At 64.2% G+C, this 56,141-nt stretch carries 54 protein-coding genes (1 of these 54 running past the window's edge); 13 read left to right on the top strand and 41 right to left on the bottom strand.

The window, feature by feature from the left end; genetic code table 11:
• Together AC54AF_RS09140 and AC54AF_RS09135 are read right to left on the bottom strand one after the other, a co-directional pair.
• Positions 1–1,305 carry the 5' portion of a sensor histidine kinase gene (locus tag AC54AF_RS09140; protein ID WP_496636298.1) on the bottom strand. It extends 198 nt beyond the left edge of the window, so 1,305 of the gene's 1,503 nt are visible here — the first part of the coding sequence; the start codon lies at positions 1,303–1,305; its stop codon lies beyond the left edge, outside the window.
• Positions 1,306–1,322: 17 nt separating this feature from the next.
• Entirely contained in the window at positions 1,323–1,910 is a 588-nt protein-coding gene (locus tag AC54AF_RS09135) for a hypothetical protein (protein WP_496636297.1), read from the bottom strand.
• A gap of 115 nt (positions 1,911–2,025) precedes the next feature.
• On the opposite strand from AC54AF_RS09135, the gene greB reads away from it, so the two are divergent.
• The gene (greB, locus tag AC54AF_RS09130) at positions 2,026–2,592 is read left to right on the top strand and encodes a transcription elongation factor GreB (RefSeq protein WP_496636296.1); all 567 of its coding nucleotides are present in this window, start codon (positions 2,026–2,028) and stop codon (positions 2,590–2,592) included.
• A gap of 70 nt (positions 2,593–2,662) precedes the next feature.
• On the top strand, positions 2,663–3,307 hold the full coding sequence (locus tag AC54AF_RS09125) for a transposase (protein ID WP_496636295.1): 645 nt from the start codon (positions 2,663–2,665) through the stop codon (positions 3,305–3,307).
• A gap of 61 nt (positions 3,308–3,368) precedes the next feature.
• Here the strand turns inward: AC54AF_RS09125 and AC54AF_RS09120 are convergent, their stop codons facing one another.
• The 4 genes from AC54AF_RS09120 to AC54AF_RS09105 all read right to left on the bottom strand — a co-directional run bounded on the left by AC54AF_RS09120 (position 3,369) and on the right by AC54AF_RS09105 (position 7,661).
• Positions 3,369–5,651, bottom strand: coding sequence for a RelA/SpoT family protein (locus AC54AF_RS09120; protein ID WP_496636294.1), 2,283 nt, complete (start codon positions 5,649–5,651; stop codon positions 3,369–3,371).
• Positions 5,652–5,733: 82 nt separating this feature from the next.
• On the bottom strand, positions 5,734–5,937 hold the full coding sequence (rpoZ, locus tag AC54AF_RS09115) for a DNA-directed RNA polymerase subunit omega (protein ID WP_010400723.1): 204 nt from the start codon (positions 5,935–5,937) through the stop codon (positions 5,734–5,736).
• Positions 5,938–5,996: 59 nt separating this feature from the next.
• Entirely contained in the window at positions 5,997–6,635 is a 639-nt protein-coding gene (gmk, locus tag AC54AF_RS09110; RefSeq protein ID WP_099762610.1) for a guanylate kinase, read from the bottom strand.
• 135 nt (positions 6,636–6,770) lie between these two features.
• Positions 6,771–7,661 carry a YicC/YloC family endoribonuclease gene (locus tag AC54AF_RS09105; protein WP_099377928.1) on the bottom strand — a complete coding sequence of 297 codons (891 nt, stop codon included), beginning with the start codon at positions 7,659–7,661 and terminating at the stop codon, positions 6,771–6,773.
• A gap of 301 nt (positions 7,662–7,962) precedes the next feature.
• Here AC54AF_RS09105 and rph point away from each other — a divergent pair, with 301 nt between their 5' ends.
• The 3 genes from rph to hemW all read left to right on the top strand — a co-directional run bounded on the left by rph (position 7,963) and on the right by hemW (position 10,685).
• Positions 7,963–8,691, top strand: coding sequence for a ribonuclease PH (gene rph / locus AC54AF_RS09100; RefSeq protein ID WP_131687774.1), 729 nt, complete (start codon positions 7,963–7,965; stop codon positions 8,689–8,691).
• Positions 8,692–8,829: 138 nt separating this feature from the next.
• Positions 8,830–9,414: an RdgB/HAM1 family non-canonical purine NTP pyrophosphatase gene (gene rdgB / locus AC54AF_RS09095; RefSeq protein ID WP_496636293.1), complete on the top strand. Its 585-nt coding sequence runs from the start codon at positions 8,830–8,832 to the stop codon at positions 9,412–9,414.
• Complete coding sequence (hemW, locus tag AC54AF_RS09090) at positions 9,411–10,685, top strand: radical SAM family heme chaperone HemW (protein WP_496636292.1); 1,275 nt, start codon at positions 9,411–9,413, stop codon at positions 10,683–10,685. The genes rdgB and hemW overlap by 4 nt, the downstream gene beginning before the upstream one ends.
• A 6-nt stretch (positions 10,686–10,691) precedes the next feature.
• On the opposite strand, the gene AC54AF_RS09085 is transcribed toward hemW, so the two are convergent.
• From AC54AF_RS09085 to AC54AF_RS09075, 3 genes are all read right to left on the bottom strand, one after another.
• Positions 10,692–11,879, bottom strand: a complete 1,188-nt coding sequence (locus AC54AF_RS09085; protein ID WP_496636291.1) for a tetratricopeptide repeat protein — start codon at positions 11,877–11,879, stop codon at positions 10,692–10,694.
• A 130-nt stretch (positions 11,880–12,009) separates the two neighbouring features.
• On the bottom strand, positions 12,010–13,728 hold the full coding sequence (locus tag AC54AF_RS09080) for a methyl-accepting chemotaxis protein (RefSeq protein WP_496636290.1): 1,719 nt from the start codon (positions 13,726–13,728) through the stop codon (positions 12,010–12,012).
• A 122-nt stretch (positions 13,729–13,850) separates the two neighbouring features.
• Complete coding sequence (locus AC54AF_RS09075; protein WP_496636289.1) at positions 13,851–14,924, bottom strand: patatin-like phospholipase family protein; 1,074 nt, start codon at positions 14,922–14,924, stop codon at positions 13,851–13,853.
• 203 nt (positions 14,925–15,127) lie between these two features.
• Between AC54AF_RS09075 and AC54AF_RS09070 the strand changes: the two genes are divergently transcribed.
• Positions 15,128–15,988 carry a hypothetical protein gene (locus tag AC54AF_RS09070; RefSeq protein WP_496636288.1) on the top strand — a complete coding sequence of 287 codons (861 nt, stop codon included), beginning with the start codon at positions 15,128–15,130 and terminating at the stop codon, positions 15,986–15,988.
• Positions 15,989–16,216: 228 nt separating this feature from the next.
• Here the strand turns inward: AC54AF_RS09070 and tal are convergent, their stop codons facing one another.
• The 4 genes from tal to AC54AF_RS09050 all read right to left on the bottom strand — a co-directional run bounded on the left by tal (position 16,217) and on the right by AC54AF_RS09050 (position 20,086).
• Positions 16,217–17,152 (bottom strand): transaldolase, encoded by a 936-nt coding sequence (gene tal / locus AC54AF_RS09065; RefSeq protein WP_131687779.1) that lies wholly within the window; start codon positions 17,150–17,152, stop codon positions 16,217–16,219.
• A gap of 78 nt (positions 17,153–17,230) precedes the next feature.
• On the bottom strand, positions 17,231–18,085 hold the full coding sequence (locus AC54AF_RS09060; RefSeq protein WP_071075885.1) for an SIS domain-containing protein: 855 nt from the start codon (positions 18,083–18,085) through the stop codon (positions 17,231–17,233).
• Positions 18,086–18,172: 87 nt separating this feature from the next.
• Positions 18,173–19,645 (bottom strand): glucose-6-phosphate dehydrogenase, encoded by a 1,473-nt coding sequence (gene zwf / locus AC54AF_RS09055; RefSeq protein ID WP_034750861.1) that lies wholly within the window; start codon positions 19,643–19,645, stop codon positions 18,173–18,175.
• A gap of 96 nt (positions 19,646–19,741) precedes the next feature.
• On the bottom strand, positions 19,742–20,086 hold the full coding sequence (locus AC54AF_RS09050) for a hypothetical protein (RefSeq protein WP_496636287.1): 345 nt from the start codon (positions 20,084–20,086) through the stop codon (positions 19,742–19,744).
• Positions 20,087–20,213: 127 nt separating this feature from the next.
• Here AC54AF_RS09050 and AC54AF_RS09045 point away from each other — a divergent pair, with 127 nt between their 5' ends.
• Positions 20,214–21,167: a chemotaxis protein gene (locus AC54AF_RS09045; protein ID WP_070281275.1), complete on the top strand. Its 954-nt coding sequence runs from the start codon at positions 20,214–20,216 to the stop codon at positions 21,165–21,167.
• Between the two features lie 117 nt (positions 21,168–21,284).
• Here AC54AF_RS09045 and AC54AF_RS09040 read toward each other — a convergent pair whose 3' ends face one another.
• Both AC54AF_RS09040 and pgi read right to left on the bottom strand, forming a co-directional pair.
• Entirely contained in the window at positions 21,285–22,181 is an 897-nt protein-coding gene (locus tag AC54AF_RS09040) for an SMP-30/gluconolactonase/LRE family protein (RefSeq protein ID WP_496636286.1), read from the bottom strand.
• A gap of 14 nt (positions 22,182–22,195) precedes the next feature.
• Positions 22,196–23,860, bottom strand: coding sequence for a glucose-6-phosphate isomerase (pgi, locus tag AC54AF_RS09035; RefSeq protein WP_496636285.1), 1,665 nt, complete (start codon positions 23,858–23,860; stop codon positions 22,196–22,198).
• A gap of 336 nt (positions 23,861–24,196) precedes the next feature.
• Between pgi and edd the strand changes: the two genes are divergently transcribed.
• The 3 genes from edd to AC54AF_RS09020 all read left to right on the top strand — a co-directional run bounded on the left by edd (position 24,197) and on the right by AC54AF_RS09020 (position 27,318).
• Positions 24,197–26,110 (top strand): phosphogluconate dehydratase, encoded by a 1,914-nt coding sequence (gene edd / locus AC54AF_RS09030; protein ID WP_496636284.1) that lies wholly within the window; start codon positions 24,197–24,199, stop codon positions 26,108–26,110.
• Positions 26,111–26,113: 3 nt separating this feature from the next.
• Positions 26,114–26,743 carry a bifunctional 4-hydroxy-2-oxoglutarate aldolase/2-dehydro-3-deoxy-phosphogluconate aldolase gene (gene eda / locus AC54AF_RS09025; RefSeq protein ID WP_131687785.1) on the top strand — a complete coding sequence of 210 codons (630 nt, stop codon included), beginning with the start codon at positions 26,114–26,116 and terminating at the stop codon, positions 26,741–26,743.
• Positions 26,744–26,805: 62 nt separating this feature from the next.
• Positions 26,806–27,318, top strand: a complete 513-nt coding sequence (locus tag AC54AF_RS09020) for a Rhs element Vgr protein (RefSeq protein ID WP_496636283.1) — start codon at positions 26,806–26,808, stop codon at positions 27,316–27,318.
• 20 nt (positions 27,319–27,338) lie between these two features.
• On the opposite strand, the gene AC54AF_RS09015 is transcribed toward AC54AF_RS09020, so the two are convergent.
• The 23 genes from AC54AF_RS09015 to AC54AF_RS08905 form a co-directional block, all read right to left on the bottom strand.
• Positions 27,339–28,358: a LytR C-terminal domain-containing protein gene (locus AC54AF_RS09015; protein ID WP_496636282.1), complete on the bottom strand. Its 1,020-nt coding sequence runs from the start codon at positions 28,356–28,358 to the stop codon at positions 27,339–27,341.
• 13 nt (positions 28,359–28,371) lie between these two features.
• Positions 28,372–29,322, bottom strand: coding sequence for a type II secretion system F family protein (locus AC54AF_RS09010; protein WP_496636281.1), 951 nt, complete (start codon positions 29,320–29,322; stop codon positions 28,372–28,374).
• 19 nt (positions 29,323–29,341) lie between these two features.
• A complete protein-coding gene (locus AC54AF_RS09005; protein WP_496636280.1) occupies positions 29,342–30,316 on the bottom strand; it encodes a type II secretion system F family protein in 975 nt (324 codons plus the stop codon).
• Positions 30,317–30,326: 10 nt separating this feature from the next.
• Positions 30,327–31,694: a TadA family conjugal transfer-associated ATPase gene (locus tag AC54AF_RS09000; RefSeq protein ID WP_496636279.1), complete on the bottom strand. Its 1,368-nt coding sequence runs from the start codon at positions 31,692–31,694 to the stop codon at positions 30,327–30,329.
• A gap of 38 nt (positions 31,695–31,732) precedes the next feature.
• Positions 31,733–32,884, bottom strand: a complete 1,152-nt coding sequence (locus tag AC54AF_RS08995) for a CpaE/TadZ family protein (RefSeq protein WP_496636278.1) — start codon at positions 32,882–32,884, stop codon at positions 31,733–31,735.
• A 22-nt stretch (positions 32,885–32,906) separates the two neighbouring features.
• The gene (locus AC54AF_RS08990; RefSeq protein ID WP_496636277.1) at positions 32,907–33,425 is read right to left on the bottom strand and encodes a TadE/TadG family type IV pilus assembly protein; all 519 of its coding nucleotides are present in this window, start codon (positions 33,423–33,425) and stop codon (positions 32,907–32,909) included.
• 10 nt (positions 33,426–33,435) lie between these two features.
• Positions 33,436–33,903 carry a TadE/TadG family type IV pilus assembly protein gene (locus AC54AF_RS08985; protein ID WP_496636276.1) on the bottom strand — a complete coding sequence of 156 codons (468 nt, stop codon included), beginning with the start codon at positions 33,901–33,903 and terminating at the stop codon, positions 33,436–33,438.
• Between the two features lie 7 nt (positions 33,904–33,910).
• A complete protein-coding gene (locus tag AC54AF_RS08980) occupies positions 33,911–35,461 on the bottom strand; it encodes a pilus assembly protein TadG-related protein (RefSeq protein WP_496636275.1) in 1,551 nt (516 codons plus the stop codon).
• Between the two features lie 46 nt (positions 35,462–35,507).
• Positions 35,508–35,795, bottom strand: a complete 288-nt coding sequence (locus tag AC54AF_RS08975) for a hypothetical protein (RefSeq protein ID WP_496636274.1) — start codon at positions 35,793–35,795, stop codon at positions 35,508–35,510.
• A gap of 9 nt (positions 35,796–35,804) precedes the next feature.
• A complete protein-coding gene (locus AC54AF_RS08970; RefSeq protein ID WP_496636273.1) occupies positions 35,805–37,391 on the bottom strand; it encodes a type II and III secretion system protein family protein in 1,587 nt (528 codons plus the stop codon).
• A gap of 22 nt (positions 37,392–37,413) precedes the next feature.
• Complete coding sequence (gene cpaB / locus AC54AF_RS08965) at positions 37,414–38,262, bottom strand: Flp pilus assembly protein CpaB (protein WP_496636272.1); 849 nt, start codon at positions 38,260–38,262, stop codon at positions 37,414–37,416.
• Positions 38,259–39,605: a DUF8689 domain-containing protein gene (locus AC54AF_RS08960; RefSeq protein WP_496636271.1), complete on the bottom strand. Its 1,347-nt coding sequence runs from the start codon at positions 39,603–39,605 to the stop codon at positions 38,259–38,261. The genes cpaB and AC54AF_RS08960 overlap by 4 nt, the downstream gene beginning before the upstream one ends.
• A 33-nt stretch (positions 39,606–39,638) precedes the next feature.
• Positions 39,639–40,259, bottom strand: coding sequence for a methyltransferase family protein (locus tag AC54AF_RS08955; RefSeq protein WP_496636270.1), 621 nt, complete (start codon positions 40,257–40,259; stop codon positions 39,639–39,641).
• Positions 40,260–40,299: 40 nt separating this feature from the next.
• Entirely contained in the window at positions 40,300–40,887 is a 588-nt protein-coding gene (locus tag AC54AF_RS08950) for a prepilin peptidase (protein WP_496636269.1), read from the bottom strand.
• Positions 40,884–41,954, bottom strand: coding sequence for a phosphatase PAP2 family protein (locus AC54AF_RS08945; protein WP_496636268.1), 1,071 nt, complete (start codon positions 41,952–41,954; stop codon positions 40,884–40,886). The genes AC54AF_RS08950 and AC54AF_RS08945 overlap by 4 nt, the downstream gene beginning before the upstream one ends.
• Positions 41,951–42,124, bottom strand: a complete 174-nt coding sequence (locus tag AC54AF_RS08940) for a Flp family type IVb pilin (protein ID WP_496636267.1) — start codon at positions 42,122–42,124, stop codon at positions 41,951–41,953. The genes AC54AF_RS08945 and AC54AF_RS08940 overlap by 4 nt, the downstream gene beginning before the upstream one ends.
• Before the next feature lie 95 nt (positions 42,125–42,219).
• Positions 42,220–42,393, bottom strand: a complete 174-nt coding sequence (locus AC54AF_RS08935; protein WP_070222439.1) for a Flp family type IVb pilin — start codon at positions 42,391–42,393, stop codon at positions 42,220–42,222.
• A 79-nt stretch (positions 42,394–42,472) separates the two neighbouring features.
• On the bottom strand, positions 42,473–42,619 hold the full coding sequence (locus AC54AF_RS08930) for a hypothetical protein (RefSeq protein WP_496636266.1): 147 nt from the start codon (positions 42,617–42,619) through the stop codon (positions 42,473–42,475).
• 234 nt (positions 42,620–42,853) lie between these two features.
• Positions 42,854–43,555 (bottom strand): response regulator, encoded by a 702-nt coding sequence (locus tag AC54AF_RS08925; protein ID WP_496636265.1) that lies wholly within the window; start codon positions 43,553–43,555, stop codon positions 42,854–42,856.
• Entirely contained in the window at positions 43,552–45,219 is a 1,668-nt protein-coding gene (locus AC54AF_RS08920; RefSeq protein ID WP_496636264.1) for a sensor histidine kinase, read from the bottom strand. The genes AC54AF_RS08925 and AC54AF_RS08920 overlap by 4 nt, the downstream gene beginning before the upstream one ends.
• 150 nt (positions 45,220–45,369) lie before the next feature.
• The gene (locus AC54AF_RS08915; protein ID WP_496636358.1) at positions 45,370–46,335 is read right to left on the bottom strand and encodes a GGDEF domain-containing protein; all 966 of its coding nucleotides are present in this window, start codon (positions 46,333–46,335) and stop codon (positions 45,370–45,372) included.
• Between the two features lie 5 nt (positions 46,336–46,340).
• Positions 46,341–46,967 carry a chemotaxis protein CheC gene (locus AC54AF_RS08910; protein ID WP_034786994.1) on the bottom strand — a complete coding sequence of 209 codons (627 nt, stop codon included), beginning with the start codon at positions 46,965–46,967 and terminating at the stop codon, positions 46,341–46,343.
• A 2-nt stretch (positions 46,968–46,969) separates the two neighbouring features.
• Complete coding sequence (locus AC54AF_RS08905) at positions 46,970–47,338, bottom strand: response regulator (RefSeq protein WP_131386987.1); 369 nt, start codon at positions 47,336–47,338, stop codon at positions 46,970–46,972.
• 206 nt (positions 47,339–47,544) lie between these two features.
• Between AC54AF_RS08905 and rpiA the strand changes: the two genes are divergently transcribed.
• Positions 47,545–48,222, top strand: coding sequence for a ribose-5-phosphate isomerase RpiA (rpiA, locus tag AC54AF_RS08900; RefSeq protein WP_496636263.1), 678 nt, complete (start codon positions 47,545–47,547; stop codon positions 48,220–48,222).
• Between the two features lie 36 nt (positions 48,223–48,258).
• Here the strand turns inward: rpiA and AC54AF_RS08895 are convergent, their stop codons facing one another.
• Positions 48,259–48,783 (bottom strand): DUF6622 family protein, encoded by a 525-nt coding sequence (locus AC54AF_RS08895; RefSeq protein ID WP_496636262.1) that lies wholly within the window; start codon positions 48,781–48,783, stop codon positions 48,259–48,261.
• A gap of 167 nt (positions 48,784–48,950) precedes the next feature.
• Positions 48,951–49,223, bottom strand: a complete 273-nt coding sequence (locus tag AC54AF_RS08890; RefSeq protein WP_034750797.1) for an oxidative damage protection protein — start codon at positions 49,221–49,223, stop codon at positions 48,951–48,953.
• Positions 49,224–49,442: 219 nt separating this feature from the next.
• Here AC54AF_RS08890 and kdsA point away from each other — a divergent pair, with 219 nt between their 5' ends.
• Complete coding sequence (gene kdsA, locus AC54AF_RS08885) at positions 49,443–50,288, top strand: 3-deoxy-8-phosphooctulonate synthase (RefSeq protein ID WP_071075913.1); 846 nt, start codon at positions 49,443–49,445, stop codon at positions 50,286–50,288.
• A gap of 44 nt (positions 50,289–50,332) precedes the next feature.
• Here kdsA and argA read toward each other — a convergent pair whose 3' ends face one another.
• Positions 50,333–51,643 carry an amino-acid N-acetyltransferase gene (gene argA, locus AC54AF_RS08880; RefSeq protein WP_046685875.1) on the bottom strand — a complete coding sequence of 437 codons (1,311 nt, stop codon included), beginning with the start codon at positions 51,641–51,643 and terminating at the stop codon, positions 50,333–50,335.
• A gap of 56 nt (positions 51,644–51,699) precedes the next feature.
• Here argA and hrpA point away from each other — a divergent pair, with 56 nt between their 5' ends.
• Positions 51,700–55,944 carry an ATP-dependent RNA helicase HrpA gene (gene hrpA / locus AC54AF_RS08875; RefSeq protein WP_496636261.1) on the top strand — a complete coding sequence of 1,415 codons (4,245 nt, stop codon included), beginning with the start codon at positions 51,700–51,702 and terminating at the stop codon, positions 55,942–55,944.
• The last annotated feature ends 197 nt before the right edge of the window (positions 55,945–56,141 follow it).

Below are 56,141 nucleotides of genomic sequence, written 5' to 3'. Positions count from 1 at the left end.
GCGGTCGGACAGGCGCATGCCGACGCCATTGTCGGCGATCGACAGGCTGATATGCTGGCGCTGCCGGGCCAGGCGCACGCTGACCTTGCTTGCCTGCGCATGCTTGGCGATATTCGTCAGCGCTTCCTGGGCGATGCGGAACAGGCTGGTTGCCTGGTCCAGCTCCAGTTCGATATGTTGGCGGTTCGACAGGAACTGGCATGCGATGCCGGCCATGCGCGCGAATTCCTTCACTTGCCAGTCCAGCGCGGCGACCAGGCCCAGGTCCAGCATGGACGGGCGCAAGTCCAGCGAAATGCGGTGCACGGCATCGATGCTGCGGTCGACCAGGGCATCGACATAGTCGGCCTTTTCCTGCAGCAGCGCATCGTCCGGCGGCAGGCGGCGCGCCAGCATGGCCAGCGCCATCTTGATCGCCGTCAAATTGCCGCCCAGGTCATCGTGCAATTCGCGCGCCAGGCGCGTGCGTTCGTGTTCCTTGACCTTGTCGATATGTGCAGTCAGCTCGGCCAGGCGCGCGCGCGACTGGCGCACTTCGCTCTGTTCCAGCCGGCTTTCCGTGATATTCGTCATGATGCCTTCCCACTGCACCGTGCCGTCGGCCAGCGCGCGCGGCGTGGAGCGCAGATTGATCCATTTGACGTCCTTCCAGGCATCGATCCAGATGCGGCCTTCCCAGTTCCAGCTCCATAAGGCGGCCTTCGATGCCTGCATCGATTCCAGATACGAGGCGCGGTCGTCGGCCAGGATCAATTGATAGAACAGTTCCGGGCGCGCGTGCAGCATTGCCGGGCTCAGGCCCAGCAGGGCCTGGCAGCCGTCGCTCAGGTAGGGGAAGGCGGCGCGCCCATCCGCATGCAGGCAGAACTGGTACACCAGACCCGGCGTATTCGAGACGATGGCGTTGAAGCGCGACTGCACCTGCGCCAGGGCGGCGGCCGTCGCCTGCGGCGTGCGCAGGTCTTCGCCCTCGGCCAGCAGCAGGGCGCGCCCCTGGCGGCTGGCACGCGACAGGTGCAGGCTGAGCGAATACAGGCTGCCATCGCGGCGGCGCTGCTGCACGTGCAGCCGGGCTTGCGCGCCGATGCTGTCGTCCAGGGTCGCCAGCACGGCGGCCAGCTGCTGCGCGTCGAGCTGTGGCGCCAGCGTGAAGGGCGTCATCGCCAGCATTTCCTTGCGTGCATATTGCAAGTTGTCGCAGGCGGCATCGTTGGCATCGAGCAATTGCAAGCTGGCTGCGTCGTACAGATAGATTTCCGGCGCCGCCGCGCGCATGGCGGGCGCCAGCCGGGGAGTGTCGTGCATGGAGTGGCCTTTCTTCATCAGCGGCGGGCGCGCCAGAAGGCGGCGAAGCGGCGCAGCACCCTTGCTGGGCGGGAATTATGGCCCCCTGGCGTACCCTTGCGCAAGCGCTGCCACCAGGCACGGCGGGCGCGGCCCAGCGCGGCCGACAGGCGGCTGACACGGCGCCATGGGCGCGTGGCGCGCAGGCGGGCGATCCAGCGGTCCTTGGTTGCCATGAACAGGCCATGCCAGCGCGCAAACCATGGCAAACTGAGCAGGGTGGGGCGCGTCAGGCTGTACAGGCGGGCGACGGCGGCCGCGCCGCCCAGCTTGGCGATGATGATCACGCCGATGCCGGAAAATGCATGGCCGCGCGCGATCGCCAGTAGGGCCAGCAGCTTGACGGGAAACAGCAGCACGGCCGGCAGCACGAAGATGGCCAGCGCCCAGTACGGCGGCAGGCGCTTGATCCACGCTTCGAGCGCATGCAGGGGGGGGAATTGCGCCACCACCTGCATGATGCGCGCGCCCGTCGCCCACAGCCATTCCTCGATCAGCAGGCAGACGGCGGCCAGGTAGACCAGCGGCGCGAACAGCCAGCGCCTGACTCTGTAGAATTTTTTCATCCGTCTCCGTGTGCGGCCCACGTTTGCCGCGATTGCCACGATGATACGTCAAAAAAGCCCGTCTGCCCCCGCATCCCGTGTGCCTGCGGCTCCCTGGCGGGGCTACAATAGGCGGATGAATAAAGCCTTTGTAAAAGAATCCGACAACGACGACGATGAAGAAGCTGCCGCGCTGGCGCTGGCCATTCCCGCCGGCGCCAAGAACTACATCACGCCGGCCGGTTACCAGCGCATCAAGGAAGAGCTGCTGCAGCTGATCGACGTCGACCGTCCTGAAGTCGTGCGCATCGTCCATTGGGCGGCGTCGAATGGCGACCGTTCGGAAAATGGCGACTATATCTACGGCAAGCGGCGCCTGCGCGAAATCGACCGCCGCATCCGCTTCCTCACCAAGCGCATGGACCTGGCCGCCATCGTCGATCCCAGCGTGCACCATGGCAACGATCAGGTGTTTTTCGGCGCCACGGTAAGCTACCGCACCAGCGACGGCGAAACGCACACCATCACCATCGTCGGCATCGATGAATTCGACCCCCTGAACGGCAAGATCAGCTGGATCTCGCCCATGGCCCGCACCATCACCAAGGCGCGCGAAGGCGACGTGATCACCCTCAACACGCCGCTGGGCGAGCAGGAACTGGAGTTGCTGGAAGTGACGTACCCGGCGCCGGGGGAGGCGTAGTTTGCGTTGACGCAGAGTGTCTGAGGCGCGTACAGGCACACTGATCATTTAGTCGGTATCAGGAGTTGCCATGCCCGGCCGCCTTCGGCTCGTCTTGCCCGGTGTTCCGCTGCATGTGATGCAGCGCGGAGTGAATCGCCAAGCATGCTTTCTTGATGGGCAGGACAAGCGGTGCTATCTTGATTATCTGCGTAGTTGTTTGGCGCTTGTGCCATGCTATCTGCATGCGTATGTGGTCATGAGCAATCATGTGCATTTCTTGCTTTCCACGCAAAGCACAGCCTCTCTGTCGTCGCTGATGAAAATGCTGAATCAGCGTTATGTGCAGTATTTCAACTGGCGTTATGGGCGCACCGGCAGCTTGTGGGAAGGCCGCTACAAATCTTGCCTGGTGCAGGGCGAGCGTTATTTATTGATTTGCCAGCGCTATATCGAACTCAATCCCGTCAGGGCCGGTATCGTGGCATTGCCTGGGCAATATTGCTGGTCCAGTTATCGGAGCAATGCGCAGGGTATGCATGATGATCTGCTGTCTCCGCATTCCTTGTACTTGATGCTTGGGCATGATGCGTTTGAACGGCAAAAAACATACCAGTCGTTATTCCAGGATGCATTAGGCGAGCGTTGTCTCGGGCAACTGCGTGAAGCAATCAATGCCGAATTTGCGGTAGGAGACCCGGCGTTTTTACGGAGAGTTGCAGAACTGAGCCGGTAGTCCGCAGCGTAGATCCGGGGTCAGACCCGTCGGGTCTGACCCCGGCTTTGTGCCGCGTGAATCAGTTGCGTTCGCGCAATATCCGATTGACCCCGGCGACCCGGCGCACATTGCGCAGCAGGGCGGCCAGGTGGACGCGATCCTTGACTTGCACGGTGAAGCGCAGCTGGTCGAGAACGTTGTCCTTGTCTTCGTCCATGCCGACATAGATGATGTTGGCGTCGGACTCGCCGATCTCGGCGGCGACTCTCGCCAGGATGCCCCGTTCGCTGTTGATCAGCACCTTGATGCGGCAGTCGAAGCGGCGGTTCAGTTCGGTTCCCCAGCGCACGGCGATCCAGCGGTCCGGTTCCTTGGCGCGCTGGCGTTTCGCTTGCGAACAGTCGCTCGTGTGCACCAGCAAACCCTGGTCGCGGCGCAGCTGGCCGATGATCTGGTCGCCGGGAATCGGCAGGCAGCATGGCGCCAGCTGTACCGAGACGCCTTCGCTGCCGCAGATGGTGACGGGGTCGAGCTCGCTGCCGCTATTGTGCTCCACCGGCATGCTGGCCGCTTCGCCGCCGATCAGGCCGAAGATGTGGCGCGCCACCAGGGTGGCCATGCGCTTGCCGATGCCGATGTCCGCGTACAGCTCGTCCATGGAGTTGGCGCTCGATTCGTTGAGCAGGCGTTCGATCAATGGCGCCGGCAGGTCGGCGTCGATGTTCAGGGCGTGCAGCGCCTGCGACAGCAGTTGCTGGCCCAGGGCGATCGATTCAGGCAGGTTGATCGTGCGCAAATGGTGGCGGATGGCCGAACGGGCCTTGCCGGTGCGCACGAACGACAGCCAGGTCGGGCTGGGGCGCGACGAGGAATCGGTGATGATCTCGACGATGTCGCCATTGTGCAGCTCGGTGCGCAGAGGCGAGGTTTCGTTGTTGATTTTCACGGCCACGGTCTGGTCGCCGATGCCCGTATGGATCGAATAGGCGAAGTCGATGGCCGTGGCGCCGCGCGGCAGGGCGATGATCTTCGACTTCGGCGTAAACACGTAGACGGAATCGGGGAACAGGTCGACCTTGACGTGTTCGAGGAATTCGGCCGAGTCGCCCGTCTGCTGCTGGATGTCGAGCAAGGATTGCAGCCATGCATGCGTGCGCTGCTGCAAGTCGGACGGGTTCGATTCGCCGCTCTTGTACAGCCAGTGCGCCGCCACGCCGGATTCGGCCGTGCGGTGCATTTCCTGCGTGCGGATCTGGAATTCCACGGGCGTGCCGTAGGGGCCGATGACGGTCGTGTGCAGCGACTGGTAGCCGTTCAGCTTGCGGATTGCGATGTAATCCTTGAACTTGCCCGGCATCGGCTTGTACAGGCTGTGCAAGGTGCCCAGGGTCACGTAACAGTCGGCAAAGCTGCCGACCACCACGCGGAAGCCGTACACGTCCAGCACTTGCGAGAACGACAAATGCTTGCTGCGCATCTTTTTATAGATGTCGTACAGGGTCTTTTCGCGGCCCGTGACGTCGGCCTCGAGTTCGGCCATGGACAGGGTGCTTTTCACCGCTTCCATGATCTTGTTGACCACTTCGCGCCGGTTGCCGCGCGCCGCCTTGACGGCTTTCGCCAGGGTGCGGTAGCGCATCGGATACAGGTGTGAGAACGACAGGTCCTGCAGCTCGTGGTAAATATTGTTCAGGCCGAGTCGGTGCGCGATCGGCACGTACACTTCCATGGTCTCGCTGGCGATGCGGCGCTTTTTCGCCGCCGTCATGAAGTCCAGGGTGCGCATATTGTGCAGGCGGTCGGCCAGCTTGATCAGGATCACGCGCACGTCGGACGCCATGGCCAGCAGCATCTTGCGGAAGTTTTCCGCCTGCGCTTCGATCTGGCTCTGGAATTCGATCTTTTCCAGTTTCGACAGGCCGTCGACCAGGTGTGCCACCGGCGCGCCGAAGCGCTCGATCAATTCGTCTTTCTTGACGTCCTGGTCTTCCATGACGTCGTGCAGCAGGGCGGCCATGATGGCTTGCGCGTCGAGCTTCCAGTCGGCGCAGATTTCCGCGACGGCGATCGGATGCGAGATATACGGCTCGCCCGAGCGGCGCATCTGGCCCAGGTGCATTTCGTCGGAGAAGCGGTAGGCTTCCTTGACTTTTTTCAGGTCGGCAGGGGAAAGGTATTCGGCCAGCTTGTCGGCCAGGTGGCTGACGGAGGCCACGCCCAAGGCGGGCGCTGGCGGTATTGCGGGGGTGTTGCTGCCGGACGCGCCGGTGCCGGGCGCGGAAGCGCCCTGCGATTTTGCCGCCTGGCGCGAGGCCAGGGGCGGCAGTGCTGCGGAAGTCGTGTCGGCTGGGGTCAGACTCATAAAACGTCGCGTTGCTTCACAGTGTGAATAAAGGATACGGTAGAACCAGGGGTCAGCACTGTTCCGGCACGCGGGTTCCCACTTACATCGGGACCTTTTTCAGCATTTCGATGCCGACTTTACCGGCAGCGATTTCACGCAGTGCGACAACGGTAGGCTTGTCCTTGGCTTCCACCTTTGGGGTGTGGCCTTGCAACAACTGACGTGCGCGATAAGTCGCAGCCAGGGTCAGCTGGAAACGGTTAGGGATCTGCTTCAGGCAATCTTCGATTGTGATACGGGCCATAGTAACTCCTAAATTTTATGCGTGGTGCGTGGCGCTGTGTGAACTGGCGTGCAGACGAATTACTCTGCGTGCAGGCCCAGTTGGGCGAATAGCGATGCGTTGCGGGCCGCTTGTTGCGCAAACCGGCAACGGGCCGCTCTCACGATCGCGCTCAGTTCGGACAAAGCGACCGTAAACTCTTCATTGATAATAACATACTCGAACTCGGGAGCGTGTGCGATTTCGCCGCCGGCCGCCAGCAGGCGGCGCGTGATCACGTGCTGCTCGTCCTGGCCGCGCTTGTTCAGGCGTTCTTCCAGCGCATCGATCGATGGCGGCAGGATGAAAATGCCGGCCGCGCGGGGGAATTGCTTGCGCACCTGGCGCGCGCCTTGCCAGTCGATTTCCAGCAGGATGTCGGTGCCGGCCAGCATTTGCTGTTCCACCATGATGCGCGAGGTGCCGTAGTAATTGCCATGCACTTCCGCCCATTCCAGGAACTCGCCCTGGTCCGCGCGCGCGACAAAGTCTTCCGCCGTCGTGAAATAGTACTCGCGGCCGTGCTGCTCGCCCGGACGGGGCGCGCGCGTGGTGGTCGAGATTGACAACTTGATGCCGGGCTCTTGCGCCAGCAATGCATTGACCAGTGTCGATTTGCCGGCGCCCGATGGCGCGGCGACCACGAACAGGCTGCCGGAGAAGGCGGTAGGGTGGCTCATGCGGATCTTTCAATAATCGTGTTGTTGGCGCCGATGCTCGCGCAAGCGGCGCCCAATCCGGTATTTTACCAAGAGGCAAGGCGGCGAGCCAGTCCCAACGAGGCCGGCTTGGCTGGCGCCTGGAAAGGCTGGCCGTTATTCCAGGTTCTGCACCTGTTCGCGCATCTGCTCGATCAGCAGCTTCAGATCCATCGAGGCGTCGGCCAGTTCCTTGACGGACGCCTTGGCGCCCAGCGTATTGGCTTCGCGGTTCAGTTCCTGCATCATGAAGTCGAGGCGCTTGCCCACTTGCCCGCCCTTGGTGAGGATGTGGCGCGTTTCACCCAGGTGGGCCGACAGGCGCGCCAGTTCTTCCGACACGTCGATGCGGATGCCGTACAAAATGACTTCCTGGCGGATGCGCTCCATGGCGTCCTGGCGCGACAGGGCCGAATTCGAGCCCTGGCTGGCCAGGCCCAGCGCATCTTGCATGCGCTCGATGGCTTTTTGCTGGAAGGCCGCCACCACTTGCGGAATCAAGGGCGTGATGCGCTTGACGATGGCTTCCATCGCCTCGATGCGCGACACCAGCACCGCTTCGAGCGCGGCGCCTTCGCGCTTGCGGCTGTCGACGAAGGCGGCCACGGTGCGGCGGGTCAGCGCGCCCACGTCCGCCTGCAAGGACTCTTGCCCCACTTGCGCTTCTTCGATGACGCCAGGCCAGCGCAGCAGTTCGGCCACCGTCATGACGGGGGCGGAGACAAAATGCTGGCCCACTTCGTTTTGCAGGCGCGCCAGTTCGGCCAGCAGGGGCAGGTTCAGCGCCTGTGTGCCGTTTGTGGCGGCCTTGCGGCCAAAGCTCAGGCGTACCTCGACTTTGCCGCGCGTGATGGCGGACATGACGGCGGCGCGCAAGTCTGGCTCCAGCGCCCGCAGATCGTCGTTGATGCGGAATTGCAGGTCGAGAAAGCGCGAGTTGACGCTCTTGATTTCAATTGTCAGTGTGCCTGCAGCACCTTCGCTGGTGGCAACCGCGTAGCCTGTCATGCTTGAAATGCTCAAAGGATTCCCCGATTTGATCTTGTATACAGTCACTTATACACTTAATCAGCCAGCGCAGGCAATACCGCCCGCGCCGCAAAACAGGACCGAAGAGCACGATGGCCTGAAAATTGCTGAATAGTGTGCGTTTTACGGCATTGTAAAGAAAATTGTGTTTGGCGGGGCAGGATTGTAGGGATCATGTGTGCACCGCCTGCCATTGCGCCTTGCGCTGTTGCATGACTGCAAATAGACGGGCGCGCGGTGGTAAAATCGCTGCCGCAACCCCAATCACACAGGACACCCCATGACATTTGAATCCCGCCCGAGCGGCCGCGCCGTCGACGCGCTGCGCGCCATCCGCATCACCCGCCAGTACACCAAGCATGCCGAAGGCTCGGTGCTGATCGAGTGCGGCGACACCAAGGTCATCTGCACCGCCAGCATCGAAGACAAGGTGCCGGGTTTCCTGAAAGGCAAGGGCCAGGGCTGGTTGACGGCCGAGTACGGCATGCTGCCGCGCTCGACGCACACGCGCATGGACCGCGAAGCGGCGCGTGGCAAGCAATCGGGCCGCACGCAGGAAATCCAGCGCCTGATTGGCCGCTCGCTGCGCGCCGCCTTCGATCTGCAGGCGTTCGGCGAACGCACCCTGCACCTCGATTGCGACGTCATCCAGGCCGACGGCGGCACGCGCACGGCCTCGATCACGGGCGCCATGGTGGCCGCGCATGACGCGTTTTCCCAGCTGCAGGCACGCGGCGCGATTGCCGCCATTCCCGTAAAAAGCTTTGTCGCCGCCATCTCGGTGGGCGTCTACCAGGGCATGCCGGTGCTGGACCTGGACTATGTGGAAGACTCGGGCTGCGACACGGACATGAACGTCGTGATGACGGACGCGGGCCACTTCATCGAAGTGCAGGGCACGGCCGAAGGCGCCGCGTTTGACCGCGCCGGCATGAACCGCCTGCTGGACCTGGCGCAGGGTGGCATTGCCGACCTGATCGCCCTGCAGAAGCAGGTTCTCGGCCTGTAATCTTTACATGGATTTACATCCTGTTGCCCGCCGCGCCGGGCAAGCAGCCCGCATTTGCCGCCGTTCAGCGCGGCAGCGGGCCAGGGTGAGGGGAGCGCAAAAGGTTTACAATGTCGGCACTTCAACCGGACTACTGACATGACCCAACGCCTCATCCTCGCCTCCAACAACGCCGGCAAGCTCAAGGAATTCAACGAGCTGCTCTCGACCATCGGTTTTTCCGTCCACGCCCAGGGCGAGTACGCCGTGCCGGAAAGCGACGAACCGTTCCACAGCTTCGTTGAAAACGCGCTGCAAAAGGCGCGCCACGCGTCGCGCCTGACGGGCTTGCCGGCGCTGGCCGACGATTCCGGCGTGTGCGTCAATGCGCTCGGCGGCGCGCCGGGCGTGTATTCGGCACGCTATGCGGGCGAACCGAAATCGGATGCCGCCAACAGCGCCAAGCTGATCGCCGACCTGGAAGCGCATGCCGACAAGTCCGCGTATTACTATTGCGTGCTGGTGTACGTGCGCCATGCGGACGACCCGCAGCCGGTGATCGCCGACGGCCGCTGGAATGGCGAAATGATCGCCAGTGCGCGCGGCAACGGCGGCTTCGGCTACGATCCGCATTTCTACCTTCCTGCGCTGGGCAAGTGCGCGGCCGAGCTGACGTCCGATGAAAAGAATGCGCTGTCGCACCGTGGCCAGGCCCTGCGCGCGCTGGTGGAAAAGCTGCGATGATCCCGATCAAACTGGTGGGCGCCGTTGCCAAATCGGCCGCCAAGCCGAATACCGCTCCTGCGCCGCAGGAAGGCATTTCCGGCGCGGCCGGCGCGGCCCTGAAATACCTGCAGCCGGGGAGCTTGAACCTGACGGCCCTGCCGCCGCTGTCGCTGTACATCCATTTCCCGTGGTGCGTGAAAAAATGCCCGTATTGCGACTTCAATTCGCACGAGGTGCGCGGCGACTTGCCGGAAGCGCAATACCTGGCCGCCCTGCGGCTGGACCTGGAAATGGCGCTGCCGCTGATCTGGGGCCGCAAGATCCACACCATCTTCATCGGCGGCGGCACGCCCAGCCTGATGTCGGCGGCGGGGCTGGACCGGCTGATGTCGGACGTGCGCACCTTGCTGCCCCTGGAGCCCGACTGCGAAATCACCATGGAAGCCAATCCGGGCACCTTTGAAGCGGAAAAATTCAAGTCCTACCGGGCCAGCGGCATCAACCGCCTGTCGATCGGCATCCAGAGCTTCAATGGCCGCCACCTGCAGGCGCTGGGGCGCATCCATGACGACAACGAAGCACGCCGCGCGGTGGACATCGCGCACGCGCATTTCGACAATTTCAATCTCGACCTGATGTACGCGCTGCCCACGCAAACCCTGGCCGAGGCGCAGCAGGACCTGGACACGGCGCTGTCGTTCGCGCCGCCGCACCTGTCGCTGTACCACCTGACGCTTGAACCGAACACCCTGTTCGCCAAGTATCCGCCCGTGCTGCCGGACGACGACGAGAGCGCCGACATCGCCGACATGGTGGCCGCGCGCGCGGCGCAGGCCGGCTATGGCCGCTATGAAGTGTCGGCCTACGCGCAGCCGGGCCGCCAGGCTCGCCACAACCGCAACTACTGGGAATTTGGCGACTACCTGGGCATCGGCGCGGGCGCCCATTCGAAGATATCGTTCCCGCACCGCGTGCTGCGCCAGGCCCGCTACAAGCAGCCGCGCGCCTACATGGACGCGGTATTGGCTGGCAATCCCGTGCAGGAAGAGCGCGAACTGGCGCGCGAGGAAATGGGTTTTGAATTCATGCTCAATACCCTGCGCCTGACGCACGGTTTTTCGCCGAACCTGTTCGCCGAGCGCACGGGCCTGGCCCTCAACGCCATCGAGCAGCCGCTCAATGCGGCCGAAGCGAAAGGCTTGCTGTACCGCGACCACCAGGTCATCCGCCCGACGGAACGGGGGTTGTGCTTCCTGAATGACCTGCAGCAGATGTTTTTGGAAGACTGACGCAGGCTAATGTGCGCTGGCGGCGCGCAGGCGCTGCAGCTTGGCCGCGTACAGCCCGTGCTCGCTGCGCGTGGTGCTGTTGTCCATCGCCAGTTCCAGCTGGCGCCCGGCCTGCGCCAGCTGGCCCATGCGCGCATACGCCTGCGCCAGCCAGAAGTGGAATTCATGGTAGTAGGGATCGCGCGCGATCTCGCGCTTGAACAGGCGCGCCGCTTCCTGGTAGTCGGCCGTTTCCATGGCGCGCTGGCCCAGGTTGAAAAAGTGGAAGGGCGGTTCTGGCTGCAGGGCCAGCAATTTGCGCCGCAGCAGTTGCGCTTCGTCCGCGCGTCCCAGGCCGTCGAGCGCCTGCGCCAGGTTGGACAGCAAGACGGTGTTCGATGGCGAGCGTTCCAGTGCGTAAGCGAGCGTGCGCCGCGCCGGCTCGACGTCGCCGTGGCGCAGCTGGATGATGCCCAGGGTATTGAAGGCGCCCGCAAACGTGGGGTCTTGCAGGATGGCGGCGCGGGCATGCCAGTAGGCTTGATCGAGTTCCCCATTGGCCATGGTTTCGACGGCGCGGTTATTGAGGTACATGGCCAGGATGGTTGCCTCGCTGACCGTGCGCGTGCGCTGGCCCGTCAGATCCTGGGCCGGCAGGAAATCGATCAGCAGTTCCGCATCGGCATCATAGCCGCCGCTGTTCTGCGCCAGCTTCCGGCCCAGCACCAGGTTGACGTGGCCAGCGACAAAATACATGTCGCCGCTGCGGCTCCAGCTGTCTTCCCCCAGCACGGTCTGGTAGCGTACTTCCAGCCCCATTTCCTTGGCCAGCGCGGCCGTCATCAGCACCAGCGACAGGCAATTGCCGCTGCGCGCATCGAACGCCTGCGCCGCCGTGCGCGTCATGGCGGCATCGTATTCCAGCTGCAGTCCCGCCTTGTTGTACAGCGCATTGGCGAGCGCGCGGCGGGGATTCTTGCTGCGCCCCTCGCGCGCGATATCGACACGCACGTAGTGCCGCATGGCGTCGCTCACGGCAAACGCCTGCTGCGGGTCAACCGGCACGGTGGGCGCGGCAAAGCTGGCATCGTTGAACAGGTCGGGCGGAGGCGGGGTGGCGGGCGCCGTGGCGCAGCCGGCAAGGGCTGCACACAGCAGCAAGGGGCACAGGAGGCCCAGGCGCAGCTGTTCGCTGATGCGGCGGATACATTGCATGTTCGTGCTCCCGCAGAACGATGTCAGGCGCAACACGGATTGCTGCCGGTGGCGCGCCCTGCCACCTGAAACAAGTATCCTCGCGCGCCACGGCGCTGTCAAACCCTTTTGACTGGCGCTGTTGACAGTCTTAAAACTCTTCCCAATCCTGCTCGCCAGCCACCTGCGCCTGGGGCTTGCGCGCAGCAGGCGCGCTCCTGGCAGCGATGGCTGGCTGCCTGGCGGCGGTGCTCCTGGCCGCTGGCTTGGCCAGCCGGGTGGGCGCCGGCCGCGCGGCGCGTACCGGCGCCTTTGTAGCCATGTGTTCGAGCTGGAAGCCGGCCGCCACTTGCGCCAGGCGCGCGGCCTGGTCCTGCATGCTCTCGGCCGCTGCCGCCGCTTCTTCCACCAGGGCCGCATTTTGCTGCGTCACCTGGTCCATCTGCGCGATGGCCTGGTTGACCTGGTCGATGCCCATGCTTTGCTCGGCGCTGGCGGCAGTGATCTCGGCCATGATATCGGTGACGCGGCGCACGCTGTCGACCACTTCGCCCATGGTGTTGCCGGCTTGCTGCACCAGCCGCGTGCCGTTGTTGACCTGTTCCACCGAGTCGCCGATCAGGGTCTTGATTTCGCGCGCCGCGGCGGCCGAGCGTTGCGCCAGGCTGCGCACTTCCGTGGCGACGACGGCAAAGCCGCGCCCCTGCTCGCCGGCCCTGGCCGCTTCCACGGCCGCATTCAAGGCCAGGATGTTCGTCTGGAAGGCGATGCCGTCGATGACGCCGATGATGTCGACGATTTTCGTCGATGCCGTGTCGATGGCGCCCATGGTGTCGACCACCTGGCTGACGATGCTGCCGCCCCGTTCTGCCACGCCGGAGGCGGCCACCGCCATCTGGTTGGCCTGGCGCGCATTGTCCGCATTCTGCTTGACGGTGCTGGTCAGTTCTTCCATCGACGACGCCGTCTCTTCCAGCGAACTGGCCTGCTGTTCCGTGCGCGCCGACAGGTCCTGGTTGCCGGCGGCGATTTCGCCGGAGGCCGTGGCAATCGCGTTGGTGCCCGTCTGCACTTCCGACACCACCTTGCGCAGCGCCTCGTTCATGCCGTGCAGCGCGCGCATCAGGTCGCCGATTTCATCGCTGGCAGGCGTGCCGAAATGCGTGCGCAAGTCGCCATCGGCCACCGTCTCGGCCACCTTCACGGCGGCCTTCAACGGTTGCGTGATCGAACGCGTGATCAGCCAGGCGCACATGCTGCCCAGCGCCACCACCAGCGCGCACAGGGTCAGCAGCAGGGTGAAGCTGCGCCCGTTGGCCGCCTCGATCGCTTGCGCCGTGGCGTCGATGGCCTGGCGCTGCTGCGACAGCAGGGCCTTGACGTTGTTCTGGTATTTGGCGGCGGCAGGCGCGAAGCTGTCGCGGTAGGTGCTTTCCGCCTGCGCCGCGTTGCCGGCCTTGCGCGCATTCATCACCAGGGTCTTGGCATCCTGGTACTTGACGCGTTCGGCGATGGACGACTTGAAGATGGCTTTTTCTTCATCGCTGTCGAGCAGCGTCTCGATCTTCTTCAGCAGTTCGCTGCCCTGTTTCGTGCTGTCGGCGATGGTCTCGGCAAACACGTTAGACAGGGTTTCATCGGTGCTCCTGGCGATCATCGAGGTGCGCGCGATGGCCGAGTAAATCAGCACGTACCAGTCCGATACGAGGCGTTCCTTGGCCAGCGGTTTTTCCATCATTTGCCGCGTCGCTTCGGCATTCACGCGGGCGCTGTACAGCGCGTAGGAGGTGGAGACCACGGACAGCAGCAGCACCAGCGCGAAGCCTGCAGCCAGGCGCGTGCCGATACGAAGGTGGGAGAGGGCGTGCATGGTCGGAACTCCTGTCGCAGAGGGGATTTAAATTGCCTGTGCGACATAGTATGCACTGATAAGTGACCAACAGGCGAGGGAAAAGCGCGCCTGTCCTTGCACCTGTTGCAGCCGCGCCCGTGCTACAGGTCGAGCGCCTGGCGCAGGTCCGGCTGCTCGGCCCAGCGGGCGAAGGCGGCCGCCATGCGTTCGCTTTCCGCGATGGCGCGGCGCCAGTCGCGCATGCGCGCCGCGTGGTCCTGCCCGTAACGGGGGAAGTCGCGCCGGTCCGGCAGTTTGCCGTTGGGCAGGCTGGCCACGAAGGCGGGCGAGGGCGAGACGAGGATCATGTTGTCGAGTGCGCTATCGCCGCTGCGCGCGCGGCGCCAGGGCATGGCCTTGTCCAGCCAGCCCGGCACGATGTGGTCGGCAAAATGCGGGTACAGCACCAGGTCCGGTTCGCGCTGGTAGGGCAGATGCAAATGGTAGTCGACCAGGCCGCCGTCCCAGTAGCGTCCGGGCGGCGCGCCGGCGATGTCCGTCACGGCGTCGAGCACCAGCGGGATGGAGCCGGAGGCCAGCAGCGCATCGCGCAGGTTCTCTTGCGCCAGCGGCACGAAATGGGAATGAAAGGCGTCGAAGCGCGAGCGCAGCCAGCTGGCGCCGTCCGGCCCGGCATGGAATACCGCGCGTTCCAGCGAGGCGGCCAGGCGCGCACGCCCCACGGCATTGCCGGCGGCGGCCAGCAGGAAGCCGCGCCGGTCGCGCCATTTGCCCGGCTGCGCCAGCACGCCGATGCCGCGCACGGCCAGCACCGACAGGCTGTGTTGCGCATGCCGCAGCAGCTGTGCATCCTGGCCATCGAGGACGGCGTCGAGCAGGGCGCGGCACGTGCGGCTGACGTGCGCCGCCTCGGGCTTGTCCGGGTAGCGCTGGCCCACGTATTCGCGCACCAGGCGGCGCTGCGCGGCCACCGGGTCGGGGAACACGGCGGCGGCCATGCGCCAGGCGCCGATCGAGGCGCCGACGAAGTGGCGCGGGCGCGGCGCCTGCGCCAGGTAGTCGCCGAACAGCCAGCAATCGAGCTGGTGCAGGATCAGGCCTTTCGGCCCGCCTGCGGCGGCAGGGACGATGGCGATGTCAAGCGCGCGCAAGCCGTTTGCGGCGATGCGGGCGCGGGCGCGGCGGCCCAGGCGGATGGTGATCGGTGATTGCATGGGTAGTCGCTGGCGGCCGGTAGCCAGGTATTTTACCGCCAGCGCGGCGCCACGACACAGACGCGCTCGTTATAGTCACGTTGTTGGTATAAATAAATTTCTTTAAGGCAACCATTCTCTTGAGAAATGTTGCATAATATTGGACGTTGAATTTTTGGCATGTGCCAAGGATTCCTTATGTCTTGCTTTTTTATTGGAATCGTATGCAACTGAATCACGCTTTTGTTCTGACCCTGATCGCCGCTTCGCTCGCCGCTTGCGGTGGCGGCGGTTCTTCTTCCCCATCCGACACGGCCGTTGCCGTGAATACGGTCAAGCCTGCTGATCCGGTGGCGCCCGTCGTTCCCGTCGTTCCCGCCGTGCCGGCGGCCACTGGCGAAAATACGGGCAGCGTCAGCGCCCGTTTCATCAATGGCGACAACAGCCGTTTCGTCTTTACGTCGATCGGCTTGCAGAGCAATGGCAAGGCCAGCACGCTGGTGCAGGATACCTCCGGCGCCTTGAGCACTATCGGCAGCATCGTCCTGACGGGCAACCCGTCCGTGACGCGTGAAATCAGCGGCGATGCCGCCTTTGCGCAGGGACGCTGGTTCAAGGGCGCGTTCAGCAATAGCTCTGGCGCCACGACATTGAGCGGCAACAATGCCAGTGCGCATTACGTCGCCTATAACGTGCTTGCCGCACTGCCAGCGACCGGCACGTTGACCTGCGATGCGGGCACGTTCACGGCGCCAAGCTATACGGGCGGCAGCAGCGTTTCGTCGACCGCGCACTTCGGCACGGCCAGCGGCAATGCCAGCCTGTCCTTTGATGCTTCCGGCGCCAAGGTGGCGCTGGCCATCGACGCCAGCGCCGGCGGCAGCACGGGCAAAGTATCGGCTTCCACCACCATCGCATCGGCCGCGTCGAGCAGCATCACCGGCGGCTATCTGTCGGGTGGCACGGGCGCGCAACTGATGCTGGGCGACGGCGGCACCGGCCGCTATCTGCTGCTGGCAGCCTACAAGGCGCAGCTGGCGAATGGCGCCAATTACCAGGGCGTAGCGACCTTCCGTTGCTCCTGATCGTCCCTGCATGAAAAAAGCGGCGCCGTGCACTGCACGGACGCCGCTTTTTTTACGCCTGTCGTGCCTAGAGCCTATCCCGGTAGATGAATACATCCCCCGCTGGCGCGCCTCAGAAGCGGGGACTGCATTGATCGTCGTCGCGTGGCTCGCCACGCGTCCTCCTCACGCCTTGTCCGCGCTCCTGATGTGCTGCCAGCAGAAGACGCTCCCTACCGGGATTGGCTCTTAGCGCAGTGCCGAGATCATCTGTTTCAGCTTGCCGGAATCGACGCAGAAGGCGCGGATGCCTTCGGCCAGTTTTTCCGTCGCCATCGCATCTTCATTCATCATGAAGCGGAAGGCTTCTTCGTTCAGCGACATCTGCACGATGTTGGTCGATGGCGCCGCTTCGGCGCTCAGCTTGCGCTCCACCGGCGCATCGCTGTCGGCCAGCTTTTGCAGCAGGTCGGGGCTGATGGTGAGCAGGTCGCAGCCGGCCAGTTCGAGGATTTGCGAGGTGTTGCGGAAGCTCGCGCCCATCACCTCGGTCTTGTAGCCGAACTTGCGATAGTAGTTGTAGATGCGGCGTACCGATTGCACGCCCGGGTCTTCCGCGCCCACGTAGTCGATGCCCGTCGATTTCTTGTACCAGTCGTAGATGCGGCCGACGAACGGCGAAATCAGCTGGGCGCCCGCTTCGGCGCAGGCGATGGCCTGGGCCAGCGAGAACAGCAGGGTCATGTTGCAGCGGATGCCTTCCTTTTCCAGGATGGCGGCGGCGCGGATGCCTTCCCAGGTCGAGGCGATCTTGATCAGCACGCGCTCGCGGGCAATGCCGGCGTTCGAATACAGGGCGATCAGGTCGCGGCCCTTGGCGACCGTGCCTTCCGTGTCGAACGACAGGCGCGCATCGACTTCGGTGGAGACGCGGCCGGGGATGGTTTGCAGGATTTCCACGCCAAACGCGATCAGCAGGCGGTCGATGATCTCGGCGGTGGAGGCATTTGGATGGTCGCGCACGGCCTTTTCCAGCAGCGGCTTGTATTCATCCTTTTGCACGGCCTTCAGGATCAGCGACGGATTCGTCGTCGCATCGCGCGGCGTGTAAGCCTGGATCGATTGGAAGTCGCCGGTGTCGGCCACCACGGTAGTAAATTGCTTTAGTTGTTCGAGTTGGTTCATGGCTGCACGGGAAAGAGTGAATGGGCTTGCCGGGGTATTGTACATAATCCGGACAGTCCGCCCATGCTCTTTATCGCCTCAACCGATGAAGGAATCGAACTGCATGTCAAACTCTTGAAGTGCTTTTTGCGCATTCTGCATCTTCTTGCGGAATTCAGGCCCGCGTTGCAGGGCCAGGCCCACGGCCAGCACGTCGATCACCACCAGGTAGGCCAGGCGGGCGGAAATCGGGGTGTAGGGGTCGGTGTTGAAGACCAGGTCGATCGGGATCAGGACGGTCGCCAGGTCGGCCAGCGGCGTGCCAGATGGGGCCAGCACGATGACGTCGGCGCCGCCGCGGCGCGCCAGTTTCACGGAGCGGACCAAGGCGGGGCTGTTGCCGCGCTGCGAGATGGCCACCAGGCAGTCGCCGCCGCGCAGCAGGGCGGCGGCGATGCTGTGGATGTTCGGATCGCTGTAGGCCACCGTCGGCACGCCCGAGCGGAAGAACTTGTGCTGCGCGTCGGCCGCCACGATACCGGAGGTGCCCTGGCCGTAGAATTCGATCTTGCTGGCGCGCGACAGGATGTCGAGCGCGCGCTGGATCGCTTCCGGGTTCAGGTTGTTGCGCAGGTCGAGCAGGGTGTTGATCGAGCGGCTGCAGATTTTGTTGACCAGGTCGGCCGCCAGGTCGTCCTGCGCCGGCTGCTCGTTCGCGCCAGGCATGGCCAGGGCCAGGCCCTGCGCCAGTTTCAGCTTGAATTCATGCCAGCCGTCATAGCCCAGGGTGCGGCAAAAGCGCACCACGGTCGGTTCCGACACCTGCGCGCTTTTCGCCAGCGCCGTGATGTTCTGGCTGACCGTCTGGTTCGGCTGGTCAAGCACGGCCAGCGCGACCTTTTTCTCCGACTTGGAGAGCGAATCGAGCTGGGTGCGGATGGAATCAAGCAGCATCAGGGTAGTCTTCTGGTAGGTGTTCGGGAGTGTGGGGATAATAGGCAAAGGGCCTGCCCATATGCGGGCAGGCCCTTGTCTTGCCTATTAATCTTCCGGTAAGGCTTCTTCACGCCACTGCAAGCCATCGCGGCCGATCAGGGCGCTGGCGGCCGCGGGGCCCCAGGTGCCGGCCGTGTACGGAATCGGTGCGCTGTCGTTCTGTTCCCAGTTGTCGAGGATCGGCTCGACCCATTCCCAGGCCGCTTCCAGTTCGTCGCCGCGCATGAACAGCGTCAGCTGGCCGCGCAGCACGTCGAGCAGCAAACGCTCGTAGGCGTCCATGCGCGGGGTCTTGAACGATTCGCGGAAATCGAGTTCCAGTTCCGCCGGTTTCAAGCGCATGCCGTCGCCCGGGGTTTTCGCCATCAGGTTCATGCGCAAGCCTTCGTCCGGCTGCAAACGGATCACCAGGCAGTTCGGCTGGAAGCTCGACGTGGGCTGGTTGAAGATCGAGTGCGGAATCTGCTTGAAGCGCACGACGATCTCGGCCAGGCTGTCGGCCATGCGCTTGCCCGTGCGCAGATAGAACGGCACGCCGGCCCAGCGCCACGTATCGATTTCCGCCTTCAGCGCGACGAAGGTCTCGGTGCGCGAATGTTCCGGCGCATCCGGCTCGTCGCGGTAGCTCGGCACGGTGGCGCCATCGACGTGGCCGGCGCGGTACTGGCCGCGCACGATATTTTGCGCCAGGGTGGTGGGCGTGAATTTTTTCAGCGAACGCAACACTTGCAGTTTTTCATCGCGCACGGCATCCGGCGCGATCGAGGTTGGCGGTTCCATGGCGACGATGCACAGCAGTTGCAGCAAGTGGTTTTGCAGCATGTCGCGCAGCGCGCCCGAGGTGTCGTAGTAACCCATGCGGTTGCCCACGCCCAGTTTCTCGGCGATGGTGATCTGCACGTCGGAAATCCATTCGCGGCGCCACAGCGGTTCGAACAGGATGTTGCCGAAACGCAGAGCCAGCAAGTTCTGCACGGTTTCCTTGCCCAGGTAATGGTCGATACGGTAGATCTGCGATTCCTGGAAGACCTTGCCCACTTCGGCGTTGATCTGCTTGGCGCTGGCCAGGTCGCGGCCCAGCGGTTTTTCCAGCACCACGCGCGAATTCGGCGTGACCAGGCCATTGTCTTCCAGGTTGTCGCAGATGAGGGCGAACAGATGCGGCGGCGTCGCCAGGTAGTACACGCGCGTCAGGTCGGCATCGCCGCGCAGCGCTTCGACCAGCGGCGCGTACGTGGCCGCATCGCTGGCATTGAGCGACACATACACGATGCGCGCGCAGAATTTGCTCCAGGTGGCGGCATTCAGGGTGCTGGCCTTGATGTGGGGACGCGAGTTGGTCTCTACCATCTTCAGGAAGGCATCCTGGCCGCTGTCCTGGCGGCCCACACAGATGATGCGCGCCGTCGGCGGCAAATCGTTCGCGACGTCGCGCGCATACATTGCAGGCAACAACTTGCGCATTGCTAAATCGCCGCTGCCGCCAAACAGGACCAGGTCAAAATCGGTAAGTGCCATAAGTGAGTGTCGTCGCAAAAGTAAAAGGGCCGGAGCGGGGAGGAAGCCGACCGGAAGTGCCAGTCTGTCGCTACTATAATCGGTGGTGTAAATTTACTACGTAGAACGGGCAATTGCAAGAAATTTTACTACATTCCATCCCTCGCCGTCGCCATTTTGCCCCGTATGCCTGCCAGTGGTGCCGGCATGGCCATTATATGCCGTTCGCCGGCGCCGGCGCCGGCGCAGCGTCTTGCTTTTCATTGGATTTTCAAAGCAACCATGGTTGCCAGGGAAATTTTCGATTCTCTCCGTCATCATTTGCGCTGTAGCAACAAGCAAATCAAGAAATGCTGTCAGGATCGCCGTTGGCAGCGTAAAGTAGCTTTGAGGAAAGTAAAAAACCGTATAATTCAAGCTGAAATCGATAGCAACTATTGGTTGTAAGAAATTGTACGACATACACTGCACCGTTAGCGCCGGCCATGCCCCGAACCCGCCATCCGACGTCCATGCGACGTGCAGTCCGCACTGTCAGCAGCATCAGGGGCAGGCGACTTAACTTTACAAGACGGCTCAAGGGGACACAATGAATTCAATGCAGCAAGATGTCGATGAACGCACCAGCCTGACAGGCAATAACAAATTCGAACTGTTCTTGTTCAAGCTGGGCACCAGTGATCACTCGACCAGCCGCGAACTGTTCGGCATCAATGTGTTCAAAGTCCGCGAAATCATGGAAATGCCGGCCATTACGGCGGTGGCCGGTTCGCACCCGCACATGCTGGGCGTGGTCAATATCCGTGGCCAGATCGTGCCCGTGATCGACTTGCCGATGGCGGTCGGCTGCAAGAGCAATGGCTTGAAGATCCTGATGGTGACCGAATTTGCCCGCTCGACACAGGCGTTTGCCGTGGAAGAGGTCGATGAAATCGTGCGCCTGGAATGGAACCAGGTGCTGTCGGCCGAATCGAGCGTCGGTGGCGGCCTCGTCACCAGTATCGCGCGCCTCGATGGCGACACGGACAAGACACGCCTGGCGCAAGTGCTGGACGTGGAGCAAATCCTGCGTAACGTGCTGCCGTCGGGCGACCCGGACGTGGACGAGAACAGCATCGGCCCGCAAGTGCGCTTGCCGGCCGGCGCCGTGATCCTCGCGGCCGACGATTCCTCGCTGGCCCGCTCGCTGATCGAAAAGGGCCTCGAAGCGATGGGCGTGCCTTTCATCATGACCAAGACGGGCAAGGAAGCGTGGGAGCGCCTGCAGGCCATCTCGGCCCAGGCGGCCACGGAAGGCAAGACGGCGAAAGACAAGGTGGCGCTGGTGCTGACCGACCTGGAAATGCCCGAAATGGATGGCTTTACCCTGACGCGCAACATCAAGAACGATGGCCGCTTCGCCAATATCCCCGTGGTGATCCATTCGTCGCTGACGGGCTCGACCAACGAAGACCACGTCAAGGGCGTGGGCGCCGATGGCTATGTGGCCAAGTTTGTGGCGGCTGAATTGGCTGAAACCATCCGCAAGGTGCTGGCGCGGTAAGCTGAAGCAACCGTAGGTCGGATTACGCGGGGCCTTGCCCCGCTAATCCGGCCTACGTGGGCGTAAAAAAAGCGCCGGACCCTCGCAGGTGCCGGCGCTTTTTCATGTTTGAAACGATTACGCCTGGTAAGCCGTCTCCGGCTGGCCCGCCACGTCCACGCGCACGGACAGCACGTGGCCCGTCAACGGGTAGTTGGCAATTTCCTCGGCCGAGCGGTTATGGCTGGCGCTGGTGATGTACAGGGTGCGCAGGTCGGGGCCGCCGAACGTCACCATGGTGGGGCAGCGCACGGGCACGGTTATTTCGCCGAGCAGATGGCCATCGGGGGCGAAGCGCAAGATCTTGCCGCCTTCAAACATGGCCGACCAGTAATTGCCTTCGCTGTCGACGGCCGCGCCATCGGGGCGCCCGCCGTAATCAAACGCTTTCTTGTCCGTGGAAAAACGCTGGAACGGCTGCGGCGCGGAAATGGCGCCTGTGGCCGCGTCGAAATCGAAGCGGTCGATGCGGTGCGTGGTGGTATCCGCGTGGTACATGCTGCGCTTGTCCGGGGAAAAGCCCAGGCCGTTCGACACCGTCATGCCGCCCGACCAGACCTTGCGGACATTGCCCTTTTCCAGCACGAACATTTCCGCCGCATCGGCGCTGCGCGGCTCGAAGATCGTGCCGACCCAGAAGCGGCCTGCCGGGTCGACCTTGCCATCGTTGAAGCGCGTGGTGGCCATGTCGAACGGCGCCGGGGCGATTTGCGCCAGGCTGCCCGTCTTCGTGTCGAGGTGGGCGAAGCCGCTGCGCAGCGCAACGATCAGGCCGCCGCCCGCATTGATGGCCAGCGCCGACGGTTCCGTCGGCATGCTCCACTGCTCATGCTTGCCGCTGGCCGGGTGCAAACGGTGCACGGCGCGGCCATCGATGTCGACCCAGTACAGGGCCGCTTCCTTGCCATGCCATAGCGGGCATTCGCCCACTTGCATGGGCTGGTCACTGACTACTTTGATTTCGTAAATATTCATAAACCTCAATTAAGTTAGTACGCCGCCTTGGCGGCTTTGGCCAGGGCGATCAAGCCATTGGTCGAGCTGTCGTGGTGGTCGGGACGGGCTTCGCCCGTCAGTTCGGCCTGGATTTTCTTCGCCAGCACCTTGCCCAGTTCCACGCCCCACTGGTCGAAACTGTTGACGTTCCACAAGACGCCCTGCACGAAGGTCTTGTGTTCGTACAGCGCGATCAGGGCGCCCAGGGTGGTCGGGGTCAGCTGGTCCATCAAGATGGTATTGCTGGGGCGGTTGCCGGGGAAAGTCTTGTGCGGCACCAGCGCCTCGATTTCGCTTTCCGGCAAGCCTTGCGCCTGCAAGTCAAGCCGCACTTCCTCGCCCGTCTTGCCCGTCATGAAGGCTTCCGACTGGGCGAAGCAGTTGGCCAGCAGGGCGTCGTGGTGGCCCGGCAAGTCGTGCGTGGCGCGCAGGGCGGCGATGAAATCGATCGGCGTAATATCGGTTCCCTGGTGCAGCAGCTGGAAATACGCGTGCTGCGCATTCGTGCCGCAATCGCCCCAGATGACGGGACCGGTTGGCACGTCGACGGGCACGCCGTCCTTGGTGACGCGCTTGCCGTTGCTTTCCATGTCCAGCTGTTGCAGGTAGGCGGCGAAGCGGCTCAGATCCTGGTGGTATGGCGCGATGGAAACGGAACCGCAATCGAGGAACTGGCGGTTCCAGAAGCCGACCATCGCCAGCACCACGGGCATGTTCTGTTCCAGTGGCGCCTGGCGGAAGTGCTGGTCCATCGCATGCGCGCCGGCGAGGAAGTCGCTGAAGTATTCAAAGCCGACGGACAGGGCCACGGCCAGACCGATCGACGACCAGACGGAATAGCGGCCGCCGACCCAGTCCCAGAACGGGAACATGTTGTCCGGCGAAATGCCGAAGTCGACGATGGCTTGCGTGTTGGTCGAAACGGCCACAAAATGCTGGGCCAGATCCTTTTCTTCGCCTTCGAGCAGGAACCAGGCGCGCGCCGTGTTGGCGTTGAGCATGGTTTCAGCCGTGACGAAGGTTTTCGAGGCCACGATGAACAGGGTCGTTTCCGGATCGACCTTGGACAGGGTCGCTTCCATGTCGTGGCCGTCGACGTTGGACACAAAGTGCATTTCCAGGCCCGGGTTGGCGTAGGAGCGCAGGGCCAGGCACGCCATTTTCGGGCCCAGGTCCGAGCCGCCGATGCCGATGTTGACGATGTCGCAGATGGGCTTGCCCGTGTAGCCGAGCCAGCTGCCATTGCGCACCTTGTCCGTAAACGCCTTCACGCGTTGCAGCACATCTTGCACGTCGGCATCGATATCCTGGCCATCGACCACCAGCTTCGTGCCGCGTGGCGCGCGCAAGGCCGTATGCAGAACGGCCCGATGTTCGGTAAGATTGATTTTCTCGCCAGTGAACATGGCTTCGCGCTGCGCTTCCACGCCGCGCTCGCGGGCCAGATCCATCAGCAGGGCCATGGCGGTGGCGTCGACCCGGTTCTTCGAGTAATCGAGCAGCAGGCCGGCCGCGTCGACCGTCATGCTGGAAAAGCGCGCGGGGTCGGCCGCAAACAGCTGGCGCAGATGCACTTCGCGCAGGCTGGCGCTGTGCGCTTGCAGGGACTGGAAACTGGCGGTGGCGGTGATGGCGGGAGTAGGTGCTGGCTGGCGCATGGCGGTCGGCTTGGGTGCTTGTCTCGGTTGAAAGGAGCGCGGCGCGTTCGCGGTGGCGAACAGCGGATCCGGCGGTGGTATGAGAATAATACATCACAAAAACGTAATTTCACTACAGTTTGTAGCGTGAAGCTGATTTTGTTGTGCTTTTTTTAGCGATTGCACCAGTGGCACATAAGAGAGGTATTGGCAGGTGGCGCTACGCGATATTGCCCGGGTTTGCTTTGATACGCCGCAATCCGTGGCTTATTTGTGTTGCTGGCCCATGCAAGAGTGCTTCTCCTCCAGCATTTTGTAGTAAAATTTCACGAAATACTCATTTTTAAGGAAATCCATATGGCGCTGCATCCAGTAGTCGAATCCGTAACAGCGCGCATCATCGCGCGCAGCCGGCCATCGCGCGGCGCCTATCTGGCGCATCTGGATGCGGCCCGCATCCAGGGCGTGCAGCGCGGCGCCCTGTCGTGCACCAACCTGGCGCACGGCTTTGCCGCCTTTCCTGCCAACGACAAGCTGTCGCTGAAGGAATACAAGAAACCGTCCGTGGCCATCGTGTCCTCGTACAACGACATGCTGTCGGCGCACCAGCCCTTCGAAGGCTTCCCGCAGATCATCAAGCAAGCCGTGCGCGAAGTGGGCGCCGTCGCCCAGTTCGCTGGCGGCGTGCCCGCCATGTGTGATGGCGTGACGCAAGGCCAGCCGGGCATGGAACTGTCGCTGTTCTCGCGCGACACCATCGCCATGTCGACGGCCGTGGCGCTGTCGCACAATATGTTCGACTCCGCCCTGTATCTGGGCGTGTGCGACAAGATCGTGCCGGGCCTGCTGATCGGCGCGCTGCACTTCGGTCATTTGCCGGCCGTCTTCGTGCCGGCCGGCCCGATGACGTCGGGCCTGTCGAACCAGGAAAAAGCCAAGGTGCGCCAGCTGTATGCGCAAGGCAAGGCGACGCGCGAAGACTTGCTCGAAGGCGAATCGAAAGCCTACCACGGCGCCGGCACCTGTACCTTCTACGGTACCGCCAACAGCAACCAGATGCTGATGGAAGTGATGGGCCTGCACTTGCCGGGCGCCGCTTTCATCACGCCAAATACCCCGCTGCGCGATGCGCTCACCAGAGCGGCCGCCCAGCGCGCCGCCGGCATCACGGCGCAAAGCGGCAGCTACTTGCCAGTCGGCCATATCGTCGACGAGAAATGTATCGTCAACGCCGTCGTGGGCTTGCTGGCCACGGGCGGTTCGACCAACCACACCTTGCACCTGGTGGCCATCGCCAAGGCGGCTGGCATCGTCATCGACTGGAACGATTTCAACGAACTGTCGGCCATCGTGCCGATGCTCACGCGCATCTACCCGAACGGCGACGCCGACGTGAACCATTTCCACGCGGCCGGCGGCACCGGTTACCTGATCCGCGAACTGCTGGACGCGGGCTTGCTGCACGAAGACGTCAACACCATCCTGGGCCACGGCTTGCGCGCGCACTGCATGGAGCCGTTCCTCGGTGAAGACGGCAAGGTCTTCTGGAAAGATGCGCCGGCCGCCAGCGCCGACGAGAACGTGCTGCGCCCCGCGTCGAACCCGTTCGCGCCGGACGGCGGCATGGTCTTGGTGGCGGGCAACCTGGGCCGCGCCGTGATGAAGGTCTCGGCCGTCAAGCCGCAGCACCGCACGGTGGAAGCGCCGGCGCTCGTGTTCAATTCGCAGGAAGAGTTCATGGCCGCCTACAAGGCCGGCACGCTGGACCGCGACTTCGTCGCCGTGCTGCGCTTCCAGGGCCCGCGCGCCAATGGCATGCCGGAATTGCATGCGCTGACGCCGGCGCTGGCCAACCTGCAGGACGCGGGCCGCCACGTGGCGCTGGTTACCGATGGCCGCATGTCGGGCGCGTCGGGCAAGGTGCCGGCCGCCATCCATGTCTCGCCTGAAATCCTCGCCGGCGGCCCGCTGGGCCTGGTGCGCGATGGCGATATCATCCGTCTCGATGCCTTCACCGGCGTATTGGAAGCGCTGGTGCCGGCCGACGTCTGGCACGCCCGCTCGCTGGTCACGACCGACCTGTCGCCGAACCACGTCGGCATGGGCCGCGAGCTGTTTTCCATGTTCCGTTCCACCGTCAGCGCGGCGGAAGAGGGTGCCACCACCTTCGGCCTGCCGTCGCCGATTCCCACCACCGTCGCCTTGCACGACGCCGACAATGTCGGTGATACCGTGCCGGGTTCCGATGAAGACTTTTTGGCTAGGAAATAAGAGATGACCATGACACTACTGGAAATTATGCGCACTTCGAGCGTGATCCCCGTGATTGCGATCGACGATCCTGAACATGCCGTACCGCTGGCGCGCGCGCTGGTGGCGGGTGGCATCCGCGTGCTGGAAGTGACCCTGCGCACGAAACATGGCCTGGAAGCGATCCGCGCCATGTCGGCCGTGCCGGGCGCCATCGTCGGCGTCGGTACCTTGACCCGTCCCGAGGAATTCGCCCAGGCGCGCGATGCAGGCGCCGTCTTCGGCGTCTCGCCAGGCCTGACGTCGGCCTTGGTGGCGGCGGCGAAAAGCAGCGGCCTGCCCTTGCTGCCAGGCGTGATGACGCCGGGCGAAGTGATGGCGGCGCGTGAAAACGGCTTCCAGCAGCTGAAACTGTTCCCGGCCGTGCCGGCGGGCGGCATCGGCATGCTCAACGCCATCTACGGCCCGCTGCCGGACATCACGTTCTGCCCGACGGGCGGCATCTCGCAAGAGACGGCATCGCAGTTCCTGGCGTGCAAGAACGTCGCCTGCGTGGGCGGTTCGTGGCTGACGCCGAAAGACGCGATCGCGGCCGGCAACTGGGACCGCATCACGGAAATTGCGAAAGCAGCCAGCGGCCTGCGCCTGGTTTAAGCGGTATCAGCGCGGCAGGCTTTCCGCTTGCCGCGCTTTCCTCCCTACTCCTCATGCGAGTCTTGCGCCGCCCCCTCACCATCGGCGAAACCGCCATGGCCCGCAGCGTCTTCCAGGGCGCCATCGACTACGCGCGCGTGCGCGTCGTGCGCGGCTCCTTTCTACCGTTTGGCTTGCAGGACCAGAACACGGCCATGACGCCGCGCGGCAGCCTGCATTTCATGCCGGTCCAGTACCGCGACGACTTTTCCCGCGAAGGCCACGGCGGCAAGCTGTTCTTCATCCACGAGATGGTGCACGTGTGGCAGTACCAGCTCGGCTACAGCGTGCTGCTGCATGGCGTGCTGCTGGCGCTGTGCGGCGGCTACATCGGGCAGCGCGCCTACCGCTACGACGCGCAGGCGGGCGGCATCCTGTCCGACTTCAACATGGAGCAGCAGGGCGACATCATCGCCCACTACTTCGGCGCGCGCCAGCTGGGCATTCCCGCCTATGTGGCGAAACTGCCGCAGTTGCAGGAGATCCTGCAAGGCTTCCTGCTCGACCCCGCCGACCGCCGCCTGCTGCCGCGCTGACGCCGCCGCTGATGCCGCTGCTACGGTGCCGTGTTCGATGCCAGGCGCACGTCCGGCGCGCGCAGGCTGGCCGCCGCATCCTTGCCCAGCAATAAGCGCAGGTCGGCGCCCGCGCCGATGCCGCCGTCGTCCGCCGCCTGCAGCTGCGGCATGCCGCCCAAGGCCAGGGCCAGCGCGGCGGCCGCCTGCGCATGGCCGGGGCGGTAGACGATGCTGCTGGCCAAGACGCCGTACGGCCGCTGGTTGCCCAGCCGCAGGACGCTGATGCCCATGCCGCCCAGCATGCCGCGCATGCGCGCCGCCATCCCCGTTTGGCCATTGCCGTTGATGACTTCCAGCCTCGGCAGCGGTGTCGCCAGCGCTGTCGGTTTTGCCAGGGCGGGCAAAGCCGCTGGCGCGGCTTGTGCCGCCACGGGCGCGTCGCGCCAACTCAGCGCAAAGATATTCGGTTGCAACTGCGTCAGCTGCAAACGGCTGGCCGGCGCCGCTGGCGTGGGCGCCAGATCGGGCGCGACGGCTTGCGCGGTGACGTCGAGCGTGCCGATGCTGCGCGCCAGCGCCGCGATGGCCAGGTCCAGGTTGGCGCGTGCCGGCTGCTGGCCGTTGTCGAGCTGCAGCGACTGGCGCAGCACGCTCGCCGCCTGGGCATACTCTCCCTGCAGGTACAGCACGTAGCCGAGGTTGTTGTATGTCCTGGCTGCGGGCGCTTCCTGCGCCAGCGCCTGCAGCATGCTGCGCGCCGTTTCCAGCTGGCCCAGCTGCGCGTGCAGCACGGCGGCGCCATTGCGCGCATCGGCCGAGCCGGGTTCAAGCAGCAGGGCTTCGCGGTAGGCGGCCAGCGCCGCGCGCGCGTCTCCCAGTTCCTGCAGGCGCTTGCCCAGCTTGCAGAACGCGGCAGTGCGGGTAGCGGCGCTGTCATCCATGCGCGCCGGCGGTGGCGCAACATGGCTGCCGTGGCTGGATGGGCCGGGCAGGTGGCTGCAGGCGGGCAGCAGGCCGGCGCAGGCGAGCAGGAGCATCAGGGTGGTGGGCTGTGACATGGCGGCTCTCCGGTCAGCTGCCGCTGCCCATGCTGGGCAGGAGCACGCGGTAGATTTGCAGGAAGGCTGGCCCCATCAGGACGACCAGCAGCGAAGGGAAGATGAAAAAGATCAACGGGAACAGCAGCTTGAGGGCGATCTTCGCCGCTTCTTCCTCGGCCATCTGGCGCCGCTTGGTGCGCAGCTGGTCCGACTGCACGCGCAGCGAGGCGGCGATGCTGGTACCGAAGCGCTCGGCCTGGATCAGCATGGCCACCAGCGCGTCGACATCCTCGACGCCCGTGCGCAGGGCCAGGTTGCGCAGCGCCCGCTCCTTGGTATTGCCGGCGCGCAGTTCCAGCATCACCAGATGCAATTCTTCGGCCAGCACGGTGCTTTTCAGGGCGATTTCGGCCGCCACCCTGGCCAGCGCCGCATCCATGGCCAGGCCCGCTTCCACGCATACCGTCATCAAGTCCAGCGCATCGGGAAAGCTTTCGAAGATATCGCGCTGGCGCCGCTTGATCATTTGTTGCAGGACAAGGTTGGGCAGGTAGTAGCCGACGGCGGCCACGATCAGCAGCCAGAACAGGAGTGCCTTGCCCGCCATCTGGCTGCCCGAGGCGCTCAGTCCCAGGAACAGCAGCAGGGGCAGGCCGATGGCCAGCATGGTCTTGGCGGAAAAGAACAGGATGGGCGCCGACGCCTGGCGCAGGCCGGCATTCATGAAGCGCCGGCGCATCACGGAGCCTTCCCAGCCCTGGTCGGGCAGCGACAGCTTGGCCAGTGGGCCGCTCAGGCGCACCATGCGCGCCAGCCAGGGGCTGGGCGCGGATGATGCGCCGGGCGCCGCCGCGCTCTTGCCGGTGGCGTTGTCCATGCGCTGGCGCAAGGGATCGGGGGCAAGGCTGCGCATGGCGACCAGCACGGTGCCGAAGACGGCGATGAAGAGCAGGGCGAGAAAGGCAATATGCACGGGATTCATGAGGATTCTCCTTGCGGGCTCAGACGCGGATGCGGATGATATTGCGCATGACCAGGACGCCGCACACCATCAGCAGCAGGGCGCCAACGAGCATCTTGCGTCCGCCCGGGTCGACGAACAGCATTTCCAGGAACTGCGGATTGGTCAGGTGGATCATGGCCGCCGCGCCGAAGGGCAGCAGCGACAGGATCCAGGCCGACAGCCTGCCTTCGGCCGACAGCACGCGCACCTGTCCCAGCAGCTTGATGCGCTCGCGGATGATGCGGCTGATGCTGTCGAGCAGTTCGGCCAGGTTGCCGCCCGTTTCGCGCTGGATCAGCACGGCGATGACGAAATAGCGCAAGTCCGTGCTGGGCACGCGCGTGGCCAGGTTCATCAGGGCGTCCTGCATGGCGATGCCGAAATTGACTTCGTCGAAGGTGGCGCGAAATTCCACGGCCAGCGGCGCATTCATTTCATCGCCGACCATTTTCAGGGCGGTCGGAAAGGCATGGCCGGCGCGCAGGGCGCGCGCCATCAGGTCCAGCGCATCGGGCAACTGCTGCTCGATGCGCTGCAGGCGCTTGGCCTTGGCGCGCAAGACCACCAGCAGCGGCAGCAGGGCCGCGCCGGCCACCAGCGGCAGGCGCAGCATCCACGGCACGCTGAAGTAGCTCAGCAGCAAAAACGCGGTGCCGGCCGTGGCCAGCATTACGCCGACGAAGCTGGCTACGCTCCAGCTCAGGCCCGACTGCTCCAGCAGGCGGTCGAGCGCATGCACGCGGGGCACGCTGAGCAGCACGCGCTGCAGGGCCGGGGTGTCGCTCAGCAGGCGCTTCTTGATCATCGAGCTGCCCGTCTCGCCATGCGCGCCGGCCGACATGATGCGCAGGCGGCGCGCCACCCTTTCCGCTTCCGGGCCGCGCGAGGTGTTCCACGCCAGGTACAGGCCCTCGATCAGCAGCACCACGGCGATGAAGGTGAGGATGGCGAATACGTAATAGAGATAGTCCATGATGCTCCCCTTAATGGTACTGGCGGGCGGGATCGAACAGGGTTTCCGGCAGGCTGATGCCGAAGGCGCGCAGGCGTTCCAGGAAATGCGGCCGCACGCCGCTGGCATGGAAATGTCCCTGCACCGTGCCGTCCTCGCTGATGCCCGTCTGGCGGAAGGTGAAGATTTCCTGCATGGTGATCATCTCGCCTTCCATGCCCGTGATTTCCTGGATCGAAATGATCTTGCGCTTGCCATCCGTCAGGCGCGCCACCTGCACCACCACGCTGACGGCGGAACTGATCTGCTGGCGCATGGCCTTCACGGGCAGGCCCGCCGACGCCATGCTGATCATGTTTTCCAGCCGCGTCAGCGCGTCGCGCGGGGTGTTCGCGTGGATGGTGGCCATCGAGCCTTCATGGCCCGTGTTCATCGCGCCCAGCATGTCGAGCGCCTCGGCGCCGCGCACCTCGCCCAGGATGATGCGGTCGGGGCGCATGCGCAGCGCATTGCGCACCAGCGCACGCTGCGTCACTTCGCCCTTGCCCTCGATGTTCGCGGGCCGCGTTTCCAGGCGCACCACGTGCGGCTGCTGCATCTGCAGTTCGGCCGCGTCCTCGATGGTGACGATGCGCTCGGCCGTGCTGATGAAGCCGGAAATTGCATTGAGCATGGTGGTCTTGCCGCTGCCCGTGCCGCCCGAGATCAGGATGTTGACCTTGGCCTTGCCCAGCGCCTGCAGGGTGGTGCTCATTTCCTCCGTCAGGCTGTGCTTGAGCATCAGGTCGGCCAGGCGCAGCGGCTGGGCCGAGAAGCGCCGGATCGACATCACGGGGCCGTCGATGGCCAGCGGCGGGATGATGGCGTTGACGCGCGAGCCGTCGGGCAGGCGCGCATCGACCATGGGGCTCGATTCGTCGATGCGCCGGCCCACGCGCGAGACGATCTTGTCGATGATCTTCATCAGATGCGCGTCGTCGGTGAAGCAGATGTCGCTCAGCTCCAGGCGGCCGTGGCGCTCGACATACACCTGGCGGTAGGTGTTGACGAGGATGTCGGACACGCCGGGATCGGCCAGCAGCGGTTCGAGCGGGCCGAAGCCGAGCACCTCGTCCTGGATGTCGCGGATCAGCGAGCGCCGTTCCAGCTCGTTGATCACGACATTGTCTTCCGTGAGCACGTCGCTGACGAGGATTTTCAGCTCTTCGCGGATCTGTTCGCGCGACAGGCGCTGCATGCCCTCCAGGTCGACGCGGTCGAGCAGCGCCTGGTGGGTGCGGTGCTTGAGTTGCTGGTAGCTCTGGCTCGATGCGCCCTGGTGCGCGGCATCGTCATTCAGGCTGGCGTCATCCTGGGCATAGCCCAGGCGGTCCCGCAGGGTGAGTCTTTCGGCAGTCATGGTCGGTCTCCGGTGAATGGGGGTATCTGGTTGGAGTCTCAGGCGCGCGCCAGCAGCCGCGCCACCCAGCCTTGCGCGGCGGGCGGGGTTTCGCCGGCCAGGCTGGCGGCCAGTTCCTGCAGGGCGCGCGAGACGGGATTGTGCGGCGCCAGCTTGAGGATGGGCACGCCCTGGCTGACGGAGGCCGCCACGCCCTCGTAGTGGTTGGGAATGGACTTGTAGACATGCTTGCCATACGCCGCTTCCAGGTCGGCCACGCGGATGCTGTCGCTGCTGGCATAGCGGTTCAGGATCAGGCGGATCTTGTCTTCGCGGTAGCCGAGGCCGCGGAACACGTCGAGCAGGCGCTTGCCGTCGCGCACATACGGCAACGTTGCCTGCAGCACGGGGAAGATCAGGTCGGCCCGGTCCAGCGCGCGCACGCTGACGGGGTCGAGGCCGCGTCCCACGTCGAGCAGGATGTAGTCGTACTGGCTGCGCGCCAGGGTCAGCAAACGGTCGATATGGTCGGCCTCGACGTCGGCCGCATGGGCGGGATCGTCGGCGGCGGCCAGCACGCTGTAGGCGGGCGTGATCTGGATCATGCTGGCGCTGAGCAGCGAGGCGTCGAGGCGCACGATCTGCTGCGACAGCTGCGACAGGGTGGTGGCCGGCTTGTGGTCCGAGACGAACAGGGCGGCATCGCCGAACTGCAGGTTCAGGTCGAACAGCGCCACCTTGCGCTGTTCGCCGGCGGCCAGTGCGTAGCCGAGGTTGGCGGCGATGAAGGTGGCGCCGCTGCCGCCCTTGCACGAGACGAAGGCCAGCACCTGGCCCTTGCGCGTGACTTGCTTCTGCAGTTTTTCCTCGATGCGGCGCAAGGCGGCGCACAGGGCCGCGTCGTCGTCCGGCTGCAGCACTTCGCGCACGCCGGCGCGCATTGCGCGCAGCAGGAATTGCGGACTTTGCTGCGGACATTGCACGATGATGGCCAGGTTCGGATGGCGCCCGCCCAGCAGCTCGAGCCGTTCCAGCTCCGCCTCGCCCGCCTGCTCCTGCTCCAGCAGCAGCAGGTCCGGCGTGACGCCGTTGTCAAAGACATCCGGTATGCTCGCCAGCAGCGCGACGCGGTCGGCCGTGCTGCGTTCGCGCAGCAAGCGGGTGAGCCGCTTGAGCTGTGCTTCATTCTTCGAGACGATGACGATATTCACTTGGTACTCCCCGTAAAGGCGTTCAATTGATCTGGAAGCCCAGGCTTTCGGCGTGCATGACCACGACCGAAGCTGGCACGGCGATATTGAGAAAACCGAACAGGCTGACCATCGGCGTATAGCTGACGTTGTCGATCGACACGCGCACGCTGTCGATGCAGCTGGCCGTGCGCGTGGTGTCGCCGCAGGCCGACAGGTTGTCGCCAGGGTCGAGCGGCGGCAAGGTCACTTCGGCGCCGCTCTTGTTCAGGTAGCGGATGGTGATGTTGGCGGCCGTCAGTTCCGGGGCGGCCGGCAGGGCCGTGCCGCCGAACAGGGCCAGCGTCTTGACGGTGTCGGTCTGGTCGATCCAGCGCACTACCGCTTCGCGCGCGGCGCGGCGGCTCACTTCCTGCACCGTGTTGTACAGGTACAGCATGCGGCCAAATTCGAGGATGCCGAACAGCAAGGTGAAAAACAGCAGCGCCACCAGGGCGAATTCGACGGCGGCGGCGCCGCGCTGGCGCCCGGCTGGGGGAGACGATGGAAGGCGGTGGCGCATGGCGTTCTCCTTACAGCATGTAGCGCATGGTGGTGCGCGGCGAGAGCGGCGTGGCATAGCTGCTGGCCGCGCCGATCACGAACGGCAGGTACTGGCCCACCGACAGCGTGTAGTTGACGACTTCGACGCGGATGCCGCCCGGCGCCGTGCCATCGCTGCAGCTGCTGTCGTTGAAGGCCGCGTCCAGGCAGGTGACCGTCACATTGGCCGTGGTGAAGTCGCTGATGCCGGCGCTGAGGGCCGCATCGACGACCGTTTGTTTGGCGGCAGGCACGCCCTGCGAGGCGATGCCGGCCTTGGCCTTGACGGACATGTTGCGCGCCGCGTCGCGCGTGGCCTTGGTCAGCGCGTCGTAGTACCAGAAAGCGCGGCCGAAGCCGAAGATGCCGGCCAGCAGGGTGGCCAGCAGGGCCAGTACGATGCCGAATTCGACGGCGGCGCCGCCGCGCTGCCGGAGGGGGGGAAGGTGGATGCGCATGGCCGCCTCACTTGTAGAGTTTGATTTCGGAATTCGGCACGGGCTCGATCAGGCCGGCGAATTCGACGTCGAGCCGCTTGGTGCCGCCGCTGAAATCGGCCTTCGTCGTCATGAAGAATTTGCCGATGCCCACCGCGTTCATGGTGCCGCACGAAGCCGGCCCCACGGGCGCCGTGCGGCAGTCGACCAGCACCACGTTGAGGATGCGCCGGTTGCGCTGGCCTGGATGGGCTGCCGAGGGCGCCTGGAACGTGGGGCCGCTGGTCTGGTTGTACGGCGAAGGCGGCGTAGTGGCAGGAAAACCTGCGCCGGGGCTGACGGGGTAGCTGGCCGTGTCGAAGTAATTCGCCTTGGCCGTGCTGTACATGGGGTTGGCGTTGGCGTCCGCGACGCTGTAGGCCGTGCCAGCCTTGGCGGGGGTGGCGCCATTGCTTTGGTAGGCGGGGCCGTAGGACCACAGCACGCCGTAGCCGGCGAACTGCGCCTGGGCCGCCGTCACGGGCGTTGTGTAGGTCGGCGGCAGGCGGTAGTCCGGCTTCTTGTTACTGTTCAGTATGTTGACCGACTGCTGGCTGGGCAAGGTGCTGGCGCCCGGCTGCATCCAGCCGGTGGGCGGCGAGTTGGCGGCGCTGGCGGCGCAGGGCGAGCTGCCGACGCAGGGATATTCCTTGATGTTGGTGTCGGGCGGCGCCGTTGCGGGGTCGCACACGGATGGCCCGCCATAGTCGTCGAAGCGCGAGTTGAGCGAGGCGGCCAGCGAGGCCGTCATGCCCGTGTTCGTGTAGACCTGTCCCGAGCCGCTGCTGATGACGGCGCTGCTGCCCGTGCACATGAACGGCGCGGTGGAGGCGGCGCTCGAATGCGAGGCGCTGCAGGCGCCGGGCGGCGCATCGACGGGGTTGATCAGATAGGGGTCGGACGGGCCTCCCAGCGGATTGAGGCCGAACAGGTTGTAGGTGACGCCGCGGCGGAAACCGAATTCCACCAGCTCCGTCAGGCCCGTGCCGGCCGGCGCGGCGGGATACGTGTATTGCGCCGTCTTGTTGGCCGGATCGACGGCGCATACGCCGATCGGCGTGACGTCGTTGACGAAGCGGCCCGCCACCGCCACGCCCGAGGTGCTGGTGCTGGCGATGCCGGCGATGCCCATCAGGTAGGTGGCGAAGGTCTTGCTGCCCGTGTCGACGCGGATGAAGGTCTGGCCCTGGGGGCTGGTGCGGGCGCTGGCGCCGGACGACCAGGGACCGTCCGGACTTGGGCCGAAGCTGATGTTGGCGTCCGTGATGGTCAGGGTGGTGGAAAAATCGTAGCGGTTCTTCTGCGCCACGGCCTTGGCCTGAACCAGCGCACTGTCGATGCCGGCGGCTTTTTCATTGAGCTCCTTGGCGCCTGCCAGGGCGGCACTGTCGGCGCCGTTCTGCAGTTCCGTCTTGGCGATGTACAGGTGGCCCAGGTCCAGCACCAGGCCGCCCATGGCAAACAGCACCACCAAAGTCAGTCCCAGCACGATGGCGATCGCGCCCTGCTGCTTGTCGTGCCTGCGGAATGCGGTTTTCATGGCGGTCTCCTGGTGGCCTGGGGGAAGTGCGTCGCGGGACTGGCGCCTACTGGCGCCCACCGACGCCGATGGTGAAGACATTCGGTTGCGGTTCCGGCGCCGCAAACGATTTCTGGTAGCGCTGGTAGGCGCTGACGCCGGCCTTGCCGTCGATGCCGCTGACCGGATTGGCATTGCGGTAAGCGTCTGGATACATGATTTGCTGGGCCTTGAGCAGCGCCACCGATTCGCCAAAGTGTGCATCAAGCACGGGCGTGGTGGTGGCGGTGCAGCCGGCCAGCAGCGACAGCAGCGACAGCAGGGCGGCGCAAGGCAGGCAATGTGCGGTTTTCATGGTGTTCTCCTATTTGAGGTCAAAGCCGGCGGCAGGCTGGGGCGCGGCCGCTTGCGGCTGCATGGGGGCTGCTGGTGCCGGTGCCGCTGCAGGGGCGGGCGCGCTGCCTTCCATTTTTCCCTGCATGAACATGTCGCCGCGCGTCGGCTGGATGTAGCCGTCGGTGGGCAGCTTGTAGTCGGGCGGCAGCGGTTTGACCAGGTGCGGCGTGATGATGAAGACCAGTTCCGAGCGGTCCGTCTGGAAGTCCGTGCTGCGGAACAGGGCGCCCAGCACGGGCACTTCGCCCAGGCCCGGCAGGGCCTTGATATTGCTCGTGACATTGTTCTTGATCAAGCCGCCGATGGCGAAGCTCTGGCCATCGAACAGCTGTACCGTGGTGGTGGCGCGCCGCGTCGTAAACGATGGCAGGACGGCCGTGGCCGAGATGCCGGTGGCGGTGATGCCGATGCCGTCCTTGTTCAGGTCCGACACTTCCGGCGCCACCTTCAGGTTGATGCGTCCCCCTTCGAGCACGGTGGGCGTGAATTTCACGGCCACGCCGAACTCCTTCTCTTCCAGCGTGATGGTGGGCACGCCGCCATTGTTGGTCTGGCTGACGGGGATGAAGATCTTGCCGCCGGCCAGGAAGCTTGCCTCCTGGCCGCTGATGGCCATGATGTTCGGTTCGGCCAGCACCTTGATCAGGCCATCGCGCTTCTGCGCGTCGAGGTTGAAGAAGTTGTTCTTGCTGGCGCCGCTCAAGCCGCTGGGATTGTTGCTGAGCAGGCTGGACAGAAGCGAATACGACCAGCTGCCGATGGTCTTGTTGATGCCCAGGCTGGCGCCCAGCTGGTCGACCAGCACCTTCGACACTTCGGCCACCTTCACTTCCAGCATCACCTGCTGCGGCGCGGCGATCGACAGCAGGTTGATCACGCGCGGCATGCCCGCATCGGGCGCAGCGGCGGGGGCGGGCGAGGCGGCGCCTGCGGCTGGCGCGGCGCCGGCGGTGGCGCTGCCGCTGCGGGCGCTGCGCTGCACATAGGCGTTGGCCAGCGACAGGGCCTGGTCGGCCTTGACGACATCGCTGACCATGCCCGACAGGATCAGCGTGTCGCCGGCCACCGTGACGTGGATCTTTTCGTTCGGCAGCAGCTCGGCCATGCGTGCCTGCAGGCTGCTGCTGTCGATGCCGACGGCCAGGTCGATGATGGTGGCGTCATTGCTCTTGTTCCACAGGATCAGGTTGGTGGTGCCGACGGAACGTCCCAGCAGGTACACCTCGTTGGGGTTGAGCAGGATGACGTCGGCGATGCGCGGGTCGCCGACGGACATGCGGCTGGCGGCGAACGGCAGGCGCATCAGGGTCGACTTGCCTTCGGCCAGGCTCATCTGCGGCGCCATCTCGGTGCGGCCGGCACGCGATTCGCTTTGCGGCGGCGTGGCCTTGGGACGGGCGGTGGCCCGGCTGCTTCTGGCGGTGTCGGCGGCAACGGCGGTGGCGGTAGCGGCGACGGGTTCGCTGCGTGCCTGGGGCGCCAGGGCGCCGATCATGGCGAGGGCAAGCGCCAGGCTGAGTACCCGGCTTCCGCTTGCTGTGCAATATGTGCTCATGGCGTGACTCCTCTGGTGCAGGTTAGAATTGTTGGGAGCTGCGTTCCAGCCCCTTGATGACATCGACGCGGGTGCCCGCTTGCGGTGCCGGAGCCGTGACGACGCGGCGGCGCGGGGCGGGCTTGGCCTGCACCATGGCCGCGGGTGCGGCTGCGGCGACTTTTTCATCGAGCAGGCTGGTCTTGGTGGCGCCCTCCGTGTTGACGGGCTTGTCCTCGATCTGGTTGCGCAGCACCAGCGACAGGGTGCCCACGCTGCGCGCCAGGTCGAGTTTTTCCGCCTGCTCCGGCGTCAGCTCCAGGGTCACGGCGTTGACCACCTTGGGCTTGGTGTCGTCGCGGCTCGATTCCTGAGCAATGGCCAGCACGAGTATGCGTTCGAGCACGATCTTGGAAATGTTCGGATCGCGGTCCGGCGTCTTGCGCGCCCCTTCGCCCTGGGTGTTGACGAGGATGTCGACGAAGTTGCCGGGCAGGGCGAAGCCAGCCACGCCCACCACATCGTTGACGCGCACGGTCATGGCCCGCTTGCCTTCGGCGACGACGGCCGACAGGCCCCCTTGCGTGCCGGGAGGCGCCAGTTTGCCTTCCATGATCGGTTCGCCGTGCTGGATGCTGGTGCGCGTGACGCGCGTTTCCAGCAGCTTCGGATCGTTGATGGCGCCCGGCGGCAGCGCGTTCGATGGCCAGTCGACCATGCGCACCATGTCGGGCGTGAGGCGTGCCCCCAGGCTGATGTCGACCTGGGCCACGGCCACCTTGTTGATGTTGCCCGAGGCTTGGGCATTGATCCAGCGCGCGGCCACGATGACCGCGGCGAACGCCAGGATGACCGCAATGGCCATCATCGTCAGTGCGCGTGCGTTTCTCATTTTGCTTCCCCTTTGTGCTGGACCGCTGCCGGTCCGTTATGTGTGCTTGCAAGGTCGTCATCGCTGCTGAAATAGTTTTTCCAGGCCCAGAACAGGACTTCCGGAGACAGTTGCGCCGCGTGGTCTTCATAGCGCGCCTGGTCGCAGATCTGCGCGAGGATGTCGCGCGGGTAGCACGCCAGCAAGGGCCGCTTGTAGAGGCTATGCAGGTGCAGCAGGTAGGTGTAGGAGGCTTCGTCGAAATTGATGCTCAGTTGGGCGCAAGTGCTGCGGAACACGGCCAGGTAGTGGTAGGCGCTCAGGGGCCCCACGTGGATCTTGTAGCCGATGCGGCGCAGGAAGGAGTCGTCGGCCAGGTGCTGCGGCGCCAGGTTCGACGAGAACACGACGATGACGTCGAAGGGCACGGGGAACTTGTAGCCCGTGTGCAGCGACAGGTAATCGATATGCCGCGCCATCGGCACGATCCAGCGGTTCATCAGCTCCACGGGCGAGCAGCGCTGGCGGCCCAGGTCGTCGATGATGAAGATGCCGTTGTTGGCCTTCAGGTGCGGCGGCGCCTGGTACAGGCGGGTGCCCTGGTCGAATTGCAGGTCGAGCATGTCGAGCGTCAGTTCGCCACCCGTCAGCACGGCGGGGCGCTCGGCGCGTACCCAGCGGGGATCGGATGGCACGGGGCCGCTGCGCGACAGGGTGTGCAGCATGGGGTCGAGGAAGGGCAGTACTTCGCCGTCGACCATCACGGCATGCGGCAGGGCGATGGCGCCGCTGAGCAGGCCGTTCAGGCGCTCGGCCAGGTAGCTCTTGCCGCTGCCGGCGGGGCCGTGGAAGAACAGGGCGCGCCCGGAATTCATGGCCGCGCCCAGCTGGTCGAGCACGGACGAACTGGCCACCACGTCGCGGAATTCGCGCTGCACGTCGTCGCGGGTGACGTGCATGTCCGCCACGCTTTGCGCCAGCACCTGGTTGCTGTAGTCGGCCAGCGTGACGGGGGCGGGGCCGCTGTAGGCATTGCGGCGCATGTACTCGGCGGCGCGCAGGCGGCCCTGGTCGCCCAGCATGTAGTACAGGTCGGCGTCGGTGCCGCTGCCGCCGTTGCGGCGCGCTTCGCACAGTTTTTCGGCGCGCATGAAGGTCAGCAGCGGCTCGAGCACGCCGGCGCCCAGCTTCACGTGCGTCGACAGGGCGGGCAGGCCGATCTGGCCGCGCAGGAAGAGTATCTTGACCAGCAGTTCGACCAGGAACAGGAAGGGCAATCCCGTTTCTTCGACCGTGCGTGGCGCGCGCTTGGCGGCCGGCTCGATGCCGCCGCCGTCGCTGCGTTCTGGATAGGTGTCAGGCATGATGTGTACTCCTCTTGCTTGGGTGGCCGGATGTCAGAAGATGTAGGGCAGCAGGCGATACTTCACCTGGCGCATGTAGACGCGATAGCGCACGTCGGTGGACAGGAAGCGCTCTTCGCGCAGCAGGCGCGCCACCAGCATCAACATGCCCAGCACGTACACGGCGCCATTCGTGGCCGAGGTATTGGCCAGCAGGTAGCCGCTCAGGGAAATCAGGTAGCTGGCATACAGCGGATGGCGCACCACGCGGTAGGCGCCGCCCGTCTTGATCTCGCGCTGCGCCGCCACCAGGCCGAAGCTGCGGTTCAGCGACAGCAGGCCGGCGATCTGCAGCAGGCTGCCGATGGCCAGCAGGTAGCGCGCGCCGGGCCAGATGGCCATGTCGGCAGGCGAGAGGAAGAAGGGGGCGAAGGTGGCGCCGATGGCCAGCAGCCAGTCGCCCGCATCGGTGGAAACGCTGACGGGGGCCGTGCGCACGATGAAGAACAGGGCGGCCAGGGTTTCGGCGGCGCAGAACAGCAGATAGCTCCAGTCGCCGCTGTGCAGGAATCCCATCACGTGGGCACTGGCGAAGAATGTCCACAGGCCGGCCATGGCGATGCTGGTGAACAGGCTGGCGAGGCGCGAGTGGCAGAATGTGGCGAGGGCGTGCATGGTCATGTCCTGTGGTGGCTGGTCGTCGGAGCGGCGCGTTTCAGCGCAGGCTCCACAGATGGTTGTATTGCAGGAACACCTGCAGCGCGGTGCCGCTGGCGATGGCGAAGGCGTAGGCCAGCTTGCCGGTGGCTGGCGGCGGTTCGGCGATCGTGGCGGCGCCGCCGGCAAGGCTGTGCAGCAGTGCCCCCAGCATCATGTGGTAGGTGTTGCGCAGCACCAGGCGCAGGCGGCGGCCTGCCAGCGCGGCGGCCAGGGCCAGCACGCCGCCGCACAGGAAGGTCAGCAGGACCGCTTCCAGTACCGCATCGGGACCGAGGAAGGCGCCGCACATGGCCATCAGCTTGACGTCGCCGGCGCCCAGGGCGCGCAGCAGGTACATGGGCAGCAGCAGGGCCAGTCCGGCAGCGGCGCCGGCCAGCGCCTGCAGCAGTCCCAGGCCGCCGAAGGAGACATCGAATAGTCCGGCGCCGGATGGCACGAAGCTGTTCAGGATCAGCCCCGCCAGCGTCCCCCACAGCACCAGCTGGTTGGGGATGCGGCGCGTGCGCAGGTCGTGCCACAGGGCGGCAGCGAGCAGGGTGGCCAGCACGGCCAGGCACAGCAGCATGGGCAGGTGGGCGTTCATGATGTCAGTCCTCCCTTGCTCATGCAGGGCACCGTGGCCACGTGCATGGCCGGTGCCGCGGCCTGGCTACGCAGCAGCCGTCCCACCAGGTGCCACACCAGCGCCGCGCCGGCCGCGCCCACATAGCCGTCGAGCGCATAGTGCCAGCCCAGGTGGATGGAGCCGAGCAGTATCAGCACGGCGAAGGCGGATAGAGCGAGTCCTGCGGCGCGGCTGACTTTCCAGCCCATGATGGCCATCAGCACGGCCGTGGCCACATGCATGCTGGGCATGGCGGAGATACCCAGGTCGCCGTTCGCGCCCTTGCTTTGATAGCCTTGCCACAGCATCTCCTGTACCTGCAGGGCCCAGACGGGGACGTGCGCGCTGGCCTCATGCAGGTAGGCCATCAGCGGCGCATATGGGTCGCTGGCGTGCAGGTAGCCGTAGTAGCAGGGGCCGACCGAGGCAAACAGCACTGCCATGATGCTGCCGAGGACGATCCAGGTCAGCGCAAAGCTGAGCAGGAACTGCATGCGCAGCAGCGGGCGGCGGGTGTCGAGGATGAGCCAGTACAGGATGGCGTAGAACAGGAAGAACCAGAGGTGGTAGCTGAAGTTGAGCAGGCCCGTGACGAGCGGGTGGCCCAGCAGCGGCTGCAGCCATTCCCATGGGGCCTGGCCGCCATGCAGCGCGATATCCCAGGCGGACAGGCTGGCATCCCAGGTGTAGGGATGCAGGCGGGGGATGGCGGCCTTGAAGACGGTGAAGCTGGAAGCGAAGACGGGGATCAGCAGCATGGCCGGCAGCGCGTGCAGCAGGCGCTCGTTGCTCAGGTAGCGGCGCAGATCGTGGTACAGATAGTGGCACAGGCGGTGCGGACGCTGCATCACCATGACATGGATGGTGTAGCCGCACAGTATGAAGATGGGACCCGTGAGGACGGCCACGAGGAAGCCGGCCAGCACGTTGAGGGTGTCCGCAGCGCTGGGCAGGCGGCCGGCCAGCAGTGCCGCCGCGGCGGCATACAGCAGCACGATCAGCAGCAGGGCGCGGTGGGTGCGCAGCGAGGCGCGCAGGGTATTCATGACAGGGCCAGGACCACCTGGTCCTTGACATAGGCAAACAGCAGCTTGACCTGGTCGCCGAGCACGGTGATCGTGATTACCAGCACTGTCGCGATCAGGCCCGCCAGCAGCGCGTATTCGATCGCTGTGACGGCCGACTCGTCGGATATGCGGCGGAAGAGAGATTTCACGATGGGCCTCGCTATGCGTTCGTCAAGGTGGGCGTGCCGGGAATGGGGGGAAGCGTAGTCCGGGCTGGCGCTGGGCCTGCCCGGACAGTACCGCGTCAGGCATTCGCGGTGGTCAGCTTGGTGCCGATGGTGCTGAAAGTCTTTTTCAGCTGCGTGCCGACGATGGTGATGGCGGCGATGATCACCACGGCGATCAGGGCGGCGATCAGGCCGTATTCGATTGCGGTGACGCCATCTTCTTCGCGGATAAAGTTTTTGATGAGGTTCATGACAACTCCTGGTGGTGGTTAAGGTACAACGGTGGATAAAACGGCATGACAACTGTGCTGCTGCTTTGCGCTGGCGGTGTCATGGGCTTTCGCCCAGTGCCAGCAATCCGATGATGCAGACCACCGCAATGAGCGCCGCCACCATGGCATAGCGGTAGAACGCAGCCTTTTCCTTGCCCTGTAAATAGGTGATCAGGGCTGTCGGAAGAAACTTGTCAAAGCGCATGCTGTGCTCCGTATCGTGGTGGGCCGCGCGGTGATTTGCACTCCGGTAAAACCACTATAGAAGTCAGCAGCTTGATCTACATCAGAAGAACATCCTTTTATTGCAAGGAGGAACTGCTTGTTTTTTTCGTGACAATTGTCATGGTCGAGTTCGACGCACGGGGGCAATGCCCATGCCGGTGGCTGGCGAGCGATGCGGGAGGGGAGGGGGGCGCGGCCGTGCGGTGGCCGCGCGTCAGGCGCCGGGCGGCAATTGGCCCAGCTGGTGCTTGGTGGCGTAGGCGTACAGTTCCAGGCGGTTGTATACGCCCAGCTTGCGGTAGATTGACGTCAGGTGATTGCGCAAGGTGTGTTCGGAGATGAACAACTGGTCCGCCAGCAGCTTGGCCGGCGTGCCGCTGCCATGCACCAGCGCGGCGATGATCTTTCGTTCCTTGAGGGTCAGGCTGGCGACGGCGATGGCTTGCGCCGAGCCGCCGCCGGGCTGGGTCAGTTGCGTCAGCATGCGTCCCAGCATCGCGTGTTCCAGCCACAGCTCGCCGTGGTACACCTTTTCGATGGCCTTCAGTACCATTTCTGCCGGCGCATCCTTGCTGACGATGCCGCGCGCGCCTTTCAGTACCGTCTGGTCCAGGATGGCCTGGTCGTGGCTGGCCGTCAGCACCAGCACGCGCGTGTTGCCGCTCTGCGCCAGCGCGGGCAGGATGGCCAGCGAGCTGATGCCGCCCAGGTCCAGGTCCAGCACGATCACATCCGGTTGCAGCGCTTTCGCCTGCTCCAGCGCCTCGGCGCTGTCGGACGCCGTGGCGACCACCCGCATGCCCGAGTGCTCGCCGCCGATCAGCCGCTCCAGGCCCCACAGCATGGTCTTGTGATCGTCCACCAGCATGACGCTGATGACATGGCTGGCTGGCGGCATGTGGCGTAAGTCATTCATATGGGGATCTCGATCTGCACGGAGGTGTTGCCCAGCATGCTGTGCGTGACGCGTGCCGTGCCGCCCAGGGCGGCGGCGCGCTCGGCCAGCGAGTCGGGCAGGAAGTCGGGCACGTGCGCGGCGGCGCACTCGTTGTCGATGCTGATGTGCAGCGCGCCCTGCACGCAGGTCAGCTTGACGGCGCCGTGGCGCGCCGACGTATGCTTGCGGATATTGCTCATGCCTTCGTTGACGATCTGGAACACCTCGGCCGCCAGGCGGTCGTTGATGTGCAGGTCGCCTTCGATATGCAGGGCGATGTCGATGCCATAGAATTCGCGGATCTGCGTGGCCTGGCGGCGCAGCGCGACCAGTAATTCCGGCTCGCTTTGCACCTGGCCGTTCTTGAAGGTGCGCGCGTAGCTGCGCAGGTCGGTGATCACCTGGCCCGACATGATGATCAGCTTTTCCAGTTCGGGCAGCAGCGGGTTGCCCGGCGTGGCTTCGTTGCGCAGGGCGGCCAGGCCATGGCGCAAGCCAATATACGGCTGCACGGCCGTGTCATGCAGGTCGCGCGCGATCTTTTCGCGCTCGCGCGAGGCCGCCTGTGACGCCAGGCGGTCGAGCAGATCGATGTTTTCAATGACAGGAAACGCCTGCGCGCCTATATGGCTGAGAAACAGGGCATCCGTCTTGCTCATGCTGGTGGCGGACACGATAAAGATGCGGCCTTTGCCATTGCGCAGGGGCAGCGGCGCGCTGATGAAGGCGTGCGCTTCGAGCAGTTCGGCCAGGCGGGCGCCGGCCGCGTCGTCATGCCGCAGCCAGCGCCCGCTGTCGGGATCGAGCATGCGTGCGCCGCCTGTCCACGGCAGCCAGCGACCGGCGGGCTGGTTGTACAGGGCGATCTTATCGTACGGGAAAGCGAGCAGGGGGCTGGCCGCGTCGTCGCTGAGCAGCGAGCTCGTATGTACGACGCCCGTGCCCGTATGAATCACGCTGCGCAGCGACCAGACCCGCGAGCCCTTGTCCTGCATGATCAGCAGGCAACTGCGGCCGTTGAAGTAACTGCGGGTTTTTTCCAGCACCGAGGTGATGGTCTGGTCCACGCCGAAGCGTGGATTGGAGAGCTGGCTGACATCGCGCAGCAGCGCCAGGTGGCTGCGCTGGGTGATGGCCGAGCCACCCCAGTAGGCGATCATGTAGCCGAGCGCCAGCAGGAAGGTGGTGCGCAGCAGCAGGCGTGACAGTTCCGCATCCGTTTCGCCGAACAGGGCGGTGGCGGCGAACAGGCCCGCCGAAGCCAGGGTGATGCGCGCGCCTTCCTCGAAGCCCCGCTGGAACGACGAGGTCAGGATGGCAAAGAAAAAAAACAGGAAAAACAGGTTGTTGTGGCTGCTGGTGGAAAACACGATCAGCGCATACCAGGCCACGTCCAGCCAGTACAGCAGAATGTCTTCTGGCAAGCTAAGGCCCAGGACAGCCAGTACATACAGCAGCAGGCTGTGCAGGGTATATGCGGAAAAGATCAGCCAGGTGATCTTGCTCAGCTTGCCGGCGCTTTCGGGGTCGATGAACAGAGTCAGCAAGGTGGCGCTGGACAACAGCAGGCGCATGCCATTGACCATGGCCGTATCCAGGTCGGTGCCCGGCAGGCGGGATTTGAGGGGCAGGTCGAGGTTCACAAGCACTCCTGGCCATATCCGCGCAGGAACGGCGCATGCGCTTGAATGGATACCGCAGATAAATTCTTGTTGTTTTTGCTGCAATCACATACGAGTCTACGCATCCGTCGTAAAGTTGTCTACTGGAATTACGTAGTGGGCGTTGCTTTCCTACAGCGCTTGCACCATCACCTGGTTGCGCCCGGCGCCCTTGGCCAGGTACAGGGCGCGGTCGGCGGCGCCGATCAGGGCAGAGATGGTCGGCTGCTGCTGCGGGTGCTGCGTGGCGATGCCGATGCTGACCGTGATGTGCTTGACCTCATTGCCCGTCTTGGCATGCGGAATGCGCAGGTCGGCCGCGTGCTGGCGGATCGCCTCGGCCATGCGCAGCGCCTGCGCCGCATCCGTGTCGGGCAAGATGGCGGCAAACTCTTCGCCGCCATAGCGGGCCAGCAGGTCGGTGGGGCGCTGCAGCATGGCGGCCAGTTCGGCCGCCACGCGGATCAGGCAATCATCGCCCTGCTGGTGGCCGTAATGGTCGTTATAATCCTTGAAATGGTCGATATCGATCATCAGCAGCGACAGCGGGCTGCTGGTGCGCATGGCGCGCCGCATTTCCTTTTCGATGGCCACGTCGAAATGGCGGCGGTTGGCGATGCCCGTCAAGCCGTCGGAAAAGGTTTGCGAACGCAAGACCATGGTTTGTTCGCGCAGCAGCTTTTCGCGCCCCACGGCGATGGTGACGTCATTGATCTGGATCAGGCAGTGGCGCGGCGCACCGGGCAGGTTGATCGGCGTGACGGCGATGGCTTGCTGCATGCGTTCCTCGCCGCCGCCCGTGGCCGCGCCATGCGTGTATAGCGCAAACGGCGCCTTGTGCAGGGTTTGCGACAGCAGCGACTGGAAATTGTCGCGCAGTGCCTGGGTGATGGCCGAATCCATGCGCTTGTGCCGCATTTCGGGAAAGACGGCGAAGAAATCCTGGCCCAGCACGGCGTCGGCCTGGCGCGCCGAGTGGCGCGTCATCCAGCTGTTCCACAGCACGATGCGGTGCTGCTCATCGAGCACGATGGCGCCCAGGTTCACGGCGCCGAGTATGCTCTCGAGCAGGGCGAGTCGGTGCAAGGCATCGGGCATGATCGTCACGCCTGTCCCAGGACCTTGGCCAGGTAGCGGCTGACCTGCTGTTTCAGGTCGTGCAAGGCGGACAGGTCGAGCACGAATGCCACATAGCCATGGATCTGGTGCTTGGACAGCACGAAGTCGATATGCAGCATCAGCACGACGGCCTCGTCGTCCTGGCCGCCGAACGAGGACAGGATTTCCGCGCTGGTGCCCACGTGGTACAGGGGCAGCGAGCCATGCAGTTCGCTGTCGAACAGGTTGGCCAAGGTGCCGACGCAGGAATTGAGGATGATGTTGCCGATTTCGCTCATCGCCTCCTGTTCCATTTCCGTCAGTTCCTGCAGCGGCATGGCGTCGCCCACCATCAGGCGCACGATTTCCAGGCTCTTGTCTTCCGGGAACATCAGGATGGCTTCGGTGGCGAAAGCGCCATCGTAATGCTGGCTGACGCCGCAGATGCGTTCGCCATCCTTCTTGCTGCCCAGCAAGGCGGCCGCGTCCGCGCGGTTCAGGAAGGTGATCGACGGCACCGACATGGTGACTTCTTCATTCACGATCTCGCTCATGGCCGCCGCCGCATGGCCCACCCCGATGTTGAATATCTCTACCAGGGCATCGTTCTCGAGTTCGGAGAGATTGACCATGCTCACAGTCCCAGTGAGTCGATCAGCTGGTGGATGCGCGTTTCCGTGATCGGTTTTTCCATGAAGCCCACGCCGAGTTCGCTGGCACGGTTGCGGGTGGCGTTCTGCACATTGGCCGTGACGAGAATGATGTGCGTCTGCGGGCACAGCACGCGCAATTGTTCCGCCGCCGCGATGCCGCCCATGCCAGGCATGTTGACATCCAGTAGTATCAGCACAGGGTTGACGGTCTTGACTTTTTCCAGGGCTTCCTCGCCCGTCGCCGCCTCAATCACTTGCCAGTCGGCATGTTTGCTGAGGATGAACTGATGCGACATCAAACGTGAAACCCGGCTGTCATCGACAACAAGTACCTGTTTACTGTGATTCATGTGCTATTCCTGAAACGTCATATCGGGCTATCGTGCCATTTTCGCATAGTTTAGAGGACATAGAGTGTAATTGGGTGTGCAATTGCCCCAGGGCAAAGTTTTCCCGTTTGTCTGTTGTATCCCGTCGCATCGTCGCTCATGGTGGCCGGCTGGCCGGGCGGGCAATCCGTTAAAATAGCGTCATTCCTCACTTTAGCCTGAATGCCATGACCCAAGACGAATTGAAGCAAGCCGTAGCCCGCGCCGCCATAGCCTATGTGGTTGAAGGTGAAGTCATCGGTGTCGGCACCGGTTCCACCGCCAACTTTTTCATCGATGAACTGGCCAAGATCAAGGACACCATCAAGGGCACGGTCGCCTCGTCCGAAGCGACGGCCGCGCGCCTGGCTGGCCATGGCATTCCCGTCTTTGACCTGAACGACGTCGAGTCGATCGCCGTCTACATCGATGGCGCCGATGAAATCACGGCCAGCGGCGCCATGATCAAGGGCGGCGGCGCGGCATTGACGCGTGAAAAGATCGTCGCTTCCGTAGCGAAACAGTTCGTCTGCATCGCCGACGGCTCCAAGCTGGTGGAAACTCTGGGCGCCTTCCCGCTGCCGGTGGAAGTGGTGCCGATGGCCCGCGCCGCCGTCTCGCGCCAGTTGGCCGCGCTGGGCGGCACGCCCCGCCTGCGCCTGAAGGCCGGCAGCACGGAAGCGTTCATTACCGACAACGGCGGCGAAATCATCGACGTGCTGGGCTTGAAAATTGCCGATCCGGTGGCGCTGGAGCAGCAGATCAACCAGATCGTCGGCGTCATCGCCGTCGGCCTGTTCGCCGCGCGCGGCGCCAATGTCTGCCTGCTGGGCATGCCGGAAGGCGTGCGTACGCTGGCATACTAAGATGATAGCCGGCGTTCGCCGGCGTTTGCACCTGCCTTACACGGCGGCCCCTTGCGGGCCGCTTGTCATATGCACCTGGCGGTACACGCTCACGGTGCGCAGCAAGCCCCCGAGGAAGATGCCGCTGAAGCCACCGTAGGCGAGGCAGACGGGCACGCTGAAGCCGCTCGCATGTGCATACGCGGGCGCGATGGCCAAGGTCACGGCAACCGCATATTTCATGCAAAAAATATTCATCATCAGGATCAACGGCAGCCAGCTGCCGGGACGCTGCACGCTGCCCCGCTGGGGAATGGCCACGATCTTGCGCGGATCGGCCAGCGTCCACGCCAGCGCCGCACCGGCCACGGCGCCGGCGGCCCAGGCGAATGGCGCGCTGCCGGCCAAGCCGAAGCTGCCGTATACGCCGCTCAGGGACAGAACCAGCATGACCAGGGGAATGATGCACAGCTTGCGCAAGCTCACTTCGCGTGCGCGGCTGGCCAGCACGCCGCGGTACACGAGAAAGCCCAGGATGGCCCAGACGTACAAGGGAGTGTGGCTGAAGATGTGCTGCAGCATGGTGTCCGCCTTGGAATAGGATAGTCGATGGACGTACTGTGCCAGCGGGCGGCATGGGCGGCGAGCGGGGTGCGACGAAACGGGAAAGCGGTGCCGTGAAACGGCGGGGGCGGGCGTGAAACGCAGGTGAAACTGCCCGTGACGTGGTCACGGGCAAGCGATAAGACTTACTCGGTAGGGGGAACGTAGCCCATGGCCGCATCGGCGCCATCGCCGAAGAAATGCTTTTCCATCTGCGTGGCCAGGTATTTGCGGGCGCGCGCGTCGGCCAGGTTCAAACGGTTTTCATTGACCAGCATGGTCTGGTGCTTGAGCCAGGCGGCCCACGCTTCCTTCGACACCGATTCGTAAATCTTCTTGCCCAGTTCGCCCGGGTACGGCGGGAAATCCAGTCCTTCGGCTTCCTTGTTGAGTTTGATGCAGTGGATCGTGCGGGCCATCAGTGCTCCTGAATCAGTGTAGAGATAAAGCGTGATTATAAGGCACTTTGCGCCTGCCCTCGCGGGGCCGTCGCGGCCCGGCCACGCGCCGTTTGCCATGCCCTTGCGCTGGATCAAATTTGATCTGCGCCGCCCCAGCTAGTAAGATGCCTTGTCGCGCCAGCCGCTGGCTGCGCCTCTTCCAAGCAAGTAGTAACAATTAACCAATATGGAATCCCTATGACCTCAGTGAAAGTCCATGGCATCGACGTCAGCAATACCGGCAGCTTCGTGCTGTTTGGCGGCATCAACGTGCTCGAATCGCGCGATCTCGCCATGCGCGCCTGCGAAGAATATGTGCGCGTGACGCAAAAACTGGGTATTCCCTATGTGTTCAAGGCCAGCTTCGACAAGGCCAACCGCTCGTCGATCCATTCCTATCGTGGCCCGGGACTGGAAGAAGGCATGCGCATCTTCCAGGACGTCAAGGCGGCGTTCGGCGTGCCCGTGATTACCGACGTGCATGAGCCATGGCAGGCGCAGCAGGTGGCCGAAGTGGTCGATGTGCTGCAATTGCCCGCCTTCTTGGCGCGCCAGACGGACCTGGTCGTGGCCCTGGCGAAAACGGGTAAAGTCATCAACATCAAGAAGCCGCAATTCCTCAGCCCTGGCCAGATGGCCAATATCGTTGAAAAATTCAAGGAAGCGGGCAACGATCAATTGATTTTGTGCGACCGCGGCACGTGCCTCGGCTACGACAACCTGGTGGTCGACATGCTGGGCTTTGGCGTGATGAAGAAAACCTGCGACGACCTGCCGATCATCTTCGACGTCACGCATGCGCTGCAACAGCGCGATCCCGGCGGCGCCGCCTCGGGTGGCCGCCGCCAGCAAGTGGCCGACCTGGCCCGCGCCGGCTTGGCCGTCGGCATCGCCGGCCTGTTCCTGGAAGCCCATCCTGATCCCGACAACGCCCGCTGCGACGGCCCCAGCGCCTTGCCGCTGGACCAGCTGGAACCATTCCTGGCGCAATTGAAGGCGCTCGATGACCTGGTCAAGTCGTTTGCGCCATTGAATATCAAATAATGCTCTCAATGTGAAGAAGCCCGGCATGCCGGGCTTCTTCAGTTTTACAGTGTCTTGATCAGCACTTGCGACTTGCGCTGCCAGTTATACATATGCTGGCGGTCCTTCGGCAAATCGTCGACGGTGGCCGGCACGAAACCGCGTTTCTTGAACCAGTGCGAGGTGCGCGTGGTCAGCACGAACAGCTTGTTCAGGCCGGCGGCACGCGCGCGGTTTTCCATGTGTTTCAGGATGCGCTCGCCGTCGCCCTGGGCTTGCACTTCCGGGTTGACCGTCAGACATGCCATTTCCGCCATCTTCTGTGCGGGGAACGGGTACAGCGCGGCGCAGCCGAAGATCACGCCATCATGCTCGATGACGGAGAAATAATCGATTTCGCGCTCGATCAGCTCGCGGCCCCGCTTGACTAAAGTGCCGTCCGCTTCCAGCGGTTCGATCAGCTTGATGATGCCGCCCACGTCTTCGATGGTGGCCTGGCGCAGGCTTTCCAGGTTTTCGTGGCTGATCATGGTGCCCACGCCATCATGGGTAAACAATTCCAGCAGGGCCGAACCATCCATCGAGAACGGCACGATGTGCGAGCGCTCGACGCCGTTGTGGCAGGCCTTGACGCAATGCTTCAAATAAAACGCCGTGGCGTCCGGCAAGAAGCCGGCCATCAGCACGGCTTCTGCCTGGTGCGACGACAGTTCGCGGATTTCCACGCCCGTGGCGTCTTCCATCATCGGCGTTTCAGTAATAAAGATCAGTTTGTCCGCGTGCAGGGCGATGGCGGCGCTGCAGGCCACATCTTCCATGGTCAGGTTGAACGCTTCACCGGTGGGCGAGAAGCCCAGCGGCGAGAGCAGCACCAAGCCGTCCGAACCGAGGATGGAATGGATGGTTTCGGCGTCGACCTTGCGCGTGATGCCCGTCAGTTCCAGGTCCACGCCATCGATCACGCCCAGCGGGCGCGCCGTGATGAAGTTGCCGGAAATGATACGGATGGCCGCATGTGACATGGGCGTATTCGGCAAGCCCTGGCTGAACGCGGCCTCGATATCGAGGCGCAGCTCGCCGGCGGCCTCTTTCGCGCATTCCAGCGCGGCGATGTCCGTGATGCGCACGCCGTTGTGGAAGCGGCCTTCGACGTTGCGCAAGGCCAGCTGTTCCGCCACCTGCGGCCGCGAGCCGTAGACGACGGTGACGTTGATGTCCAGCGCATGCAGCAGGGACAAATCATGGGCCAGCACCTGCAGCGCCCCGGCGCTGACGAGTTCACCGGGGAAGGCGACCACGAAGGTCTTGCCGCGAAAGGCGTGGATGTAGGGCGCGACGGAGCGCAGCCATTGGACGAATTGGGTAGGGTTTTCCATTAAGCGCATTATAATTCGCTGCGCGATGTGCGCGCTTAAAATACCTGTAAAAAACAATGTCTTCAGCCAGCAATAAGTCTTCCCCTCTTTCCAACGTTGCAAATGTGCCCGCCAGCGGGGATGTTTCCGCGCCTGCCGCCACGCCTGCGCAGGGCCGCCAGCGCCCGCCCGTGAGCCAGCAACGGCCGCAGCCGCCGCGCGCGGAGCAGCCGAAAGTACAACAGCAACAGCAACAGCAGCAGCGCGCACCGCGCCCGCCGCGCGAGGGGCAGGCGCCGCGCAATGACCAGGCCAGCCGCGAAGAGCGTGAGAGTCGTGAGAGCCGTGACGCCGCCCGCGCCGCGCGCGAAGCGGAAAAGGCCTTCCGCAATCCGCTGCCACCGATTACATATCCGGAAGACTTGCCCGTGTCGGGCCGGCGCGCCGAAATCGCCAAGGCCCTGATGGACAACCAGGTCATCATCGTTTCGGGCGAGACGGGTTCCGGCAAGACGACCCAATTGCCGAAGATTTGCCTGGAACTGGGACGCGGACAGAAGGGCATGATCGGCCACACGCAGCCGCGGCGTATCGCCGCTTCCTCGACGGCCAAGCGCATCGCCCAGGAGCTGGGTACGCCGCTGGGCGAAACGGTGGGTTTCAAGGTGCGCTTTACCGATACCCTGAGCCGTGGCGCGTCCGTCAAGCTGATGACGGACGGTATCTTGCTGGCCGAGACGCAGACCGACCCGTTGTTGAAAAATTACGACACCATCATCATCGATGAAGCGCATGAACGCAGCCTGAACATCGATTTCCTGCTTGGCTACCTGAAGCAGCTGCTGCCGCGCCGGCCCGATTTGAAAATCATCATCACCTCGGCCACCATCGATGCGGAACGCTTTTCGCGCCATTTCGGCACGCCGGAAAAACCCGCGCCCGTGATCGAAGTGTCGGGCCGTCTGTACCAGGTGGAAGTGCGCTACCGTCCCGTGGAGCGCGAGCAGGTGGCCATGCCGGGCGCAGGCAGCAATGCCGACAAGCCCGGCCAGCGCACGGCCGCCGCGCGCGAAAAGCGCGATCTGATGGATGCCGTCGTCGATGGCGTGGAAGAGCTGTGCCGCATCGGCTCGGGCGACGTGCTGGTGTTCTTGCCGGGTGAGCGCGAAATCCGCGACTGCGCCGAGGCGCTGCGCAAGCACCACCCGCCGCACGTGGAAATCCTGCCCCTGTTCGCCCGTTTGTCGGCCGAGGAGCAGGAGCGCGTCTTTAAAACCAGCAATGCGCGCCGCATCGTGCTGGCCACCAACGTGGCGGAAACGTCGCTGACCGTGCCCGGCATCCGCTACGTGGTCGACGCGGGCCTGGCGCGCGTAAAACGCTACAGCTACCGCAACAAGGTCGAGCAGCTGCAGGTCGAGCCGATCGCCCAGTCGGCCGCCAACCAGCGCGCCGGCCGTTGCGGCCGCGTGGCCGATGGCGTCTGCATCCGTCTGTACGAAGAGCAGGATTATCTGCTGCGGCCGAAGTTTACCGAGCCGGAAATCCTGCGCTCCTCGCTGGCGGCCGTCATCCTGCGCATGAAATCCTTGCACCTGACGGACGTGGAAACCTTCCCCTTCATCGAGCCGCCGCTGGCGCGCGCGGTGGCCGACGGCTATCAACTGCTGCAGGAGCTGGGCGCCGTCGATGAAGTGAACAAGCTTACGCCGCTGGGCAACAAGCTGGCCAAGCTGCCGCTCGACCCGCGCGTGGGCCGCATGATTCTGGCCGCGCTCGATAACGCGTGTTTGACGGAAGTACTGATCGTCGCTTCGGCCCTGTCCGTGCAAGACCCGCGCGACCGCCCGATGGAACACCAGCAGGCGGCCGACGAGGCGCACAAGAAATTCGCCGATGAAAAATCGGAATTCTTGAGCTACCTGAAAATCTGGCGCTGGTTCGAAGCCGCCATCGAGCACAAGAAAACCAACCGTCAGTTGCAGGACAATTGCCGCACGAATTTCCTGTCGCAGATGCGCTTGCGCGAATGGCGCGACGTGCATTCGCAGCTGCTGACCATCGTCAAGGAGCAGGGCTGGCGCCTGAATGAGGCGCCGGCCACCTACGACAACCTGCACATGGCCTTGCTGACCGGCTTGCTGGGCAATATCGGTTTCAAGGGCGAGGACGAGCCGGGCGCCGGGTATCTGGGCGCGCGCGGCATCAAGTTCCACATCTGGCCCGGTTCTTCGCTGCTGAAAAAGCCGGGCAAGTGGATCATGGCGGCCGAACTGGTCGACACGACGCGGCTGTACGCGCGCTGCGTGGCGCAGATCCAGCCCGAATGGCTGGAAAAAGTGGGCGAGCACCTGCTGAAGAAATCGTGGGGCGAGCCGCGCTGGGAAAAACGCTCGGCGCAAGTGACGGCGTCCGAACGGGCGACTTTATACGGGCTGGTGGTGTACAGCCAGCGCCGCATCAATTACGGCAATTTCAATTTGCCGGAAGCGCGTGAAATCTTCATCCGCGACGCCCTCGTCGGCGGCGACTTCGACACGCGCGCGCCGTTCTTTGCGCACAACCACAAGCTGATCAAGGACATCGAAAACCTGGAACACAAGTCGCGCCGCCTCGACGTGCTGGTCGACGATGAACTGATCGCCGCCTTCTACGATAAATTGCTGCCGGCGGACGTGTGCAATGGCGCCGGTTTCGAGAAATGGCACAAGGAAGCCACGCGCGAGAACCCGAAGCTGCTGTATCTGAACCGCGAAGAGCTGATGCGTCATGAGGCGGCAGGCGTGACGACGGACCTGTTCCCGAAAACCATGTCCGTGACGGGCCTGGAAATGGGCCTCACGTACCACTTCGAGCCGGGCAGCGTGCGCGATGGTGTGACCTTGAGCGTGCCCCTGTATGCCTTGAACCAGTTGCCGCGCGAGCGCTGCGAATGGCTGGTGCCGGGCATGCTGAAGGAAAAAGTGCATCTGCTATTAAAATCGTTGCCGCAAAAACTGCGCCGCCACTGCGTGCCGCTGCCCGACTATGCGGCGAAATTCTGCGAGCGCGTGCATGAGGCGGGCGTGTTCGGTCGCGGCGATCTTGTCGACGCCATCATCCTCGACATCCGCACGCAGATCACCATCAATGTGCTGACGACGGACTTCAAGCCGGAAACCCTGCCTGCCCATCACTTCATGAATTTCAAGGTGATCGACGAGCATGGCCGCCAGTTGGACATGGGCCGCAACCTGGCCACCCTGCAGGCGGAATTCGGCGGCCAGGCGCGCCAGAGTTTCCAGAAACTGGCCGAAGTGTCGGGCGTCTCCGGCACGGGCACGCCCGGTGCCAAGGTGGCGGGCGCGCAAGTGGCGTCGCGGCTGCAGGCGCAAGCGCAAGGCGCCAGCGCGGCAACAGGCAAGGGCGGCGCGCCGGCCAAGGGCGCGGCTGCCGCTGCGGCGCCGGCGTCCCCGAATGCCACCGTGTCGCAGCACATGGGCTTGACGGGCTGGACCTTCGGCGAATTGCCGGAGTTGCTCGAAATCGTGCAGGGCAAGCTGACCCTGATCGGCTTCCCCGCCCTGGTCGACAAGGGCACGCATTGCGACCTGGAAGTGTTTGACGATCCGACCGTGGCGGCCCGTACGCACAAGGTGGGTTTGCGCCGATTGTTCGCGCTGCAAATGAAGGAACAAATTAAATACGTCGAGAAAAGCATCCCTGGTCTGCAGCAGATGGGCATGCAATTCATGGCCCTCGGTTCGCAGGAAGAGTTGCGCGAGCAAATCATCAACAAGGCGCTCGACATTGCTTGCCTGCAAGATCCGCTGCCGCTGGACGCCGCTTCGTTTGCCAAGCGCCAGGCGGAAGGCAAGTCGCGCCTGGTCCTGCTGGTCAATGAAATCGCCCGCTTGTTGTCGCAAGTGCTGACGGAATTCCACGGCTTGCCGAAGCGCCTGCAAAACATTCCCGCAGCGGCAGCATCCGATATCCAGTCGCAGCTGCAGGGACTCGTGCATAAGCGCTTCCTGACGGAGAACGAGTACACGCAACTGGCGCATTTCCCCCGCTATTTGAAGGCGATCAACGTGCGCCTGGAAAAGTTGCGCGCCGACCCCGCGCGCGATACCAAGTTGGTGGCCGAATGGCAATCGGCCGCCGCGCCGTATCTGCGCCAGACCAAGGACCGCCAGGCCGGCAAGAACACCGACCCGAAACTCATCGACTTCCGCTGGATGCTGGAAGAGCTGCGCGTGTCGCTGTTTGCGCAGGAGTTGAGGACGCCGATGCCCGTTTCTGCCAAGCGCCTGCAGAAAGTATGGGAGTCGATGCAGAGGTAGGTCGGATTAGCGCGTCCGAAGGGCGTGCGTAATCCGACGCCATCGTTGGCGCGACGGTGGCGCGGTGTTAGTGGTGTCAGCCGGGGTAACGGTTTGGTGGTGTCAACCGTGCCGCTGGTGGTGTCGGATTGCGCGGCTGCGCCGCTAATCCGACCTTGTATTATTCCTCTCATGCGGTTGGTGGTGTTGCGAACAAC

Source organism: Janthinobacterium sp. JF4 (genome assembly GCF_059617925.1).
This window is presented reverse-complemented; position numbering and strand designations above follow the sequence as displayed.

Bases quoted from the DNA above. Each gene is read 5' to 3' on its own strand.
- pgi (WP_496636285.1), bottom strand. From the start codon at position 23,860: ATGCGCCAGCCAGCACCTACTCCCGCCATCACCGCCACCGCCAGTTTC.
- AC54AF_RS08985 (WP_496636276.1), bottom strand. From the start codon at position 33,903: ATGCGCATCCACCTTCCCCCCCTCCGGCAGCGCGGCGGCGCCGCCGTC.
- AC54AF_RS09015 (WP_496636282.1), bottom strand. From the start codon at position 28,358: ATGTCACAGCCCACCACCCTGATGCTCCTGCTCGCCTGCGCCGGCCTG.
- AC54AF_RS08945 (WP_496636268.1), bottom strand. From the start codon at position 41,954: ATGAATACCCTGCGCGCCTCGCTGCGCACCCACCGCGCCCTGCTGCTG.
- AC54AF_RS08990 (WP_496636277.1), bottom strand. From the start codon at position 33,425: ATGCGCCACCGCCTTCCATCGTCTCCCCCAGCCGGGCGCCAGCGCGGC.
- AC54AF_RS09050 (WP_496636287.1), bottom strand. From the start codon at position 20,086: ATGTCGTACAATTTCTTACAACCAATAGTTGCTATCGATTTCAGCTTG.
- hrpA (WP_496636261.1), top strand. From the start codon at position 51,700: ATGTCTTCAGCCAGCAATAAGTCTTCCCCTCTTTCCAACGTTGCAAAT.
- AC54AF_RS08890 (WP_034750797.1), bottom strand. From the start codon at position 49,223: ATGGCCCGCACGATCCACTGCATCAAACTCAACAAGGAAGCCGAAGGA.
- AC54AF_RS09075 (WP_496636289.1), bottom strand. From the start codon at position 14,924: ATGCAATCACCGATCACCATCCGCCTGGGCCGCCGCGCCCGCGCCCGC.
- AC54AF_RS09135 (WP_496636297.1), bottom strand. From the start codon at position 1,910: ATGAAAAAATTCTACAGAGTCAGGCGCTGGCTGTTCGCGCCGCTGGTC.
- AC54AF_RS08930 (WP_496636266.1), bottom strand. From the start codon at position 42,619: ATGCGCTTTGACAAGTTTCTTCCGACAGCCCTGATCACCTATTTACAG.
- tal (WP_131687779.1), bottom strand. From the start codon at position 17,152: ATGAACCAACTCGAACAACTAAAGCAATTTACTACCGTGGTGGCCGAC.
- AC54AF_RS08950 (WP_496636269.1), bottom strand. From the start codon at position 40,887: ATGAACGCCCACCTGCCCATGCTGCTGTGCCTGGCCGTGCTGGCCACC.
- AC54AF_RS08895 (WP_496636262.1), bottom strand. From the start codon at position 48,783: ATGCTGCAGCACATCTTCAGCCACACTCCCTTGTACGTCTGGGCCATC.
- AC54AF_RS09010 (WP_496636281.1), bottom strand. From the start codon at position 29,322: ATGAATCCCGTGCATATTGCCTTTCTCGCCCTGCTCTTCATCGCCGTC.
- AC54AF_RS08935 (WP_070222439.1), bottom strand. From the start codon at position 42,393: ATGAACCTCATCAAAAACTTTATCCGCGAAGAAGATGGCGTCACCGCA.
- AC54AF_RS08955 (WP_496636270.1), bottom strand. From the start codon at position 40,259: ATGCACGCCCTCGCCACATTCTGCCACTCGCGCCTCGCCAGCCTGTTC.
- rdgB (WP_496636293.1), top strand. From the start codon at position 8,830: ATGACCCAACGCCTCATCCTCGCCTCCAACAACGCCGGCAAGCTCAAG.
- AC54AF_RS09080 (WP_496636290.1), bottom strand. From the start codon at position 13,728: ATGCACGCCCTCTCCCACCTTCGTATCGGCACGCGCCTGGCTGCAGGC.
- AC54AF_RS09070 (WP_496636288.1), top strand. From the start codon at position 15,128: ATGCAACTGAATCACGCTTTTGTTCTGACCCTGATCGCCGCTTCGCTC.
- argA (WP_046685875.1), bottom strand. From the start codon at position 51,643: ATGGAAAACCCTACCCAATTCGTCCAATGGCTGCGCTCCGTCGCGCCC.
- AC54AF_RS09120 (WP_496636294.1), bottom strand. From the start codon at position 5,651: ATGAGTCTGACCCCAGCCGACACGACTTCCGCAGCACTGCCGCCCCTG.
- AC54AF_RS08915 (WP_496636358.1), bottom strand. From the start codon at position 46,335: ATGCCCGATGCCTTGCACCGACTCGCCCTGCTCGAGAGCATACTCGGC.
- AC54AF_RS08910 (WP_034786994.1), bottom strand. From the start codon at position 46,967: ATGGTCAATCTCTCCGAACTCGAGAACGATGCCCTGGTAGAGATATTC.
- edd (WP_496636284.1), top strand. From the start codon at position 24,197: ATGGCGCTGCATCCAGTAGTCGAATCCGTAACAGCGCGCATCATCGCG.
- AC54AF_RS09125 (WP_496636295.1), top strand. From the start codon at position 2,663: ATGCCCGGCCGCCTTCGGCTCGTCTTGCCCGGTGTTCCGCTGCATGTG.
- AC54AF_RS08980 (WP_496636275.1), bottom strand. From the start codon at position 35,461: ATGAAAACCGCATTCCGCAGGCACGACAAGCAGCAGGGCGCGATCGCC.
- AC54AF_RS09060 (WP_071075885.1), bottom strand. From the start codon at position 18,085: ATGCTGCTTGATTCCATCCGCACCCAGCTCGATTCGCTCTCCAAGTCG.
- AC54AF_RS08925 (WP_496636265.1), bottom strand. From the start codon at position 43,555: ATGAATGACTTACGCCACATGCCGCCAGCCAGCCATGTCATCAGCGTC.
- rpiA (WP_496636263.1), top strand. From the start codon at position 47,545: ATGACCCAAGACGAATTGAAGCAAGCCGTAGCCCGCGCCGCCATAGCC.
- greB (WP_496636296.1), top strand. From the start codon at position 2,026: ATGAATAAAGCCTTTGTAAAAGAATCCGACAACGACGACGATGAAGAA.
- gmk (WP_099762610.1), bottom strand. From the start codon at position 6,635: ATGAGCCACCCTACCGCCTTCTCCGGCAGCCTGTTCGTGGTCGCCGCG.
- zwf (WP_034750861.1), bottom strand. From the start codon at position 19,645: ATGGCACTTACCGATTTTGACCTGGTCCTGTTTGGCGGCAGCGGCGAT.
- AC54AF_RS09105 (WP_099377928.1), bottom strand. From the start codon at position 7,661: ATGACAGGCTACGCGGTTGCCACCAGCGAAGGTGCTGCAGGCACACTG.
- AC54AF_RS08970 (WP_496636273.1), bottom strand. From the start codon at position 37,391: ATGAGCACATATTGCACAGCAAGCGGAAGCCGGGTACTCAGCCTGGCG.
- AC54AF_RS09005 (WP_496636280.1), bottom strand. From the start codon at position 30,316: ATGGACTATCTCTATTACGTATTCGCCATCCTCACCTTCATCGCCGTG.
- AC54AF_RS08975 (WP_496636274.1), bottom strand. From the start codon at position 35,795: ATGAAAACCGCACATTGCCTGCCTTGCGCCGCCCTGCTGTCGCTGCTG.
- rpoZ (WP_010400723.1), bottom strand. From the start codon at position 5,937: ATGGCCCGTATCACAATCGAAGATTGCCTGAAGCAGATCCCTAACCGT.
- kdsA (WP_071075913.1), top strand. From the start codon at position 49,443: ATGACCTCAGTGAAAGTCCATGGCATCGACGTCAGCAATACCGGCAGC.
- AC54AF_RS08905 (WP_131386987.1), bottom strand. From the start codon at position 47,338: ATGAATCACAGTAAACAGGTACTTGTTGTCGATGACAGCCGGGTTTCA.
- AC54AF_RS09085 (WP_496636291.1), bottom strand. From the start codon at position 11,879: ATGCAATGTATCCGCCGCATCAGCGAACAGCTGCGCCTGGGCCTCCTG.
- AC54AF_RS09040 (WP_496636286.1), bottom strand. From the start codon at position 22,181: ATGAATATTTACGAAATCAAAGTAGTCAGTGACCAGCCCATGCAAGTG.
- AC54AF_RS09045 (WP_070281275.1), top strand. From the start codon at position 20,214: ATGAATTCAATGCAGCAAGATGTCGATGAACGCACCAGCCTGACAGGC.
- hemW (WP_496636292.1), top strand. From the start codon at position 9,411: ATGATCCCGATCAAACTGGTGGGCGCCGTTGCCAAATCGGCCGCCAAG.
- cpaB (WP_496636272.1), bottom strand. From the start codon at position 38,262: ATGAGAAACGCACGCGCACTGACGATGATGGCCATTGCGGTCATCCTG.
- rph (WP_131687774.1), top strand. From the start codon at position 7,963: ATGACATTTGAATCCCGCCCGAGCGGCCGCGCCGTCGACGCGCTGCGC.
- eda (WP_131687785.1), top strand. From the start codon at position 26,114: ATGACCATGACACTACTGGAAATTATGCGCACTTCGAGCGTGATCCCC.
- AC54AF_RS09000 (WP_496636279.1), bottom strand. From the start codon at position 31,694: ATGACTGCCGAAAGACTCACCCTGCGGGACCGCCTGGGCTATGCCCAG.
- AC54AF_RS08960 (WP_496636271.1), bottom strand. From the start codon at position 39,605: ATGCCTGACACCTATCCAGAACGCAGCGACGGCGGCGGCATCGAGCCG.